Source organism: Pelomonas margarita, from assembly GCF_043555875.1.
Taxonomy (GTDB): Bacteria; Pseudomonadota; Gammaproteobacteria; order Burkholderiales; family Burkholderiaceae_C; genus Pelomonas; species Pelomonas margarita.
The window spans coordinates 54326-109019 of record NZ_JBIGHW010000002.1 but is presented as its reverse complement, the minus strand read 5'-3'; the positions used below and the strand labels follow the sequence as shown (position 1 = coordinate 109019).

Here is a 54694-nt window from a genome sequence, read left to right as displayed (position 1 = left end):
CCCTGCAGGCCCGAGGTCACGACGCGCAGGCCGTTCACGCTGGCGCCCAGCGTCACGGGGCGCCATTCAGCCTGGTTGCCAGTGCCGACGACGATGACATAACGCTTGTCCTGGTCGGTGCCAACGGCGCGCTCGTTGACGAGCAGGGCCGCCTCGTGGCGGGCCTGCCCGAGGCGCAGCTTGGCGAACTGGCCCGGGATCAGCGCGCCGTCCTTGTTGTCGAACTGGGCGCGCACGCGCAGCGTGCCGCTCTTGGCGTCCACCTGGTTGTCCACCAGCTGAAGGCGGCCGGTCGTGGCCTTGTCGCTGCCCGCCAGCATCTCGACGGGGATGCGTTCCAGGCCGCGGCGTTCGGCCGCACCGCCAGGCAGCGTGGCCAACGCGTCGCGCACGACCTTCTCGTCGGCGTCGAAGCTGGCGTAGATGGGGCTCACCGACACCAGCGTCGTCAGCACCGGCGCGCCCGCGCCCGCGGCGACGAGGTTGCCCGTCGTCACCTCGACCTTGCCGACGCGGCCGGCCACCGGCGCGCGCACCTGGGTGTAGCCCAGGTTCAGCTGGGCCGACTGCAGCGCGGCCTGCGCGGCGCGCAGGTTGGCGGCGGCCTCGCGGGCGGCGTTGTCTTTCTCGTCGAACTCGCGCTTGGCGACGGCGCGGTCGTCCCACAGCGACTTGGCGCGCTGCGCCTCGCTCTGCGAGTAGGTCACGCGGGCCTGCGCGGCGGCAACCTGGGCTTCGACGCGCGCGACTTCGGCCTGGTAGGGCGCGGGGTCGATGGTGACGAGCAGGTCACCGGCCTTCACGAGGCTGCCCTCGCGGAAGTGCACGGCCTGCACGGCGCCCGATACGCGGGCCCGCACGTCCACGCGCTCCACGGCCTCCAGGCGGCCGGAGAACTCGTTCCAGGCGGCCACGTCCCGGCGGACGACCTGGGCCACGGACACCGGCGTGGCCGGTGGCGCCGTGGGGGCAGCGTCGGCCTGGGCTGGACTGGCGCCGAATTGCGCGATGCCGATGGCGCCGAGCGCGACGACGGCCGCCGCGCCGGCGATCAGGCCGACGCGACGGTTGAAGGGGGTGAGGGTGGGCATTTGTTGTTCTCCGAATAATCGACCGGGCAGGAATCAGGCGGGCAGGGACAAGGCGCGGCGTGCGGCCTCGCGCAGGAACTCGTGGATGGGGTGGTGCGCATGCCCGGCGTCCAGCGCCGGCAGCGCCAGGTCTTGCGCGGGGCTGCCGTGGGCGCGCAGCGCGGCGGCATAGCGGCTGGCCTCGTCATGGAGCGGGTGGCCGGCCACGCTGAGCACCAGCGCGGGGGCCAGGCCCGCCAGGCGGCGGGCGTTCAGCGGCACGGCGTAGGGGTGGTCGGCGTGGGCGCAGCGGCCGAGGTAGGCCTGCCAGCCCTTGGCGTAGAGGCAGCTGCTGCTGCCGCATTCGCCCTGGCGCATGGAGCGGCTGCCCAGCGCCGGGTCCAGCATGGGCGACAGCAGCAGCTGGCCGGCGAGCGCGGGGGCGTGCTGGTCGCGCGTCATCAGCGCCAGCGCTGCGGCGAGGTTGCCGCCGGCCTCCTCGCCGCCGACGAGCAGCGCGGTGTGCACCGAGCCGGTCAGGCCGGCGGGCCGGGCCGCCAGCGCCTGCAGCGCCAGGAAGGCGGCGTCCAGGCCGGCGGGGAAGGGGTGCTCGGGGGCCAGCGGGTAGTCCAGCGCCACCACGTCGGCGCCGGCCTCGGCCAGCATCGCGCAGCGCGCCCGGGCCTGCGCCGCCGAGCCGTCGTTGAAGCAGCCGCCGTGCAGCCACAGCAGCAGGGCATGGCGCTCTTCGCCCAGCGGGCGCCGGGCCGGGTAGACCTGCGCCGGCAGGCCCGGCAGCGGGCCCAGGCGCACGGTGGCAGTAGTGGCGTGCTTGTCCATGGCCTGAACGATAGAGATTGACGCCTTAGGGATAAACGGCCGAAGAACGGACTCACTTTTCCTCTCCGTGGAACAATCTGCGCATCCCTGCCAGCCCTGGGGCCTTTGCGCCCGCCGATCTGCCCATGGACCGACTCCAAGCCATGCAAGCCTATGTCCGTGTCGTCGAGGCCGGCACCTTCACCAAGGCTGCCGATTCGCTGGACCTGCCCAAGGCTACGGTCACGCGGTTGATCCAGACGCTGGAAACCCACCTGCGCACCAAGCTGCTGAACCGCACGACGCGGCGCGTGACGGTGACGCCCGATGGTGCGGCCTACTACGAGCGCGCTACGCGCCTGCTGGGCGACCTGGAGGAGCTGGAAGGCAGCATGAACCAGGCGCGCATGACGCCGCGCGGCCGCATCCGGGTCGACGTGCCCGGCGTCGTGGGCCGCGAGATGATCATTCCGCACCTGCCGGACTTCTACGCGCGCTACCCGGACATCCAGATCGAGATGGGCGTCAGCGACCGTATGGTGGACCTCATCAGCGACAACATCGACTGCGTGATCCGTGGCGGCGAGCTGACCGACCAGAGCCTGGTGGCGCGGCGCATCGGCGAGTTCCACTTCGTGACCGCCGCGACGCCGGAGTACCTGCGCCGCCATGGCATGCCTACCCACCCGCTGCAATTGACGCAGCCGCCGCACCGCATGGTGGGCTACTTTTCGGCGCGCTCGGGCAAGGTGATGTCCGACGTGTTCAAGCGCGGCGACGAGGTGGTGGAGGTGGTGGGCAACCACGTCATTGCGGTCAATGACGCGAACGCCTACCTGAACGCCGGCCTGGCCCACCTGGGCGTGGTGCAGGTGACCTGCTTCATGGCCGCACCGCTGCTGAAGAGCGGCGGCCTTGTGCGGCTGCTGGAGGACTGGACCGTGGACGCGATTCCCGTCTACGTCGTCTACCCGCCCAACCGCCACCTCAGCAGCAAGCTGCGGGTGTTCGTGGACTGGGTCGTGGAGCTGCTGGGCAGCCAGAGCACGGCGGGCCTGAAGGTGCGCTGTGCGCTGAGCTGACGCAGGCCCTCAGGCCTCATCGGCAGCGGTGTTGGCCGTCAGCACGGGAGGGTTGAACTCTTCGCTGGCGGGCACTGGCGCATTGATCGCCAGCATCAAACCCGCTGCCAGCGCCGCAACGGCCGTGGCGGCGGTGATCAGCGTGGACAGGGAACGGGTGGCCATCGTGACTCTCCTGGTTGGGCACACCGAGGTCGGTGTGCGCCGTGGATGGTCACTGTAGAAACTTGGGCCCGAATGAGTAAGCCCGTCAGATAGAACGGCGAGTTGCTGCTGGCGCAACAATCAACCGTCGTCAGGCCCTGCGCAGCGCGCCCCGCCCGCGTTCCTCCAGCCAGGCCTTGGCCGTCGAGAAATGACCGCAGCCGATGAAGGGCCGCGGCGGCTTCAGGGCCGACAGCGGCGACGGGTGGTTGGCCTTCAGCACGAGGTGATCCTGGCCGGCGGCCTCGATCAGCGGCGCCTTGGCCTGGGCGTAGTTGCCCCACAGCATGAAGACCTTGGGTGCCGGGTCCTGGGCGGCCGCGCGGATGAGGGCGTCGGTCAGCACCTCCCAGCCCTTGCCGGCGTGGCTGGCGGCCTGGCCGTCCTCCACGGTCAGCACGGCATTCAGCAGCAGCGTGCCGCCTTCGGCCCAGCGCACCAGGCTGCCGGTGGGGGGGAAGGGCTTGCCGAGGTCGCGCTGGATCTCCTTGAAGATGTTGCGCAGGCTGGGCGGGAAGGGCATGCCCTCGGGCACGCTGAACGACAGGCCCTCGGCCTGGCCGGGCCCGTGGTACGGGTCCTGGCCGAGGATGACGACGCGTGTCTGCGACAGCGGCGTCAGCGTCAACGCGCGCAGCGGCTCGGGTGGGTAGATGGTGGCGCCGGCCGCATGGCGCTCGGCCAAGTAGGCCAGCAGTTTCTGGCCGACGGGGCTGGCGGCCCAGGCGTCGACGACGGGCCGCCAGTCGGTGTCGGGCAGGTTCAGCGGGAAGTTCATCCGAACAAGTTTGCCAGTGCAGCACCCGGGTCGGGCGCGCGCATGAAGGCCTCGCCGACCAGGAAGGCGTTCACGTTCGCGTCCCGCATGCGCTTCACGTCGGCCGCGCCGAGGATGCCGCTTTCCGTCACCAACAGGCGGTCGGCCGGCACGCGCGGCAGCAGGCCCAGCGTGGTGTCCAGCGTCACGTCGAAGGTGCGCAGGTTGCGGTTGTTGATGCCCACCAGCGGCGTCTTGAGCGTCAGCGCGCGGTCTAGCTCGTCGCCGTCGTGCACCTCCACCAGCACGTCCAGCCCGATGGCGTGGGCGGCGGCTTCGAGGTCGGCCATCTGCGAGTCGGCCAGACAGGCCGCGATCAGCAGGATGCAGTCGGCGCCCATCGCACCGGCGTCCATGACCTGGTATTCGTCGACGATGAAGTCCTTGCGGATGACGGGCAGCTCGCAAGCGGCACGGGCGGCCTGCAGATAGGGCACCGCGCCCTGGAAGAAACGCTCGTCCGTCAGCACGGATAGGCAGGCGGCGCCGTGGCGGGCGTAGCTTTCGGCGATGGCCGCGGGCTGGAAGTCGGCGCGGATCACGCCCTTGCTGGGGCTGGCCTTCTTGATCTCGGCGATGACGGCGGGCAGGCCGGTGGCGATCTTGGCGCGCAGTGCGCGTTCAAAGCCGCGTTGCTCGCCGCGCCGGCCTTCCGCTTCTTCGCGCAGCGAGGCCAGCGAGCGCTTGGTCTTGGCGGCAGCGATCTCTTCCCACTTGACCTCGACGATCTTGTTCAGGATGTCGACGCTCATGCTGCGGCTCCCAGGCCCTGCGTGGTTTTCACAAAGGCGTCTAGCTTGGCACGCGCAGCGCCGCTGTCCAGCGCCTGGCGGGCGCGGGCGATGCCGTCGGTAATGCTGGCCGCCACGTTGGCGGCGTACAGCGTGGCGCCGGCGTTCAGCAGCACGATGTCGCGGGCCGGGCCAGTCTGGCCGTCCAGCACGCCGACCAGCATCTGGCGCGACTGCTCCGGGCCTTCCACCTTGAGGCTGCGGTTGCTGGCCATCGAAAAGCCGAAGTCCTCGGGGTGCACCTCGTACTCGCGGATGGCGCCGTCCTTCAGCTCGCCCACCAGCGTCGTCGCGCCCAGCGAGATCTCGTCCATGCCGTCCTTGCCGTAGACGACCAGCGCATGCTCGGCGCCCAGGCGCTGCAGCACGCGCACCTGGATGCCCACCAGGTCCGGGTGGAACACGCCCATCAGGATGTTGGGTGCGCCGGCCGGGTTGGTCAGCGGACCCAGGATGTTGAAGATGGTGCGCACACCCAGCTCGCGGCGCACCGGCGCGATGTTCTTCATCGCCGGGTGGTGGTTGGGCGCGAACATGAAGCCGATGTCGCACTCGGCGACGGAGGCGGCCACCTGGCGTGGCGTTAGCTGGATGTTGGCGCCCAGCGCCTCCAGCACGTCGGCACTGCCAGTCTTGCTGCTGACGCTGCGGTTGCCATGCTTGGCCACCTGCGCGCCCGCGGCGGCGGCGACGAACATCGAGCAGGTCGAGATGTTGAAGCTGTGCGCGCCGTCGCCGCCGGTGCCGACAACGTCGACGAGGTGGGGCTGCGGGCCTAGCGGTACCTTGTTGCTCAGCTCGCGCATCACTTGCGCGGCGGCGGTGATCTCGCCGATGGTTTCCTTCTTCACGCGCAGGCCGGTCAGCAGCGCGGCGGCCATGACCGGCGACATCTCGGCAGCCATGATGCGGCGCATCAGCGTCAGCATCTCGTCGTGGAAGATCTCGCGGTGCTCGATGACGCGGGTGAGGGCTTCGGTGTCGGTGATCGGCATGGCTCAGCTCTTGAAGAAGTCCGCCGCAGCGGCGATGGCGTGGTCGATGCCGGCGGCATCGACGTCCAGGTGGGTCACGAAGCGCAGGCCGATGAGGCCGGTGGCCAGCACGCCGCGCGCCTGCAGGTGCACCAGCAGGGCCGGGCCGCGGCCGTCGGCCACCTGCACGAAAACGATATTGGTCTGCGGTGGCGTGACCGTGACACCCGGCAGCGCCGCCAGGCCCGTGGCCAGGCGCCGGGCCAGCGCATGGTCATCGGCGAGGCGGTCGACGTGGTGGGTCAGCGCGTGGTCCGCGGCAGCAGCCATCAGGCCCACCTGGCGCATGCCGCCGCCCACCATCTTGCGGACCCGGCGCGCCTGGGCGACGAGCGCGGCCGAGCCCACCAGCATGGAGCCCACGGGCGCGCCCAGCCCCTTGCTGAAGCAGACTGACACCGAGTCGAACGGCTCGGCCAGCGCGGCCACCGTGCGGCCCGTGACCACGGCGGCGTTGAAGAGCCGGGCGCCGTCCAGGTGCGTGGCCAGACCGCGCGAGCGGGCCAGGTCGCAGGCGGCCTCGGCATAGCCGGCGGGCAGCACGTTGCCGTTCCAGGTGTTTTCCAGCGCCAGCAGCCGCGTGCGGGCGAAGTGCGGGTCGTCTGGTTTGATGGCGGCGGCGATGTCGTCCAGCGAGATCGTGCCGTCGGGCTGGTTGGGTAGCGGTTGCGGCTGGATGCTGCCCAGCACGGCCGCACCGCCGCCTTCGTAGCGGTAGGTGTGGGCCAGCTGGCCGACGATGTACTCGTCGCCCCGGCCGCAGTGCGCCAGCAACCCGCACAAATTGCTCTGCGTGCCGCTGGGCATGAAGAGCGCAGCTTGCTTGCCGAGCAGCGCGGCCACGCGCTCCTGCAGCGCGTTGACGGTGGGGTCGTCGCCGAAGACGTCATCACCCACCGCCGCGCGCGCGATGGCCTCGCGCATCGCCGCCGTGGGCTTCGTGACGGTGTCGCTGCGCAGGTCCACCACGGCGCCTCGGGCGCTTGCGCCGGACGAGGGCGCGTAGTCGCTCACGGCTTCAGCTCAAGGAAGTTGCGCAGCATCGCGTGGCCATGCTCGCTGAGTATGGACTCGGGATGGAACTGCACGCCTTCGCAGGGCGTGGCCGTGCCGGCCAGCGCGCGGTGGCGCACGCCCATGATCTCGCCGTCCTCGCTGCGCGCGGTGATCTCCAGCACCTCGGGGCAGGTGGCTTCCTCGATGACCAGCGAGTGATAGCGGATCACTGAGAAGCTCTGCGGCAGGCCGCTGAACACGCCGCGCTGGTCGGTCGTGATGGTGCTGGCCTTGCCATGCATCTGGCGCTGCGCACGGATGATCCTGCCGCCCAGCGCCTGGCCCATGGACTGGTGGCCCAGACACACGCCCAGCAGCGGCTTCTTGCCGATGAAGTGCTGGATGGCCTCCACGCACACGCCCGCCTCGTTGGGCGTGCAGGGGCCGGGGGAGAAGACGATGTGGTCGGGGTTCAGCGCGGCCATCTCGGCCACGGTGATCTCGTCGTTGCGCACCACGGTCACGTCTGCGCCCAGCTCACCGAAGTACTGGACGATATTGAACGTGAAGCTGTCGTAGTTGTCGATCATCAGCAGCATGTGGCCTCCCGCCGGACCGCCCCAAGGGAGGCCGCGCCCCCTCGGGGGGCAGTGAACGAAGTGAGCGTGGGTGTCATCAAAAGCCCTCCTCGACGAGTTCAGCTGCACGGAGCAGCGCCCTTGCTTTGGCCTCGGTTTCTTGCCACTCCAGTTCAGGCACCGAATCCGCCACGATGCCAGCCGCCGCCTGCACGTAAAGCGTGCCGTCCTTGACGATGCCGGTGCGGATGGCGATGGCCAGGTCCATGTCGCCGGCAAAGCTGAGGTAGCCGCAGGCGCCGCCGTAGATGCCGCGCTGCACGGGCTCCAGCTCGTCGATGAGCTCCATCGCGCGCACCTTGGGCGCGCCGCTGAGCGTGCCGGCGGGGAAGGTGGCCTTCAGCACGTCCAGTTGCCCCACCTCCGGCCGCAGCGTGCCCTCGACGTTGGAGACGATGTGCATGACGTGCGAGTAGCGCTCGACATCGAAGGCCTGCGTGACCTGCACGCTGCCTGTGCGGGCGATGCGACCGATGTCGTTGCGGGCCAGATCGATCAGCATCAGGTGCTCGGCCCGCTCTTTGGGGTCGGCCTTGAGCTCGGCCTCCAGCGCCACGTCGCGCTCCGGCGTGGCGCCGCGCGGGCGGGTGCCGGCCAGCGGCCGGATGGTGGCCTTGCGGGACCCGTCGGCCGCATGCTCCTCGCGCACCAGGATCTCGGGGCTGGCGCCCACGACCTGGAAGTCGCCGAAGTCGTAGAAGTACATGTAGGGGCTGGGGTTCAGCGCCCGCAGCGCCCGGTACAGCGCGATGGGCTCGGCCTTGAACGGCTTGGCCAGGCGCTGGCCGATGACGACCTGCATCAGGTCGCCCGCGGCGATGTATTCCTTGGCTCGCTCCACGGCGGCCATCAGCTCGGCCTTGGAGAAATCACGCTGCACCGGGTGCGATTCGCTGCGGTTCACGCGCGGCACGCTGACCGAGTAGTGCAGCTTGTCGCGCAGCTGCGTCAGCCGCTTGGTGGCGCGGAAGTAGGCCTCGGGCTGGCGCGGGTCAGCCCAGACGATGAGGTAGAGCCGCCCGGACAGGTTGTCGATGACGGCGACTTCCTCGCTCAGCAGCAGCAGGATGTCGGGCGTGCCCAGGCCGCCGGACTTTCGGGTCGCGGCCAGGCGCTTCTCGATGGCGCGCACGGCCTCGTAGCCGAAGTAGCCGGCCAGGCCGCCGCAGAAGCGCGGCAGGCCTGCGGGGATCTTGGGCTTGATGCGGTCCTGGTAGGCCGCGATGAAGTCCAGCGGGTTGCCCTCATGCGTCTCGACGACGGCGCCGTCGGTGACGACCTCGCACAGCGTGCCGGTGGCGCGGATCAGCGTGCGCGAGGGCAGGCCGATGAAGGAGTAGCGCCCGAAGCGCTCGCCGCCGACGACGCTCTCCAGCAGGAAGCTGTTGCGCCCGGGGCCTGCGCCGGCGCAGAGCTTGAGGTAGAGGGACAGCGGGGTTTCGAGATCCGCAAAGGCCTCGCTGATCAGCGGGATGCGGTTGTAGCCCTCGGCGGCGAGGCTCTGGAATTCCAGTTCAGTGATCACGACGTCAAACCTTGAAAAGACAGATTCAGGGCTTGGCGTGCAGCCCGGGGGAGATCGGGCAACGCAATGAAGAGCGCGTCAGGGCGCGCCAAGCGGCATCAGGCGGCAGTGAACCAGCGACGCCAGGGCCAGGCTCCCCGGTCGCTCGACCCCGTGATGTGCTTGCGCGTGATGAACATGGCGGTCAGTGTATCAGCGGGGTTTTTCGGCAGCCGGGCCATACTTCGGCTCACGGAGACGCCGCCATCGCGGCCAGACAACGGAGAAGAGACATGCGTGCATTCGTGGCTGCGGCCGTGTTGGCCGTCAGCAGCCTGAGCGGGATGAGTGCCTCGGCCCAGGCGGTCGAGGTCGGCAACGTGAAGTACGAGTCGGCGGTGGACCTGGCCGGCCAGAAGCTGCAGCTCAACGGCGCCGGCATCCGCTACAAGTTTGTCGTCAAGGTCTACACGGCCGGCCTGTACCTGACCACCAAGGCCGGCACGACCGCCGAGGTGCTGGCCGCGCCCGGCCCCAAGCGCATCCACATCAGCATGCTGCGCGACATCGATGGCAACGAGCTGGGCAAGCTGTTCACCAAGGGCATGGAGGACAACGCGCCGCGCGAGGAGTTCGTCAAGTCCATCAACGGCGTGCTCAAGCTCAGCGAGATCTTCGCCAGCCGCAAGCAGCTGAACAACGGCGACAACTTCTCGGTGGACTACGTGCCCGGCCTGGGCTCCACCGTGCTCCTGAACGGCAAGGCCATCGGCGAGACCATCAAGGAGCCCGAGTTCTTCTCGGCGCTGCTGCGTATCTGGCTGGGCGACAAGCCGGCTGACAGCGGCCTGAAGGACGCGCTGCTGGGCGTCAAGAAGGGACGCCGCTGAACTGGATCCCCTCGCCCGGCCTGCCCCGCTGAACGCGGGCAGTCCGGGCGGCCCCCCGAGGGGGCGGCGATGCTCGCGGCATTGAGCCGCTCGCCCATCGCCCAGGCGGGCCGGCTTGGGAGCGGCCCGGCGCTCGGCCCGCAAGCCATCCACCTTGCATCAGCCAAGCTGAATTTCACCCAGGCGGCCCACGTGCTGTCGGGCCGCCACGGCGTGGATGTCCTCGCCGTGGTTGTAGCCATAGGTCACCAGCACCACGGGGCAGCCGGCGGCCTGCGCGGCCTCGGCGTCGTTGCGGGAGTCGCCGATCATCCACGTCGCTGACGGCGGCGTGCCCAGCGCCTCGCAGGTTTTGAGCAGCGGCAGCGGGTCGGGCTTCTTGCGCTCGAAGCTGTCGCCGCCGAAGACCTGGTCGAAGTAACCCGCCAGTCCCTTGCGCTGCAGCAGTTCGCGCGCCGGGGCGACCGGCTTGTTGGTCAGCACGGCCAGCGGCAGGCCGCGCGCGCGCAGCGCACCCAGCCCCTCGATGACGCCCGGGTAGACGGCCGCATGCTCGCCGTTCACGGCCGCGTAGTGCTGCTGGTACAGCGCCCAGGCGCGCTCGAACAGCGCCGGCGCGGCGCCCACATGCGCCAGCGTCTGGCGAACCAGGTTCTCGCCGCCGCGGCCGATGGTGTGCTCCACAAAGTCGCGGCCTACGGCCGGCAGACCCAGCTCAGCCAGCGTCAGGCCCAGCACAGCGACGAAGTCGCCCAGCGTGTCGACGAGGGTGCCGTCGAGGTCGAGGATGCAGGCTTGGGGTGTTGTGTGCGTCATGGCTTGATCAATCCGTCGGCCTTGAACATGGCCTTGATGCCGCGCACCGCCTGGCGGATGCGCGACTCGTTCTCAATGAGGGCGAAGCGCACATGGCCGTCGCCGTGGTCGCCGAAGCCGATGCCGGGCGACACGCAGACCTTGGCCTTCTCCAGCAGCTGGCGCGCGAACTCCAGCGAGCCCAGCTCACGGTAGGGCTCGGGGATGCGCGCCCAGATGTACATGCTGGCCTTGGGGCAGTCGACGGTCCAGCCTGCTTCGGTGAGGCCTTTGTAGAGCACGTCGCGGCGGCGCTGGTAGCTGGCGGCGATGTCCTTCACGCATTGCTGGTCTCCCTCCAGTGCGGCGATGGCCGCCACCTGCAGTGGCGTGAACGTGCCGTAGTCGTGATAGCTCTTGATGCGGGCCAGCGCGGCCACGAGGTCGGGGTTGCCGACCATGAAGCCGATGCGCCAGCCGGCCATGTTGTAGCTCTTGCTGAGCGTGAAGAACTCCACCGCGACGTCCTTGGCGCCGGGCACCTGCATGATGGATGGCGCCACAAAGCCGTCGAACACGATGTCGGCATAGGCGAGGTCGTGCACGACGAGGATGTCGTGCTTCTTGGCCAGCGCCACGACGCGCTCGAAGAAGCTGAGCTCCACGCACTGCGCCGTCGGGTTGGACGGGAAGCCGAACACCATCATCTTGGGCTTGGGGTAGCTGCCGCGGATGGTCTTCTCCAGCTCGGCGAAGAAGTCCACTTCGCTGCTGACCGGGATGGCCCGGATGTCGGCACCGGCGATGACGGCGCCGTAGATGTGGATGGGATAGCTGGGGTCGGGCACGAGCACGGTGTCGCCGCGGTCCAGCGTAGCCAGCATCAGGTGGGCCAGGCCTTCCTTCGACCCGATGGTGACGATGGCCTCGGTGTCGGGGTTGATGTCGACGCCGTAGCGGCGCTGATACCAGTGTGCAATGGCGCGGCGCAGGCGCGGGATGCCCTTGCTGGCCGAGTAGCCGTGGGTGTCGGGCCGCTGCGCGACCTCGGCGAGCTTGGCGACGATGTGCGGCGGCGTGGCCCCATCGGGGTTGCCCATGCTCATGTCGATGATGTCTTCCCCGCGTCGGCGGGCAGCCAGCTTGAGCTCGGCCGTGATGTTGAAGACGTAGGGCGGGAGGCGGTCGATGCGCGCGAAGCGGCGCTTGCCGCCGGAGGCGGAAGACGAAGAGGTCATGTCGATGTACGTAAGCGCCCGGAACCGTCCGAGCGACGTGACCGGGCCTGAGTGATCCGGTCGACAACATGGTAAGCGATGGACCTTTGTCCGCTGTTTGGAGGACACGCCCCGGCGCGTGTTGCCCACAGAATCTCGCCGCCTTTCACATCACTGGAGACTGCCCATGCGTCCTCGTTTTCTGCAGCAACTGATGCGCCAAACCGCGCTGTTGGCCGCCGGCGTCGGCATGGCGGCGCTGGCGCACGCTGGCCCGTACTCCAGTCTCTACGTCTTCGGTGACAGCCTGTCGGACGCGGGCAACGTGCTGCAGATCACGGGCGGTGCGGCGCCGGTGGCGTCCATCTACACCGACGGCACAAACACGGGCCGCTTCACCAACGGGCTGTCCTACGTCGACCACCTCGCCAAGGGCCTGGGCCTTTCGGCGGCGCCGTCGCTGCAGGGCGGCACCAACTACGCCTTCGGTGGCGCGCGGGTCAGCTATGTGAATCCCGGCCTGCCGTCCACGGCACTGAGCTTCAACCAGCAGATCAGCGCGTTCACCAGCGACCATGCCGTTGCCGACGCGGGCGGACTGTATGTGCTGTGGATCGGTGCCAACGACATGTCGGACGCCATCGGCGCCGCTGCGCGTGGCAACTCGGCCGCTGTTCGGTCCGCGATCGGCAACGCCATGCAGGGCATCGGCGGCGCCATCGCCGAGCTGTCCAGCCGCGGGGCCACGCATTTCCTGATCCCCAACCTGCCGGACCTGTCCCTGGTGCCTGCCATCCGTGGCGTCAACGTGCCGGCGTTGACCACCTTGGCGCAAAACGTCAGCCTGTCGTTCAATGACGCGCTGCAGCGCACGCTGTCCCAGACGGACTTCGCCTCCCTGGACATCCGGACCTTCGACGTCTTCCAGACGCAGACCGACATCACCACCAACCCCGCTGCCCATGGCTTCAGCAATGTGACCAGCGCCTGTTTCACCGGCGAAGTGAGCGGTGCCGCTTTGCCTGGTGGCCCGGCGCCCACCCTCTGCAGCACGCCACAGAACTACCTGTACTTCGACTACGAGCACCCGACTGCGGCACTGCATGCGGTGCTGGGCCAGCAGGCCCTGGCCGTGGCCGTGCCCGAGCCGGCTCAGGTGCTGCTGTTCACCCTGGGCTTGGCGACGCTGGGCGGCGTCGCGCGCCGCCGCCGTCGCGGCTGAGCTCGGCCGGGCCCGCAGGAGCGGGTCCATAAAATCGGGCGATGAGCCATCCTCCTGCTCCCATCGTCTGCATCGGCGGTCTCAACGTCGACCGCAAGCTCAAGCTGCTGTCCACGGCGCTGGCGGGCTCGTCCAACCCCTGCGAAGCGCACGAGACGCCGGGCGGCGTGGTGCGCAACGTGGCCGAGAACCTGGCCCGGCTGGGCCTGCCGGTGGCGTTGATTGCGGTGGTTGGCGACGACGCCGGCGGGCAGATGCTGATGGCGCAGGCGGCGCAGGTGGGCATGGCCACCGAGGCCGTCATCCGGCTGCGCCGCCATGCCAGCGACAGCTACACGGCCGTGCTGGCGCCCGACGGCAGCCTGCACCTGGGCCTGGCGTCCATGCCGTTGGTGGAGCGGCTCAACCCCTGGGCGCTGGCCGCCAGCCGGGCCTTGCGGGCCGGCGCGGCGTTGGTGGTGGCCGATGGCAACCTGCCCACCGACGCCTGGCCGCTGCTGCTGGCTGAGGCGCGCGACAGCGGCATCCCGCTGGTGGGCGTGGCCGTGTCCGAGGCCAAGATGGAGCGGCTGCCCGAGCAGCTGGGCGGCCTGCATCTGCTGATCCTGAATGCCTGCGAGTTGGCCACGGTGGCAGCTGAGCCTGACGAGGCGCTGGCCCGGCTGCATGCACGCGGCGTGGGCTGCGTGCTGGTGTCGCAGGGCGCGCAGGGCCTGCTGCTGAGCGAACCCGGCCAGCCGCCGCGCCACTGGGCCGCGCCGGCCGTGCCTGTGGTGGACGTGACCGGCGCGGGCGATGCGCTGTCGGCCGGCGTCTGCGCCGCGCTGCTGCGCGACCCCACCGACTTCGACGCGGCTGCCCGGCTGGGCCTGGACCTGGCAGCGCTGACGCTGCAGACCGAGGACAGCGTCCACCCCGACCTCACCCCTGACTTCCTGTTGAACCGATGAACGACCTGATCCAGCTCTCGCCCGAAGTGGCCACCGCCCGCACCGAGGGGCGCGCCGTCGTGGCGCTCGAATCCACCATCATTGCCCACGGCATGCCCTGGCCACAGAACCTGGACACGGCCCGCGAGGTGGAGGACGTCATCCGCGCCCAGGGCGCCGTGCCGGCCACCATCGCCGTCATCGGCGGCCGCATCCGCGTGGGCCTGACCGATGCGGAGCTGCAGCAGCTGGCCCAGGCGCCGGACGCGATGAAGCTCAGCCGCCGTGACCTGCCCTATGCCATCGCCATCGGCCAGCTGGGCGCCACCACCGTGGCGGCCACCATGATCTGTGCGCACCTGGCGGGCATCGAGGTGTTCGTGACCGGCGGCATCGGCGGCGCACACCGCGGCGCCGAGACCAGCTTCGACATCTCGGCCGACCTGCAGGAGCTGGCGCGCACGCCCGTGGCCGTCGTGTGTGCGGGCGCCAAGTCCATCCTGGACCTCGGCCTGACGCTGGAGTACCTGGAGACGCATGGCGTGCCGGTGCTGTCGGTGGGGCAGGACAACTTCGCCGCGTTCTTCACGCCCGACAGTGGGCTGAAGGCCGACTTCCGCTTGGACGACGCGGCCACGCAGGCCCGCTTCATCCGCGCCAAGTGGGCGCTGGGCCTGGGCGGCGGTGTGGTGGTGAGCAACCCGGTGCCGGCGCAGGCCGCCATGCCACGCGAGGAGATCGACGCCATCACGGCGCAGGCGCTGGCCGAGGCCAATGTGCAGGGCATCACCGGCAAGGCCATCACGCCCTTCCTGCTGGCGCGCATCAAGGCGCTGACGGGCGGCCGGAGCCTCGCGACCAACATCGCGCTGGTCAAGCACAACGCCGTGGTCGGCGCCCGGCTGGCGATCGCGCTGCGCGGCGCCTGAGGCTCAGCCGGCCGGCAGCCGGCCCTCGCGGCTTTGCGCCAGCAGCCGGGTGGCGGCGCGCTCCAGCATGCCGATGACGGCATCGAAGCCGGCCACCGGGCCGAAGTAGGGGTCGGGGATGTCCTGGCCGGCCATGTCGGGCAGGAAGTCGCTCAGCAGCCGGATGCGCGCGTGATGCGCCGGCGCGGCCTTGCTGCGCAGCGCGTCGGCGTGGTCGGCCTCCATCACCAGCACGAGGTCGTAGTCGCCCAGTGCGGCCGGGTCCACGCGGCGCGAGCGCCATTTGCGGTCCAGGCTGTACTGGTGCCGCGTCAGGGCTGCGGCAGCGCGAGCGTCCACCGGGCCGCCGCGTGGGTCGGCGTGCACGCCGGCCGAGGTGATGCTGTTGAACACCCCGCCCAGCCTGGCCTTGAAGATGGCCTCGGCCATCGGCGAGCGGCAGATGTTGGCGGTGCAGACGAGCAGGACGGCGGCCATCGCGCTCAGGCGAGCTGTTGGCGCATCGCGTCGATGACGGCCTTGTAGTCCGGCTTGCCGAAGATGGCTGAGCCGGCGACGAAGGTGTCGGCGCCCGCGTCGGCGATCTCGCGGATGTTGTCCACCTTGACGCCGCCGTCGATCTCGACGCGGATGTCACGGCCCGAGCGCGCGATGATCTCGCGCACCCGGCGCAGCTTGGCTAGCGACGACGGAATGAAGCTCTGGCCGCCGAAGCCGGGGTTCACGCTCATCAGCATGACGAGGTCGACCTTGTCGATGACCCACTCCAGCACGTCCAGCGGCGTGGCGGGGTTGAACACCAGGCCGGCCTGCTTGCCCTCGCCCTTGATGAGCTGCAGCGTGCGGTCCACGTGGGTGCTGGCATCGGGGTGGAAGGTCACGATGTCCGCACCGGCCCGGCAGAAGGCCAGTGCCAGGCTGTCGACCGGCTGCACCATCAGGTGCACGTCCAGGATGGCCGGCGTGCCGTCGGGCTTCACGGCGTGCTTGCGCAGCGCCTCGCAGATCATGGGCCCGAAGGTCAGGTTGGGCACGTAATGGTTGTCCATCACGTCGAAGTGGATCCAGTCGGCGCCAGCGGCCAGGACGTTGCGCACTTCCTCGCCCAGGCGGGCGAAGTCGGCGGACAGGATGCTGGGGGCGATGCGGTAGTCAGGGGCGGCCATGGGCCGGCATTCTAGGAGCCGGGCCTGCTGAACCTGTCTCGCGCCTGCTGCGCCTCGGCCCAGTGGTGGCAGCCCGGCTGGTGGTCGTTGATCAGGCCCATGGCCTGCATCAGCGCATGCATCGTCGTCGGGCCGACGAACTTCCAGCCGCGGCGCTTCAGGTCCTTGGACAGCGCCTCCGACGCCGGCGACTGCGACAGGTTGTGCGCCACCGAGTTCTGTGCCGGCTCGAAGCGCCACAGGTAGGCCGCCAGCGAGCCCTCCTGGGCCACCAGTTCCACGCAGCGCGCCGCGTTGTGGATGGCCGCTTCGATCTTGCCGCGGTGGCGCACGATGCCGGCGTCCTGCAGCAGCCGGGCCACGTCGGCCTCGCTGAAGCGCGCCACCCGGTGGAAGTCGAAGCCGGCAAACGCGGCCCGGAAGGCCTCGCGCTTGTTCAGGATGGTGCGCCACGACAGGCCGCTCTGGAAGCCTTCGAGGCACAGCTTCTCGAACAGGCGGAAGTCGTCAGCCACCGGCCGGCCCCATTCCTCGTCGTGATAGCGCAGGTAGGTGTCATCACCCGGCGCGGCGGCGCACCAGGCGCAGCGCGGGCGGCTGTCGGGCGGGAGGTACAGGGGTTTGGGGCTCATCGGTATTTCTCCGTCAGCTGGCGCAGCGTGCCGTCCTTGTCGAGCTTGCGCAAGGAATTGGTGAGGCGCTCCTCGTGCGCGGCCGGCAGGTCGGCGCGCAGCGCGAGGTACTGGGGCTCCTCCTGGAAAACGGTGCGGCCCAGCTTCACCTGCGTGCCCATCTGCGATTCGTGGATGTGGCGCAGCAGGTTGATGTCCTGGCCGTAGACCATGTCGGCGCGTCCCATGGACAGCATCTGCAGCGCCTCGCGCTCCGAGCCCACCTCGGTGATGGCCACCTGCGCCTTCACGAGGTGGCGCGCGATGGCCGTGCCGCGCATGACCAGCACCCGCTTGGCGCGGCTGGCCTGCGCCAGCTGGGCCAGCGTGTCGAAGTGGCGGCCATCGTCGATGCGCTGCACGACGACGTGGCGGATCACGTACAGCGGCACCGGTGCATAGCGCCACTGCCGCTCCCGCTCGGGGGACTTCAGCAGGCAGAAGAACACGTCCACTTCACGCTCGGCCAGCAGCCGCTCCACGCGCTTGAGCGGCAGCTTCTGCGTCAGGCCGGTGAAGCGCAATGTGGGGTCGACGCGCTCGACGGCGCGCAGGATCTCCAGGCACAGCCCCGGCCGGGCCGGCGTGTTGGTGTCGTACTTGACGATGGAGCCGCTCTGCTGAGCGGTGCGCAGGGTCAGGGGCTGCTGCGCATGGGCGGCAGCGCCCGCGAGCGCGATCAGCACCCAGAACTGGTGCAGCACTTAGGATCACGCTTCCTGATCGACATGGGACGAGCATAGCGCCGGCCCGGCAGAATCACCCGATGGCCAACCCCCGATTCAGTTGCAGCGTCACCGTGCAGGCGCTGCCCGAGCAGACCCACCTCGAGCAGGGCCTGTACGCCTACAGCTACACCATCACCATCGAGAACACCGGTGACGTGATGGCCCAGCTGGTGGGCCGGCACTGGGAGATCACCGATGCGCGCGGGCAGGTGCAGCGTGTCGACGGCCTGGCCGTCGTGGGTCACCAGCCGGTGCTCGCGCCCGGGCAGAGCTTCCAGTACGGCTCCTGGGCCCAGATCGGCACGCCGCAGGGCAGCATGCGCGGCCGCTTCCTGTGCGTGACCGAGGCCTGCGAGGTGTTCTACACCGAAGTGGCCGAGTTCCTGCTCGCCGACAGCGCGTCACTCCATTGAGCTGGGACCTCACCGCGCTGCTGAACGCAGCGGATCCGCAGGCCGTGTTGGCCGAACGCAACCTGTGGCTTGTGCGGTTGCTGGAGTGGCTGCGCCACGCCCCGCGCGAGCCGAGCGCCGCGGCCGGCACGCCGCTGCCGCTGGTGCGGCTCAAGCACCTGCTCAACGTGCTGGAGCGCCACCCCGAGCACGCGGGCAAGTTCGCCGACGTCATCGCCGGCGTGTGGAACGACGTGGACGCCGTCAGCCTGTTTGCTGAGGTGGGCTTTGCGCCGCGCATGGCGCTGTGGCACGAGTTCCTCGGCCGGCTGCGCCGCCGTGTGCTGCCGGCCACCACCGACACGCGCGACCTGGCCGCGCTGTTCGAGCTGCTGTTCGGCGATGAGCAGGACGAGGGCTGGATGGCCGCCATCGACGACGAGCTGCTGGCCCGGCTGAGCTTGCTGTTCGCGGCGGCGCCGGATGAGGGCTGGCGCGTGGAGATGCGCGCGGCCGTGACGGTGCTCGTCAGCCATGTGCATGCCGCCGGCCTGGCCGGCGCGCTGCGCGTGCGCATGGATGCGCTGCTGCTGCAGGACCGGCCCTTCCACCAGCTGCCCGCGGCCTGGGAGGCCGTGGAGCGCGCGCTGGCGCAGCCAGGCGGCGAGGCGTTGTCGCCCGCGCTGCAATACCTGCGCGCGCTGCTGGACCGCTGCCGCGCGGCCGCACTCACGGTGCCCGAGCACCTGGAGGCGCACGGCGTGTCGGTGGACCTGATGTTCTCCGTCGAGCAGCTCACCGCGCGGCTGGACCGCATCGAGGCGCTGCTGTCCTGCCTGGTGTCGGCCGCGCCGCAGCGCGAGCTGCTGCGGCTGGTGGCCGGCCTGGTGCGCGTGGTGCACGAGCGGCGCAGCCTGCGCACGCTGTTCGCGCGCCACTACTCGCTGCTGGCGCGCAAGGTGGCCGAGCGCAGCGCCGAGACCGGCGAGCACTACATCACCCGCAACCGCGCCGAGTACCGCGACATGCTGGCGCGCGCGGCCGGCGGCGGCGCCGTCATCGCCGGCACCACCTTCGCCAAGTTCTTCATCGGCCTGCTGGGCTTCACGGCCTTCTGGGGCGGCTTCTGGGCCGGCGTGAACTACGCGCTGAGCTTCGTGCTCATCCACCTGCTGCACTGGACGGTGGCCACCAAGCAGCCCGCCATGACGGCGCCCGCGCTGGCCGACAAGCTGCAGGGCGTGGACCGCGACGACGGCCTGGAGGGCTTCGTCGACGAGGTCACCCACCTCACGCGCTCGCAGGTGGCCGGCATCCTGGGCAACCTGGCCATCGTCGCGCCGCTGGTGCTGGGCGTGCAGCTGCTGTGCCAGGCGCTGTTCGGCCTGCCGCTGGTGGGCCCGCACGAGGCCGAGTACGTGCTGCACTCGCTGGACCTGCTGGGCCCCTCGCTGCTGTTCGCGGCCTTCACGGGCACGCTGCTGTTCTCGGCCAGCCTGATCGCCGGCTGGGTGGAGAACTGGTTCGTCTTCCACCGGCTGGACAGCGCCATCGCCTGGAACCCGGGCATCGTCTCGATGCTGGGCCGCGCGCGCGCGCAGCGCTGGTCGCACTGGTGGCGCGCCAACATCTCTGGCCTGGCAGCCAACATCAGCCTGGGCCTGATGCTGGGCCTGGTGCCGGCGCTGCTGGGTTTCTTCGGCCTGGGCGTGGAGGTGCGGCACGTGACGCTGTCCACCGGCCAGCTGGCGGCGGCCGTCGGCGCGCTGGGCTGGCCGGTGATGGCGACCTGGGCCTTCTGGTCCTGCGTGCTGGCCATCGCGGGGATCGGGTTGCTGAACGTCGGCGTGAGCTTCTTCTGCGCCTTCAAGGTGGCGCTTCGCTCGCGCGGCGTGCGGCTGGCCGACCGCCAGCGCGTCTACGCCGCCATCCGCCAGCGGCTGCGCCGCGCGCCGCTGAGCTTCCTCGTGCCGCCGAAGTGATCAGTCTTCCTTGCGCTCGCCCTTGTTGCGGCCCGAGAACATGGTCCACCAGACGATGAACACGAGGATGGCCAACGCGCCAAGGGCTTCGAGCAGGATGAGCAGCATGTCAGGCAGGTGGGCGCGTGCAGCGGTGGCGGCGATTCTAGGAAGCCTGGCCGCCTGCTCCTCGCCGCCGTTGCAGCCGCCGTCCCGCGAGGCCACGCCCGTGCCTGCAGCGCGGCCGGCACCGGCCGCCGCCGAGCCGCGTGCGGCCGGCCGCTGGACGGCCGTGGACTGGCAGGCGCTGCCCGGCTGGGGCGGCGACGACCTGCTCGCCGCGTGGCCCGCGCTGCGGGCCGGCTGCCAGCGACCGGCGCCCGGCTGGGCCGAGTTCTGCGCGCGCGTCGCGCTGCAGCCGCCGTCCGACGCGATGGAGCTGACGCTGCTGCTGATGAAGCACCTGCGCCCCTGGCAGCTGGCCGCCGACGACGGCAGCACCACCGGCCTGCTGACGGGCTACTTCGAGCCGGTGCTGCTGGCGACGCGCACGCGCCAGGGCGCCTTCCAGTGGCCGCTGCACGCGCTGCCGGCCGACCCCGCGCTGCGCCGCCTGCCGCGCCGCGACATCGACGGCCACCCGCGCTTCGAGGCGCTGGCGCTGGCCTATGTGGAGGACCCCTTCGCGCTGCTGCAGCTGCAGGTGCAGGGCTCGGGCCGCCTGCTGGTGCGCGACGCATCGGGCGCCGAGCGCCTCAGCCGCGTGGCCTGGGCCGGGCACAACGACCAGCCCTTCCAGTCCGTTGCCCGCGCGCTGCTGGACCGGGGCGAGGTGGCCGACGCCACGCCGCGGACCTTGAGCGACTGGGCACGCCGCAACCCCGCCCAGGTGCGCGACGCGCTGGCGGTGAACCCGCGTGTCGTCTACTTCCGCGAGGAAGCGCTGCCGGACGCGAGCGTCGGCCCGCGCGGCGCCCAGGGCGTACCGCTGACGCCGGGGCGCTCGGTGGCGGTGGATCGCAGCATCGTCCCGCTGGGCACGCCGCTGTGGCTGGACAGCACCGAGCCCTGGTCACCCGGCACGCCGCCCGCGCCGCTGCGCCGGCTCGTGCTGGCCCAGGACACCGGCAGCGCCATCACGGGCGCGGTGCGGGCTGACTTCTTCTGGGGCTGGGGCGAGGAGGCCGCGCTGCGCGCCGGCCGCACCCGCCAGCCGCTGCGGCTGTGGGCGCTGCTGCCGCAGGGCCTCAGGCCCTGATCACTCGATGACCTTCACGCCCTTCCAGAACGCGTAGCGGCCCTTGATCTCGGCGGCGGCGGGCAGCGGGTCGGGGTAGGTCCAGACGGCATCCGGGTTCATCTCGCCGTTGACCAGCAGGCTCAGGTACTTGGCCTCGCCCTTCCAGGCGCAGCGCGACACGTGGTTGCTGAAGGTCGTGTACTGCGTGTTCAGCGACTCGGCGGGGAAGTAGTGGTTGCCTTCGACGACGACGGTGTCGTCGCTCTCGGCCAGGGTGATGCCGTTCCAAACTGCTTTCATGTCGTCTCCTGGGGACAATGCATGGGATGAAACGCTACCACTCCCACCTCGGCCGCGACATCGTGCTCACCGGCGGCAGCGCGCGCGACCTGGCGCCCGGCCAGTTCGGCGTGCTGGCCATCGACGGCGGCGCGGGCGGCTGGTCGGTGGTGCACAAGGGGCCGGACGGCGAGGTCGTCGAGCTCAACAACGAGATGCACTTCGAGCTCCCCGAGGACGCGCTAGCGTTCGCGAAGGAGTTGATCGAGATGCTGGCGCCGCAGCCAGGCGAGGCCTCGTGAAGGCGCTGGCCCTGCTTGCGTTGATGGTGCCGCTGGCGGCGGCGGCCCGCGACGTGGCGGCCGGCCGCCAGCTGTACGCGTCCTGCGCCAATTGCCACGCGGTGGGGCCGGCCGCCCGCCATGGCTTCGGGCCACACCTGAATGCCCTGGTGGGCCGCAAGGCCGGCAGCCTGCCGGGCTATGCGTTCTCGCCGGCCATGAAGGGCTCGGGCCTGGTGTGGTCGCAGGCCACGCTGACTGCCTTTCTGCGCAGCCCCGGCGACGTGGTGCCCGGCACCAAGATGCGCTACTGGGGCGTGGGCCTCAACGAGCAGAAGGTGGCCGACCTGCTGGCCTACCTGGCCAGCGCGGAGTCGGGCTCGCGCTGAGCCGCGGCTCTACACCTGCCCACCCGCCTTGGCGCCCTTGCCCTGCAGCACCGGCGCATCCGGCAGGCCGAGCAGGTCCGCCGCCAGCGCCTCGGCCACCTCGATGCCATCGACACCGGCGCTCATGATCCCGCCCGCATAGCCCGCGCCTTCACCGGCCGGGAACAGCCCGCGCACGTTGAGGCTTTGATAGTCGCGCCTGCGGTTGATGCGCAGCGGCGAGGACGTGCGTGTTTCCACGCCGGTCAGCACCGCGTCGGGCCGGTCGAAGCCGCGGATCTGTCGTGCGAAGGCGGGCAGGGCCTCGCGTATAGCTTCCAGGCAGTAGGTTGGCAGGGAGCCGTGGCCCTTGGCCTGCAGGTTGGTCAGCGTGACGCCGGGCTTGTAGCTGGGCGCCACGTCGCCGAATTCCTTGCTGACCTGGCGCTTGATGAAGTCGCCCACCAGCGAGCCCGGTGCCAGGTAGCCGCCGCCGCCGAGCTCGTAGGCGCGGCTTTCCCAGAGGCGCTGGAAGGCCATGCCGTCCAGCGGGTTCACGGGGCTGCCGTCCTTCTTGCCGTCCTGGCGGTAGTCCTCAGGCGTCAGGCCCACGACGATGCCTGCATTCGCGTTGCGTTCGTTGCGCGAGTACTGGCTCATGCCGTTGGTGACGACGCGGTGCTCCTCGCTGGTGGCGGCCACGACGGTGCCGCCCGGGCACATGCAGAAGCTGTAGACGGCGCGGCCGTTCTTGGCGTGGTGCACCAGCTTGTAGTCGGCCGCGCCGAGGATCTCGTTGCCTGCGTTGGCGCCAAAGCGGGCGGCGTCGATCAGCGACTGCGGATGTTCGATGCGGTAGCCGATGGAGAAGGGCTTGGCCTCCATCTGCACGCCGCGTGCGTGCAGCATCTGAAAGGTGTCGCGCGCGCTGTGGCCCAGCGCGATGACGACGTGGGTGGCGGCGATCTGCTCGCCGGATTCCAGCGTCAACCCGCGCACGGCACCGTTCTCGAGGTGCAGGTCGGTCACCTTCTGCTGGAAGCGGATCTCGCCGCCCAGCGCCTCGATCTCGGCCCGCATCTTGATGATCATGCTGACCAGCCGGAAGGTGCCGATGTGGGGCTTGCTGACGTAGAGGATCTCCTCCGGCGCACCGGCCTTAACGAACTCGGTCAGGACCTTGCGGCTGAGGTGGCGCGGGTCGCTGATCTGGCTCCACAGCTTGCCATCGGAGAAGGTGCCGGCGCCGCCCTCGCCGAACTGCACATTGCTTTCGGGGTGCAGCTTCTGTTCGCGCCACAGGCCCCAGGTGTCCTGCGTGCGCTCGCGCACCGACTTGCCGCGCTCCAGCACAAGGGGGCGCAGGCCCATCTGCGCCAGGATCAGCGCGGCGAACAGGCCGCAGGGGCCGAAGCCGACGACGACCGGGCGCGGGCCGGTGTGCTCGCCCACCTGAGCCAGGAAGTGGTAGCCGGTGTCGGGCGTGGGGCGGATCTGGTGGTCGCCCGCGAAGCGCGCCAGCACGGCGGCCTCGTCGATGCCCTCACTCAGCGTGCAGTCCAGCGTGTAGACCAGCTGGATGTCGCTGCGCTTGCGCGCGTCGTAGCCGCGGCGGAAGACGTGGACGGCGGCCAGTTCGGTGTCGGCCAGCTTCAGGCGGGCCAGCACGGCCGGGCGCAGCGCGTCCTCGGCATGGTGGAGCGGCAGGCGGAGTTCGGTGATGCGAATCATGTTGCTTGGTCGATAGTTAGCCGACAAAAACAAACAGGCCCCGCAGGGCCTGTGTGTGGTGGATCTTCAGGCGCTGGGCCCGAATGATCAGCCCGAATGCGGGCGCTTGCCCGGGTTCTTCTTCGAGCGGGTGTGCGCGCCGCGCTCCAGGCTGCTCAGCTGGCCCTTGCCGGCCGTGAAGGTGACGCCCTTGGGGGCGGCGGGGCGGGGAGTGGCCTTGCGGTCCGCTTCGGTGACGATCTTGTTGCCCATGTCTGGCTCCAGTGAAAACTTAGCCCACAGCAGGGGCAATTCGACGAAAGGCGCGGATTTTAGCCTGTCTGTCAGGCGGCACTCCAGCGCTGCAGCAGCAGCCGCGCGGTGCTGACGTTGGTGGCGCAGGGCACGTCGTGCACATCGCAGGCCCGCACCAGTGCGTTGATGTCGGGCTCGTGGGGCTGCGGCGTCATGGGGTCGCGCAGGAAGATCACGCCGTCCAGCTCGCCCACGGCCAGCCGCGCACCGATCTGCAGGTCGCCGCCCAGCGGGCCGCTGAGCATGCGCTCCACGATCAGGCCATGCGCCTGCGTCAGCCGCGTGCCGGTGGTGCCGGTGGCCATCAGCGTGCAGCGCTGCAGCAGCGGCAGGAACTCGGCGGCGAGGGCGATCATGGCGTCCTTCCTGCCGTCGTGGGCGATCAAGGCGAGTCTCATCGGGTGGGGGCTCGTGCGGTGCGGAGACGATGACGTTACACGGCTTCCCGCCCGTCAGCGCCCATCAGCGCCTCGCGTGGCGAGAAGGCGGGCTTCAGCGTTCAGTCAGGCTCAGGGCCGGCGACACGCGCAACTGCAGCTCGCGTGCGGGCTGGCCGGCGGCATCGCGGCTGCTGAGCGTGCCGCGCTCGGCCGGGGCCATGGCGGCGCCGCTGCGGGCGACGGTGTGCCACTGCGCGAGCGGCAGGTCCAGCGTGGTCTGCAGCGCGAGGTCGCCGTCTGTTACCTCCAGCACCACGCGCACCGGTGCCCGCCCGCCGGGCCAGGTGGGCGTGACGGTGAGGCGCTGCACCTGCGTGCGCTCGCCCTGGCGGGGCTGGGCGTGCAGGGCGCGCGGTGTGCGGCCTGTGGGATCCAGCTCGACCAGCGCGTCCACCCACTGCAGCGGCTCGCGGGTCGTCAGCTGCCGGGCGGCCTGCTGGCCGTTCATCACCTGCAGTTGCTGTACCGGCGGCGGCGCGGCCGTGGCAGTGCGGGTGACGACGCCGGCCCCCTGCGGCGACACGGTGCCGGCTGTGCCCACGACCACGGCGCCGTCACGCACGCCGGCCTGCGCGGACGGTGGCAGCAGGGTGTCCACCCAGCGCCATTCGACCCGCAGCGGCACGGCCGGCGGCGCGGCCACGGCGGGCCACGCCAGCCAGGGCAGGGCCACCAGCGCGGTCAGGGTGGTCAGCGTGCGGCGCTTCATGGCGGCCAGCTTAGCCGGCAGCGGCGGGCGCGCGCCGGCCCAAAAGCCGGGCGCCGAACAGGTTGATCAGCAGACCACTCAGCACCAGGGCCGCCGCGCCCAGCTTCCACGCGGGCAGTGGCTCGCCCAGCCACAGGCTGCTGGCGCCCATGCCGAACACCGGCACCAGCAGTGCCAGCGGCACGATGCGCGCGGCCGGGTGGCGCGTCAGCAGCCAGGCCCAGCAGCCGTAGCCGAACAGCGTGTTGGCCACCGTCTGCCACAGCACGGCGGCCCAGGTGCCAGCGTCGGCACTGGCCAGCGCGGCGCTGATGCGCCCGGGCCCATCCACCAGCAGCGCTAGCAGCAGCAGGGGCGGCACGGCGAAGGCGCTGCTCCACACTACATAGGCCAGCATGTTGACCCGCCCCGCGCGCTTGCCGACGAGGTTGCCGCAGGCCCAGGACAGCGCGGCGGCGAGCACCAGGCCCAGGCCCAGCGGCGTGGTCGTGCCGTCGGTGTGGGCGGCGATGAGGGCGATGCCCGCAACGGCCAGCGCCAGCCCCAGCCACTGGCTGGCCAGCACGCGCTCACCGGCCACGCGCACGGCCAGCAGCAGCGTGAAGAACACCTGGGTCTGGATGACCAGCGAGGCCAGGCCGGGCGAGATCTCGCTGCGCATGGCGAAGTACAGCAGGCCGAACTGGCCGACCGCGACGAACAGGCCGTAGCCGGCCAGGTTGCGCCAGCCCACGGGCGGGCGGGCCAGGAAGAAGCAGGCCGGCACGAAGGCCAGGGCAAAGCGCAGCACGGCCAGCGTCATGGGCGGCATGACGGCGAGCGCGTATTTGATGACGACGAAGTTGCTGCCCCAGATGGCGACGACGGCGAGGGCGAGCAGCAGGTGGCGCGGTGGCAGGGCGGGCATGCGAGAGGTGGCGGCCGTCAGGCGTCGCTGGCACAGATGCGGTCGCGGCCCTCGGCCTTGGCCTGGTAGAGCAGCTGGTCGGCACGCTCCACCGTGTCGGACAGCGCCTCGTCGCGGCGGTGCTCGGTGAGGCCGATGGAGACGGTCACCGACAGCTGTGCGCCGTCCTCGGTGTCGATGCGCAGCGCGGCCGTGTGCTGGCGCAGCCGCTCCAGGCCCACCAGCGCCAGCGGCATGGCGGTGTCGGGCAGCAGCACGAGGAACTCCTCGCCGCCCCAGCGGGCGATGACGTCGGTGGCGCGCAGCGCGGCCTGGCCGGCGCGGGCGAACGCGCGCAGCACGGCGTCGCCGGCGGCGTGGCCGTGCTGGTCGTTGACGCGCTTGAAGTGGTCCAGATCCAGCAGCGCGATGCAGAAGCCGTGGCCGTGGCGCAGCGAGCGCTGCAGCTCCTGCTCCATCAGCGCGCTGACCTGGCGGCGGTTGGGCAGGCCGGTGAGGTCGTCCCGCGTGGCGATGGCGCTCAGCTGGGCGAGCGCGCGTTCCAGCTCCTCGCGCTGCGCGGCCAGCCGGTGCCGGATGCGGCTGAGCTTGGCGGTCAGCGCCGCCACGGCGGGCAGCATGATGGCCAGCATCAGGAAGTGGCCGAGCTCGGCCTCGACGGTGTAGATCTGCGGCTGCAGCCGCGTCATGCTCACCATGACGGCGCCGAACAGCGCCAGCGCGTAGGCGCACAGCGCGTAGGCGCTGCGGGCGCGCAGCTGGAACATGCCGAACATCAGGATCAGCGTGAGCACCGGGAAGGCGCCGCCGCGCAGCAGCCCGGCCTGGGCGTAGCCGGTCGCGGCCGACGTGATCGCAAACGCGATCTGCACCGCGGTCAGTGACGGGTCGGCGAAGCGCCGCGACCAGCCGCTGCGGATCGCTGCATACAGGGCCACCATGCCGCCGAGCGACAGGGCCGTCCAGGTCCACAGCGGCCAGCCAGGCTGGATGTGGGCCACGCCGACAGCGTAGTGCAGCATGGGCACGCAGAAGGCCATCAAGGCCATGGCCAGCGAGGTCTGGCGAAGGCGCAGACGCTGCAGCCGGTCCGTGCCCAGCCAGACGTCTCCCAGTCGACGGAAAAGCGGCGTTGCCATGCGCCTAGCCTAACCCCTGCGCAGGGGGGCGAGTCTTGCCGTTTGCGCGGGGCTTGTTCACCAGCGGCAGCATGGCGGCGTCAGCCCTGCAGGTGTGCCAGTGGCAGCGCGCCGCCGGCCTTCACCTCGCCCAGAGAGAAGCTGGTGTGGATGTCCTTCACGTTGGGCAGCTTCAGCAGCGTGTTGATGGAGAAGCGCGAGAAGGCGTCCAGGTCCGTCGCCATGACCTGCAGCTCGAAGGTGCCGGCGCCGGAGATGTAGTGGCAGGCGATGACCTCGGGCAGGCGGCGGATCTCGTCCTCCAGCGCCTTGGTGGCCGACGCGGCGCTGCGCTCGGTGTCCACGCGCACGAAGGCCAGCACGCCCAGGCCGATGCGGCGGCGGTCCAGCTCGGCACGGTAGCCGGTGATGTAACCCTGTTCCTCCAGCCACTTCACACGCCGCCAGGTGGGCGCGGCCGACAGGCCGATGCGCTGGGACAGCTCTGCGTTGGACTGCCGCGCGTCACGCTGCAGCTCGGCCAGGATGGCGATGTGGTAGCGGTCCAAGGCGTCGGGCGTGGGTCCTGTAGTGCTCATGGTTTGCCCTGAGAGGCGGTGTGGCGATCAATATTGTTCTCTAAATACTGAATCAAGAAAGGAAATTGCCGGACGGCGGCTGATCGAGCGAAGAAGAGAAAGCATCCGGCGCCGTGCTTTTCCTACACTGGCCGACCGGGCCGAGTTGCACCACACTGGCCCGCAGCCCGCGCCGCCGCCTCACAAGGGCCGCACGCCAGCCAACCTGGAGCCCCGCATGAACGCACCGCTGCCCGAGCACATCCTGAAGTCGCTTCAGAACGTCACGCTCGACGACAAATACGCCCTGGACACCGGGCGTGCCTTCATGAGCGGCGTACAGGCCCTGGTGCGCCTGCCCATGCTGCAGCGCACGCGCGATGCGATGGCCGGGCTGAACACCGCCGGCTTCATCAGCGGCTACCGCGGCTCGCCGCTGGGCACGTACGACCAGGCGCTGTGGCAGGCCAAGAAGCACCTGGCCAAGCAGAACATCGTGTTCCAGCCGGGTGTCAATGAGGAGCTGGGTGCCACGGCCGTGTGGGGCACACAGCAGCTGGACCTGTTCCCCGACAAGGCCAAGTTCGACGGCGTCTTCGGCCTCTGGTACGGCAAGGGCCCGGGCGTGGACCGCTGCATCGACGTCTTCAAGCACGCCAACATGGCGGGCACTTCTCGGCATGGCGGCGTCATTGCCATCGCGGGTGACGACCACATTGCCAAGAGCTCCACAGCCGCCCACCAGAGCGACCACGTCTTCAAGGCGGTCGGCTTCCCGACTTTCTTCCCGAGCAGCGTGCAGGACATCCTGGACATGGGCCTGCACGCGTTTGCGATGAGCCGCTTCTCCGGCCTGTGGGCGGGCATGAAAACCATCCAGGAGATCGTCGAATCGTCGGCCTCGGTCAGCGTGGACCCCGATCGCGTCAACATCGTGCTGCCCGAGGACTTTGTCGTGCCGCCGGGCGGTCTGCACATCCGCTGGCCCGACCCGCCGCTGGAGCAGGAAGCGCGGATGATGAACTTCAAGTGGTATGCCGCGCTGGCCTACATCCGCGCCAACCGCCTGAACTACAACGTCATCGAGGGGCCGAACGACCGCTTCGGCATCATCACCAGCGGCAAGGCTTACAACGACACCCGCCAGGCGCTGCACGACCTGGGCCTGGACGACGACACCTGCCGCCGCATCGGCATCCGGCTGCACAAGGTCAACGTCGTGTGGCCGCTCGAAGCCCAGGTGGCGCGCGAGTTCGCTTCAGGATTGCAGGAGATCCTCGTCGTCGAGGAGAAGCGCCAGATCATCGAGTACCAAGTCAAGGAAGAGCTCTATAACTGGCGTTCGGATGTGCGTCCCAACGTGCTCGGCAAGTTCGACGCCGGTGATGCCGACGGCGGTGAGTGGAGCGTGCCCAACCCCAGCGACCACTGGCTGCTGCGCCCCCAGGCGGACCTGACGCCGGCCATCATCGCGCGCGCCATCACCAAGCGGCTGAAGAAGCTGGGCGTGGACAGCGACATCGTCGCCCGCCTGGACGCCCGCATGGCCGTCATCGACGGCAAGGAAGCCTCGCTCAAGGCCGAGGAAAAGACTGCCGGCGGTGCCGACCGTACGCCGTGGTTCTGTTCGGGCTGCCCGCACAACACCAGCACGCGCGTGCCGGAGGGCTCGCGCGCCGTGGGCGGCATTGGCTGCCACTACATGGTGACCTGGATGCCCGGCCGTAACACGGCCACCTTCACCCAGATGGGCGGCGAGGGCGTGCCCTGGGTGGGCCAGGCGCCGTTCACGAACGAGAAGCACATCTTCAGCAACCTCGGTGACGGCACCTACTTCCACAGCGGCAGCCTGGCCATCCGCCAGAGCATCGCTGCGGGGGTGAACATCACCTACAAGATCCTCTACAACGACGCCGTCGCCATGACCGGCGGCCAGACGGTCGGCGAGCGCCCTGAGGGCCACACGGTGCTACAGATCATGAACAGCGTGATCTCGGAGGGCGTGAAGAAGCTGGTCATCGTCACGGACGATCCTGCCAAGTACGAAGGCGTGGCCCTGGCCCCCGGCGTGACCGTGCACCACCGCGACGAGCTGGATGACATCCAGCGCCTCCTCCGTCAGATCGAGGGCGTCACGGCCATCATCTACGACCAGACCTGCGCCACCGAGAAGCGCCGCCGCCGCAAGCGCGGCAGACTGGTGGACCCGGCCAAGCGCGTCGTCATCAACGAGCTGGTCTGCGAGGGCTGCGGTGACTGCTCCGTGCAGTCCAACTGCCTGTCCATCGAGCCGCTGGAGACCGACTTCGGCCGCAAGCGCCAGATCAACCAGAACAGCTGCAACAAGGACTACTCCTGCGTGAAGGGCTTCTGCCCCAGCTTCGTCACCGTCGAGGGCGGCGAGCTGAAGAAGCCCAAGAAGGAAGGCCGCAAGAGCCCGTTCGACACGGCGCTGGGCGTGCTGCCGCTGCCGGTTGTCCCGAACGCGGAAGAAGCCTGGGGCATCGTCGTGGCCGGCGTGGGCGGCACGGGCGTCATCACCATCGGCCAGCTGCTGGGCATGGCCGCGCACCTGGAAGGCAAGGGCGTCATCACGCAGGACGCCGCCGGTCTGGCCCAGAAGGGCGGCGCGACCTGGAGCCATATCCAGATCGCCAACACCCCCGAGGCCATCCACTGCACCAAGGTCGGCACCGCCGAGGCGCGCCTGGTCATTGCCTGCGACGCCATCGTGGCCGCCAACAAGGCGACGCTGGCCGTCATGCGCGAAGGCCGCACGTTCGTCGCGCTGAACACGCACGGCTCGCCGACGGCGACGCTCGTGAACGACGCCAACTGGAGCTTCCCCGGCGCCGCCTGCGAACAGGCCGTGGCCAAGGCCGTGGGCGTGGAGCACTTCGGCTCGTTCGACGCCGAGGAGGTGGCCGTCAAGCTGCTGGGTGACTCGCTTTACACCAACCCGCTGATGCTGGGCTTCGCGTGGCAGCGCGGCCGCATCCCGCTGAGCTACGACGCGCTGATGCGCGCCATCGAACTCAATGGTGTGCAGGTCGACAACAACAAGGCCGCCTTCGAATGGGGCCGCCGCTGCGCGCATGACCTGAAGGCCGTGCAGGCGCTGTACGCGGCGCAGGCCGTCATCCAGCTCGTCAAGCGCCAGAGCTTGGATGAGATGGTCGCCAAGCGCGTCGACTTCCTGACCGGCTACCAGAACGCCGCCTACGCGGCCGAGTACAAGGCCTTCGTCGACAAGGTGCGTGCCGCCGAAGCCAAGCTGGGCGCCAAGACGACGCTGACTGAGGCCGTGGCCCGCTACCTGTTCAAGCTGATGGCCTACAAGGACGAGTACGAGGTGGCGCGCCTGCATACCGACGCGGCGTTCACGGCCAAGGTCGCCGGCATGTTCGAGGGCGACTACAAGCTCGTGCACCACCTCGCGCCGCCGCTGCTGGCCAAGAAGAACGCCAAGGGCGAGCTCGTGAAGCGGCCGTTCGGAGGCTGGGTGCGTTCGGCCTTCGCGCTGCTGGCCAAGATGAAGGGCCTGCGCGGCACGGCCTTCGATGTCTTCGGCCACACTGAGGAGCGCCGCATGGAGCGACGCTGGATTGCCGACTACCGCGCCGGTGTGGATAAGGCGCTGGCCGGCCTCAGCGCCGAGTCCCTGGCCACCGCGGTCGAACTGGCCCGCGTGCCGGAAGACATCCGCGGCTACGGCCACGTGAAGGCGCGCCACGAGCACGCCGCCAAGGCCAGGTGGGACGCGCTGCTGGCCAAGGTCTGACCACCGACACGCCCTGACGCCCCGTCCCAGGCCTGTCTTGCGGGGGCGTCGTCGTTCAGGGCCTCAAGGTCGAGTGCTGCAGCACGATGAGCCAGCGGCCCTGGATGCGCTGGTAGGCGAAGCTGTAGCGCGCTGGCCGCTTCCTGGGCTGGCCGTCCACCTGCTCCTCGAGCTCGTACTCTCCCGAGCGCACGGCCGTCTCGCCGAACAGCATCAGGTTGCCCACCTGCCAGCGCATGCGGGCCGTGGGCCGCTGTGCCATCTGGTCGAAGAACTCGGACAACGTGTCGCCGGCCAGGGGCACGGACACGTACTCGTCATCGGTGATCAGCGCACCCGGCGCGTAGAGCTGCTGCAGGCGTCGCGGGTCACGGGCGTTGTAGGCGGCCTTCCAGTCCTCCAGCGCCGCCATCAGGTCGGCGACGCAGGTATTGCCGGCACGGTCGCAGCTCAGCGGCGGCGACACCGCCACCTGGGGCTTCGTCGAGCAGCCGCTGCCGACCAGCATCAACAGCAGGCAGGCCGCGACGGTGAGAGACCGGCGCTGCGGGCGGATGATCACGTGCATGTCTAACGCTTTCTTGAGTGCAAGACGCGATGGCGCGGGAGTATCTGTGATGCCGGCCCGGGCGCGAAGCACGCATGCACGATGCACAGAGCCAGCGGCGACCTTGGTGCTGGCACCATGGCGGCATGGCTGAACACCTTCCTCCCGAGCCGCGCCGCCTGTGGGTCGGCCTGCTGCTCGCCGTGCTGGGGGCCATAGGCTTCTCCGGCAAGGCCATCATCGTCAAGCTGGCCTACCGCCATGGCGTCGATGCCGTCACGCTGCTGATGTGGCGCATGCTGCTGGCGCTGCCGTTATTTCTGGCAATCGCTTGGTGGGCCGGCCGGGGGAAACCGGCGCTGACGCGGCAGGACTGGCGCGACATCGGCGTGCTGGGCTTCACCGGTTACTACCTGGCTAGCTACCTCGACTTCGCCGGCCTGGCCTACATCTCGGCCAGCCTGGAGCGGCTGATCCTGTACCTGAACCCGACGCTGGTGCTGCTGATCTCGGTGTTGTGGTTCAAGCACCGGCTGCAGGCGCGCCAGGTGGTCGCGATGGCGATCAGCTACGCGGGCGTGGTGGCGGTGTTCGCGCATGAGCTGAGCTTCGAGGGCCGCCACACGGCCATTGGCACGGCGCTGGTGTTCGCCAGCGCGGTCAGCTACGCGATCTACCTGTCGCTCAGCGGCAAGGTGGTGCAGCGCCTGGGCTCGCTGCGGCTGGCCGGCCTGGCCAGTACGGTGGCCTGCGTGCTGTGCATCGCGCAGTTCCTGCTGCTCAAGCCCGCCAGCAGCTTCCGGGTGCCCGAGCCGGTGCTGTGGCTGTCGCTGCTGAATGCGACGGCCTGCACCGTGGCGCCGGTGCTGATGGTGATGATGGCCATCGCCCGCATCGGCGCACCGCTGTCCTCGCAGGTGGGCATGGTGGGCCCGATGAGCACGCTGATCATGGGCGTGCTCATCCTGGGCGAGCCCATGAACCTGTGGATCGTGGCGGGCACGGTGCTGGTGCTGGGCGGCGTCTTCCTCGTCAGCCGCCCGGCGCGCTCGCGCTGACCTGCTTAGCCGTACAGCACCTTGGGCAGCCACAGCCCGATCTCGGATGAGCACGCTGATCATGGGCGTGCTCATCCTGGGCGAGCCCATGAACCTGTGGATCGTGGCGGGCACGGTGCTGGTGCTGGGCGGCGTCTTCCTCGTCAGCCGCCCGGCGCGCTCGCGCTGACCTGCTTAGCCGTACAGCACCTTGGGCAGCCACAGCCCGATCTCGGGCCACACGTACAGCAGCACGATGGCGATGACCTGGATGGCCATGAATGGCAGCATGCCGGCGAAGATCTGGTTCAGCGTCACATGCGGCGGGCTGACGCCCTTCAGGTAGAACGCCGCCATCGCCACGGGCGGGCTCAGGAAGGCGGTCTGCAGGTTCAGTGCGACGAGCAGGCCGAAGAACAGCGGGTCCACGCCGAAGTGGTCCAGCAGCGGGATGAAGATGGGCATGAAGATCACGATGATCTCGGTCCACTCCAGCGGCCAACCCAGGATGAAGATGATGAGCTGGCTGAGGATGAGGAACTCGGTCTTGCTGAGCTGCATGCCCAGTACCCATTTCTCCACCAGCTCCTGCCCGCCCAGCAGCGCGAACGCGGCCGAGAAGATGGCCGAGCCGACGAACAGCCAGCACACCATGGCGCTGGTTTTGGCGGTCAGGAAGACGGACTCCTTCACCTCGGTCTGCAGCCGCGCCTGGCGGTAGGCCAGCATGGCCCACAGCAGTACGCCACCTGCCGCGATGGCGCCCAGGCCGGCGCTGACGGGCTGGGCCGCCAGACCTTCCTTGTGCGCGATGAACCAGCCCAGGCAGCCGAAGAAGGGCAGCCACAGCAGCAGCCACACGATGAACACCGGCCGGCGCTCGCCCGGCGCGCGCTTGTTGATGACGGCGTAGATGGCCGCCAGCACGTAGCCGCCGAACGCACCGACGGCGGCCGCCTCGGTGGGCGTGGCCAGGCCGAAGACGATGGAACCCAGCACCGCCAGGATCATCACCAGCAGCGGGAAGAAGCTGGTCAGGAGCAGCTTGAAGATCTCCAGCCGCTGGAAGGTCAGCACGGCGTAGAAGGCCAGCAGCACGCCGCCCGTGACGGCCCAGCCCAGCCAGCCGCGGCCGGGGTCAGGGCTTGCCGGTGCCGATGCGGCGGGCGCGGCGGGTTCGGCAACGGCCGCGGGCTCGCTGACGCTGGCGGCCGGCTGGGCGCCGGGCGGCTCGGCGATGCCGGCCTGTTCGCTGGCGGGGTCTGCCGGGGGCTCGGCCAGCCCGCCGACGTCGGCCGGCGGCTCGGACAAACCGCCGCTGTCTGCGGGCGGTTCAGCCAGGCCACCGGCCTCTGCCGGCGCGGTGGCTGGCGATGTGGCGCCCATGGCCTGCGGCGCTTCGTCGGCCGGGGCCGGCGCGGGCTGCGGGCTGTGCGCGTGCAGCCAGGCCACGGCGGCGATGAACAGCACCAGTGCCACCGGCAGCAGGGCCACGCCCAGCTGGCGCAGCACGGGCGCCTTGGCGGGCTCGCGGGCCAGGGCCTGCAGCAGCGCCGGCAGCGCCGCGCGCGGCCGGCCTGCGCTCAGGCGCTCGGCCAGCGGCGGCAGCGGCACGAAGCGGGCCTCGGCCGACAGCGGCGGCATCAGCGCCGGCTTGAGCTTGGCCAGCAGCACGACATAGACGATGTACAGCCCCGCCAGCATCAGCCCGGGGAAGAAGGCGCCCGCGTACAGCTGCACCACCGACACGCCGGCCGTCGCGCCGTAGACGATGAGCATGACGGACGGCGGGATCAGGATGCCCAGGCAGCCGCCGGCGGTGATGGCGCCGGCGGAGATGCGCACGTCGTAGCCGCCCTTGAGCATCTGCGGCAGCGCGAGCAGCCCCATCAGCGTGACGACCGCGCCGACGATGCCGGTGGCCGTCGCGAAGATGGCGCAGGTGAAGATGGTGGCCACCGCCAGCGAGCCCGGCACCCGCGCCATGGCCAGGTGCATGCTCTTGAAGAGCTTCTCGATCAGGTTGGCTCGCTCGACCAAGTAGCCCATGAAGACGAACAGCGGAATGGAGATGAGCACGTCGTTGCCCATCACCTTGAAGGCGCTCTGCACCATCAGCGCCAGAGTCTTGCCGGTGTCGAAGTCGTAGGCCAGCCAGGTGAACAGCATGCCCATGCCCATCAGCGTGAACGCTGTCGGGAAGCCCAGCATGATGGCCACTACCACCAGAGCCAGCATGGCCAGGCCGAGGTGGCCGCGCGTGAGCTGCTCGGCGCTGAGCAACACGAAGCCCGTGCCGGCGATGATGAGCGCCATCAGCACGAAGCCGAACCACAGTTCCTTGCGGATTTTCATCGGGCGGCTCCGTCGGCGTGGACCATCTGCTTGAGCTTGTCGACGTCGACTTCCTCGACGTCCTGTTCGCGGCTGGGCCACTCGCCCGCTTGCAGGCATTGCACGCAGCGCACGATCTCCACCAGCCCCTGCAGCAGCAGCAGCCCGCCGGCCATCGGGATAACGGCCTTGAACGGGTAGACCGGCAGCGGCGTGGCGCTGAAGGTGGACTCGCGGATGGCCAGCGCGTCCTGGAAGAAGGTCCAGCCCGCCCAGGTCAGCGCGACGATGCCGGGCAGAAAGAACAACAGGTACAGCGCCAGGTCGATGGCGGCCTGGGTGCGCGGCTGGAAGAAGCCGTACAGCACGTCGCCCCGCACATGGCCGCTCTTGGCCAGCGTGTAGGCGCCGGCCATCATGAACAGGGTGCCGTAGCCCATCAGCTGGGCGTCGAGGTTCCAGTCATGCGGGTCGTTGAGCAGGTAGCGGGAGAACACTTCCCAGCTGATCAGCAGCGTCAGCGCAACGATCATCCAGGCGAAGGCCTGGCCGATCCAGGTGGACAGGCGGTCCACCGCAAGCAGCAGTTGTTTCATGGGCGACGACAGTCAAAAAAGGGGGCGCGAGGCCCCCCTGGTGTGGTCAGCGGTGTCAGGCCTTCTTGCCCGCCGCCCGGAAGTAATGGTTGTAGGCCATCTTGAAGTCCACCGTGTAGTCGTTCTGCCAGCCGCCAGCGCGCGCGGCGAAGGCCTTCTGGCTGTCCAGGATCTTCTTGAACAGCGGGTTCTCGGCGGCCTTGGCGGCGGTGACCTTGTCCCAGGCGGCGAGCTGGGCGCGCAGCACGCTGTCGGGGGTCTTGTAGAACTTCACGCCGGCCTTCTTTAGCTCGTCGTAGTCCTTGCTGTTGCGTTCGATGGCCTTCCAGCTCATGTCGGCGCTGGCCGCCTGCACCGCGTAGTCGATGACGGCCTTGAGCTCGGCCGGCAGGCCGTCGTACTTGGCCTTGTTGAACAGGATCTCGAACTGCTCGCCGCTCTGATGGAAGCTCTGCAGCATGCAGTTCTTCACCACGTCGGGGAAGCCCAGCACGCGGTCGCTGGATGCGTTGTTGAACTCGGCTGCGTCGATAAGGCCGCGGTCCAGCGCCGGCACGATCTCGCCGCCCGGCAGCGGATTGACGGCAGCGCCCAGCTCCTTGAACACGTCCACCGCCAGCCCCACGGTGCGGAACTTCAGGCCCTTCAGATCCTCGGGCTTGGCCACCGGCTTCTTGAACCAGCCCAGCGGCTGCGTTGGCATGGGGCCGTACAGGAAGGACACGACGTCGATGTTCAGCGCCGCATAGACCTCGGCTAGCAGCGCTTTGCCGCCGCCGTAGTTGTGCCAGGCCAGCACCATGTTTGGGTCCATGCCGAAGGCCGGGCCAGAGCCCCACAGGGCCAGCGCATTGTTCTTGCCGTAGTGGTAGGCCACGACGCCGTGGCCACCGTCCAGCGTCCCCTTGTTGACCGCGTCCAGCAGCTGGAAGGCCGGCACAACCGAGCCCGAGGGCAGCACCTCGATCTTGAGGCGGCCACCGGCCATGTCGTTGACTTTCTTGGCGAAGTCCTGCGCGTACTCGTGGAAGATGTCCTTTGCCGGCCAGGTGGACTGGAAGCGCAGCGTGGTGGTCTGCGCGGTGGCGATCATGGGGGCTGCCAGGGCACCCGCCCCGGCGGTGGTGGCCGCTGCCGTCTTGATGAAGCGACGACGTGCGCTGGGTTTCTGGGTCATTGGGCTTGTCTCCATCGGTGTTGTGGGAATGCGCCTCGAACAGAACAACCTCTGCGGCCGGCGCTGGCCGCGCCCTGAATGTCTGGCCCGGGGGGCGCGCTGCGCAACTGGGTCAAACCCCCGCGAAGCCCCGTGGCGGGCTAGGCTGTTCAAAATCGCTGAACAATGGCGACAAGGCGGGTGAACCGCTGGCCAGCCTGTCGGGAACACACTGCGAGCCATGATGAGCACTGCCACCCGTTACACCCCCATCGCCATCGTGCTGCACTGGTTGCTGGCACTGGCCATCGTCGGCGCCTTCGGGGTGGGGCTCTACATGACGGAGCTGCCGTTCTCGCCCGCGCGGCTCAAGCTGTACAACTGGCACAAGTGGGCCGGCGTCACCATCCTCGCGCTGTCGGCGCTGCGGCTGCTGTGGCGCCTCACGCACCGCCCGCCGGCCGATGCGCCCATGCCCGCTTGGCAGGCCAAGGCCGCCCACGCCACGCACCACCTGCTCTACGTGCTGTTCTTTGCGGTGCCTCTGGCCGGCTGGGCCTACAGCTCGGCGGCGGGCTATCCCATCGTGTGGTTCGGCGTGCTGCCGCTGCCCGACTTCGTTCCCAAGGACTCCGGCCTGGCCGACACCTTCAAGCTGCTGCACAAGCTCTCAGCCTACGGCCTGGCGCTGCTGGTGCTGGCCCATGTGGGCGGCGCCATCAAGCACCACTTCATCGACCGCGACGGCCTGCTCGCCCGCATGGGCATTGGCCGCGCCTGACCTCTGGATTCACCATGAAACGACTGCTTTCCGCCCTGCTGATCGCCACCACCGCGCTGGCCGCGCAGGCTGCCGCCACGCTGCAGCCAGCCAAGAGCGAGCTGGCCTTTACCTTCAAGCAGATGGGTGTGCCGGTGGACGGCAAGTTCACCAAGTTCGAGGCCCAGCTGGACTTTGATGCCAAGAAGCCTGAGGCCGGCAAAATCGCTTTCACGGTAGACCTGGGTAGCGTGTCGCTAGGGGACGCAAGCTTCGACGCCGAGGTGGCCAAGGCACCGTGGTTTGACACCAAGCGCAACGGCCGCGCCACCTTCGTGTCCACCGCCATCAAGCCCAGCGGCCCCGGCAAGTACGACGTGGCCGGCAAACTGACCATCAAGGGCTCGGCGCGCGACGTGGTCGTGCCCATCACGCTGAGCAACGGCGTGGCCGCCGGCAGCGTGGCCATCAAGCGCCTGGACTACAAGATCGGTGACGGCGAATGGGCCGACACCTCCATGGTGGCCAACGACGTGACCGTCAAGTTCAAGTTGTCCTTCGCCGGCCTTTGAGCCGCCTCTTTCCTTCCGTCCTTCCCTTACCCCCGGAGACCCTGCCCATGAAGCACACCCTGCTGCTTGCCGCCCTGTTTGCCGCCGCTGGCGCCGCCCAGGCCCAGAGCGCCACCTACGCTATCGACCCGACCCACACCCAGGTCTTCTTCGAGGCCAAGCATTTCGGTGTCAGCACCAACCGCGGCCGCTGGGTGCAGAAGGAAGGTACGGTCACGCTGGACAAGGCCGCCAAGACCGGCAAGGTCGACCTGACCATCGACATGGCATCGGTCTCAACCGGCATCGGCCCCTTCGACGGCCACCTGAAGAGCAAGGACTTCTTCGCTGTGGAGCAGCACCCGACGGCCAAGTTCGTCGGCGAGCAGTTCACCTTCAACGGTGACAAGGTCGTCAGCGTCGCCGGCACGCTGACCATGCTGGGCAAGGCCAACCCCGTCACGCTGACGGCCAGCAGCTTCGGCTGCTACGAGAACCCGCGCCTGAAGCGCGAGGTCTGTGGCGGCGACTTCGAGACCACCATCCAGCGCAGCCAGTGGGGCATGACTTACGGCCTGCCGGGCATCCCTGACAGCGTGCGTCTGCTGATCCAGGTCGAAGCCATCAAGCAGTAAACCTGCTGCTGGATTGCGCCCAAGCCCGCCGCCCGGCGGGCTTTCGCGTTTCTGGCGTGACGTATTCACGGGGCGCGGTGGCGGCCCGGCGCGCGCCGTGCGGCCTGTCGGGCGCTTGTGCAGTTCGTCAACGGCGACGGCCGGCGCATCGCTTGGACCGCGCCCGCCTGCACCGGCCTGCGTACAGTGGCCCCAACGACACCGAATCACCCCGGCCCCACCGCCCTCCCGGTCATGACTCCCTCCTTCACACCCAGCCCCCAGCAGAAGCTCTGGATCGAGCGCTGGCAGCGCTTCTCCAGCGCCGCGGTGCGCTACTTCCACCTCTATGCCGGCTGGCTGGTCGGCATCAGCTGGAAGCGTTTTGCGCTGCTGTCCGTGGCCTTGCTGATCGCCGTCAACATCGTGCAGGAGCTGCCCCCGTTCACCTGGCGGGTGAGCGAGCAGATCGAGAGCTCGGACAGCGCCGAGAAGGTGCGCCGCCAGGCCCGCAAGGCAGCCGAGCAGGCGGTGGAGCAGGCCAAGAAGGCGGCCGAGCAGGCCCGCAAGAACGCCAGCAAGGTGCCCTACGAGGTCAAGATCGACGAGCGCGGCGTTCACATCCGGCCCGCCCAGTCCGCCTCGGCAGCCAGCGCGGCGGCCAGTGCCGCAGCGACGGATGCTCCCACCATCGAGATCGAGTTCCCCAAGAGCGTGCGGGCCGACGACATCCGCGAGGCGCTGGAGCAGGCCAAGGACAAGTTGGAGGCGCTCAAGCAGGAGGCCGAGGAGGTCAACAGCCTGCAGGACGAGGTGGCTGAGGCGCAGCGAGCGCTGGATGAGCTGGTGGCCAGCCACGCCGAGGAGAAGGCCGAGTCCCGCACCCGCGTGACCGTGGTGCGCCTGGGCGACTCGCTCAACGAGCTGGCCGTGTTGTGGATCCTGGCGTCGGCCGTCATCAAGGGCATGTACAAGGGCCGCATCCAGGCCGAGGTCAAGGCGGCGCAGGCCACCGAGAGCGCCGAGGCCGAGGCGCTGAAGCGCCAGGTGATCGAAGCCCGCATGGCCGCCATGCAGGCCCAGGTGGAGCCGCACTTCCTGTTCAACACGCTGGCCAGCATCGACCACCTCATCGAGGTCGATCCGCCCACCGCCAGCAAGATGCAGAAGAACCTCATCGCGCTGCTGCGGGCCTCCATGCCCACCATGCGCGAGGCCAACGCCACCGCCACCCGCGACCTGGGCCGTGAGCTGGCCGTCATCCGGCCCTACCTCGAGATCCTGAAGATGCGCATGGAAGAGCGCCTGCAGACCGAGATCGACGTGCCCGAGGGCCTGATGTCGGCCGAGTTCCCGCCCATGATGATCCAGGGCCTGGTGGAGAACGCCATCAAGCACGGCCTGGAGCCCAAGGCCGAGGGCGGCAAGCTGACCGTGAAGGCCGAGATCCTGCACGGCAAGCTGGCCGTCACCGTGGCCGACACCGGCCTGGGCTTCGGTCGCGCCGCCACCTCCGGCACCGGCGTGGGCCTGGCCAACATCCGTGAGCGCCTGCAACTGCTGCACGGCGCCAAGGCCAGCGTCACCGTCACCGAGAACCAACCCACCGGCACCGTCGTCACCATCACCGTGCCTTATCGCAGCCGCAACGAAGAAGGAGCGTCCGTATGAAAACCGCGTTCAAGATCCTGTTCGCCGTCACCGCACTGATGGTGCTGCTGGCCCTGCTGGCCGGTGCCACGCTGCTGACGCAGGACTTCACCGACATGCATGTCGTCATCAACGACGAGGAGGTCTTCCTCAGCGGCATGGGCGATTGGCTGGGCGCCGGGCTGGGCCTGCTGATCAGCGGCGTCGTGTGCCTCATCGTCGTGCCGCTGGTGCTGCTGCTGGGCGTGGCGCTGCCGCTGCTCATCGTGGGCGGCGTGGTGGCGGCCGTGATCGCCATGGTGCTGGGCGTGGGCGCCGTGCTGGGCTCGCCGCTCATCCTGCTGGCCCTGCTGCTGTTCGTCGTGCTGCGTAACCGCAGCCGTGCCAACGCCGCGCGTTCGGCGGCCTCGGTCTGATCTAGCATCCGGCGCCATGAGCAACACACCCATCCGCGCCGTGCTGGCCGACGACGAACGACTGATGCGCGAGCAGCTGCGCGCCCGGCTCACCGAGGTCTGGCCCGAGCTGGACATCGTGGCCGAAGGCAAGAACGGCCTTGAGGCCGTCGAGCTGGTCAAGGAGCACAAGCCCGACCTCGTGTTCCTGGACATCCGCATGCCCGGCCTGACGGGCGTGGAGGCGGCCAAGCAGATCGCGCAGCTGCCCGATGACGACGACTGGCTCGTGCCCGAGATCGTCTTCATCACTGCCTACGACCAGTACGCCGTCGAGGCCTTCGAGCAGGGTGTGGCCGACTACGTGCTTAAGCCCGCCGAGCGCGACCGCCTGCAGCTGACCGTGGCCCGCATCAAGAAGCGCCTGGCCCAGCGCGACGCGCCGTCCGCTGACTTCAGCGACAGCGCCCCGGCGCCTCTGCAGCAGTTGCTGCACAAGCTGTCTGGCCAGATGAACCCGGCGGCCGCTAAGCCGCAATACCTGCAGTGGATCCAGGCCACCGTGGGCCAGGCCATCCAGATGATTCCGGTGGAAGATGTGCTGTTCTTCATCAGCGACGAGAAGTACACCCGTGTGCAGACGGCCAAGATCGAGGCCCTGATCCGCAAGCCCATCAAGGAGCTGGTGGACGAGCTGGACCCGCAGCTGTTCTGGCAGATCCACCGCTCCACGCTGGTCAACGCGCGCGCCATCGATGGCATCACCCGCGACTTCCGCGGCCGCCAGCTGGTGGGTGTGAAGGGGCTGACCGAGAAGCTGGAAGTCAGCCGGAGCTACACGCACCTGTTCAAGGGCATGTAATTGGGTGGGACGCAGGAGCGCGGGTGGAGAAGCCGGGATGCGGCTGCGCGAAATTGCGCAGGTAAAGGAGGAGGCTTTGGTGACTGCTTGGATGCGCAGGACTCCTCTGAGGCATCGAGATTCCGTACGAACAGTTATTGCCTGTAGATTGGCCGCGCTCGCCTGTAAGGGGTAGCTCAGCGTCAGATGGCGGGAGCGGCCGTCGTCTGCAGGACAAAGCGGCGACGAAAGCGGGCGGGCGTTTGCTTCGACGGTCAAACTCCTTCGGAAACCACGTCCGTGCCGAGTCGGAATGGACGCGCTTCCAAGCGTCCAGAAAAGGCGTTGTGGGTCCCGGTGGGTTCGCGGGCACTGACCGGCTTGCCGCCTCGCCCGGCCAGTGCTGGAACCGGTCGCGGCAGCCATTTGCGTTGATCGAGGTGCGTTATCTGACGCTGGCCGGCTTGCGCGTCAGCCGTTCGAAGACCAGCGGCACCAGCGACAGGACGATGATGCCAAGGATGGCTTTTGACAGGTTCTGCCGGATGATCGCCAGATCTCCGAAGGCCATGCCGAGGCCGATGAGCGAGACGACCCACAAGACCGCACCCATCACGTTGTACTGCGTGAACGTGCTTTGGCGCATGCGGCCGAAGCCGGCCGCGAATGGTGCAAACCCCCGCAGCACGGGAATGAACCGTGCCATCACGATGGTGCGGACGCCGTGCTTGCAGAAGTAGTTCTGCGCCTGCCGGTGGCCGCCTTCCAGGCGCGGAAGGTGCCTCAGCAGCATGCTCCCGCAATGCCTGCCGATGACGAAGTTGACTGCGTCACCGGCCACTGCCGCAGTGATCAGGACGGGGATGACCAGCTTGAAATCCATCACGCCCGCCCCGCAGAAAATCCCTATGACGAACAGCATCGAGTCGCCGGGCAGGAACGGAAAGAAAACGAAGCCCGTCTCGGCGAACATGATGAGCGCCACGATGGCCAGCGCCCAGATGCCATAGGCCGTACACCAGTGCTGCAGGTGCTTGTCGAAGTTGGCGAGCAGGTCGATGAAGTAGAGCGGTATGTCCACGACAGTCCCTACCAGGCTGTGCTCAGTTCCACGAACGCCAGGGAGTTGGCGCGCAGGTTGCCGAGATAGGAATCGACAGGCCCTCGAAACAGGTCGATGCCCGTACTGAGGCGCAGGCTGTCGCTCAACGCATGGTTGAGGCGCCCACGCACCATCCAGTCGCCGCGCGGCCGCGTGTAGACCACGAAGATGTCCATGTCGGCGCGGGACTCCCACAGCGGGCGGGCGTAGCGCAGCGTCAAGCCGTACTGGCGACGATCCAGTTCGTTGCTCAGTAGCCCCTGCGCGATTTGGAGCCCGTCCACAACCGGATGACCGGTCACCTCGACTTGCCCGCGCAAGTGCTTGGCGAATGCCTGGATCGCGATCGTCTCGCGGTCACCGAGGCCGCGCTCGGCCTGGACCACGGCAGAGGCATATGGCCGACGTTGAGCGTGCAGGCCGGCAACGAGATTCGGATACTGCACCCACGCCGCCTCGGCGCGATAGACCATCGAGCCGTGGGTGATTGCGATGTCGCCACCGACCATGCGCATGCGAGTGGCGTCAAGTCCGATCAGCAGCCCTTGTGCCGACATCGAACGCAAGGTCAATGTCGGATGGAGGTCATGACCGTCGATGAACGAGACCGCCCAATCGGCCGCCTCGCCCATCGTCTCGTAGCGCAACGCCGCTGATGGGCGCAGCCGGGGCTTGTCTTCCTTGAACTCGACACGGGCTCGTCGCGACAGGGGAACGTCATTGAAGCGGAAGCGGTCCAGCAGATGCGCCTGCAGGCGCCCTGGCCCTGCAGTGCAGTTCAGGTGCAGCCCCCACACACCTTGGCGCTGCTCGGTGTCCTTTGCCGCGAGGCGGCGGTGGTTTGTCGGCGACAGCTGATCCGTCGGGTTCAGCGCGTCGGTCTTGCCCCATGACACGAAGCGCTTGCCTAACGAGGGTAAGCAAGGCAGCGACCGCGATTCGACGAACAGCTCTTTCAGGCGCGTCGATGTCCGATCTCCGTCAAGCCGTTCGGGAGCGGACATGACCGTCCCCTCCACGCGCAAGCTGAACAGGTCCGACGGCGCCCACTCGCCTGCGAGCTTGGCGCGGCCGACGGCGATGCCCTTGTCGTCATTGAGCCGGCGGTCCGAGCTCCAGACCGAAGCGCCGACCTCGCCGGAGAACCGCGGCGGTGCCGCCATCGCCACCGCTGCCGGCAGCAGCAGCGCAGTTGCAACCCACCCCAGGCGCAGCGTCGCGCCTGCCAGTACAGCGTTGAGGTGCATGGGTCAGTGGCTCGACAGCGCGTTGGCCGAGAACAGGTCGTCGTTCAACTTGTCGCCGACCTTGAAGGTGCTGAACACGATGGTGGTGGTGTGACCGCTCTGCAGGTTCGCGCCGACGGCCTTCATCGGTTGCCACTTCGACTTCGCGGCGTCGACCGGCTTGATGTCGGAGAAGGTGAACCGCTTGTAAGGCTGGCCGCCCGCGTCGAAGGTCTCGACGAAGGTGGTTGCCAGGTTGTCCTTGCGTATCCACGTCGTGCGCTTGCTGTAGCCACTGTCGTTCTTGACCGTGTCGTTGGCTGGCACGGACTCGACGACATAGTGTGGCGCGCCGTCACGGGCCTGCTCGGCCACGAGCTTGTGGGTCCAGTCGCTGACCTTGTAGCCCATGACATCGCCGTAGCTGAAGTCGGTGCCGATGAAGCTGTCGCGCTTGTTGGACGCCACCAGGCGGCGCACCTTCTTCATGGCAGGCAGGTAGACCCACATGTCGTCCTCCTTGGCCGAGCGCTCCACCAACAGCGTCGATGTGCCCTTGATGTCGGCCGGCGCGTCGAACTTGACCAGGCGCATGGTGTCCTTGTCGTTGGGCTGCAGCTTGGAAGACATGCTGGCTTGGCGAGTGCGCTTGCTGCCGTCCTTGTTCTCCAGCGTGAACTCGGCGCTGGCGACCGACGTGCTGAAGCGTGTCACCGCGGCGTTGCGTTCCATCAGGTCCGCAGGGTTGGTTTCGGCCCAGGCCACGCGCGAGTAAGTGAGGAAGCCGACGGCAGCTGCACCGATCAACACGATGGCAGCCAGGTCGCTGGAGCGCCGCTTGAAGATGAATTTCGGTTGGATGCTCAGGATGACGCTTGGGATCAGGACGAGCGCGGCGAACACGCTGACCAGCATGGCCAGCACGATGAACGCCGACAGCCAGACGTGGACCTTGTAGTCGTACGACGCCATCAGCACCGCGTACCCACCGGCAACGGCGGTGGCGACGAACAGGCAGGCCTTGCCCGCCGTCTTCATTGCCGACGCGACGGCTTCGGGCAAGGCCTGGCCTTGCGCCACGTACTCCCGGATTCGGTAGATCAGGTAGATGGCGTAGTCCGCGCCGATGCCGACCGCCATGGCGGAGATCAACGAGTTCGGGATGTTCAGCGGCACATCGAAGTAGCCCATGGCACCGAAAAGCAACGACAGCACCACCAGCAGCGGCGACAGCACCAGCAGCCCCGCCAGGATCGACCGGAACGCGATCACCGATACCAGGAAGATCACACCGAGGATCTGCGCGATGTTCATGAGCTTGCTGCGCACCATCACCTCGGTCACCGCCAGCGTCTGCGCGACCTCGCCGCCGAAGCTGACCTGAACATCCGCGGGGAAGCTCTTGGTGGCCACCGCGCGAAGGTCCTGCACCAACTGGTCGATCTCGGCGTTGCTGTTGGTGCGCAGCATCACGGAGACCTTGGCGCGCTGGTAGTCGTAGTCGACATGGGCAGAGAAATCCTCCGGGTTGCCCGACATGCCGTACAGGAAGAGGTACTGGGCGATCAAGTCGCGGTCGTCCGGCAAGCGCTCGGCGCTCCTGGCCTCGCCGGAGGCGGCTGCGTGCATGCGCAGCAGGAAGTCATCGATCGACAGCGTCTTGCCGACGATGGGCTGGCCGGCTGCGTGGTGCTGCAGGGCACGCATGGCCTTCAGGATCTGCGGGTCCTTGATGCCGTCGGCCTTGCCGGTGTCCACCATCACATACAGGACATTGGTGCCACCGGTCTGCTGGTTCAGCAACGCGTCGTCCTTCTGGATCGCCAGCGACTCGCCGAAGAAGCTCTTGCTCGCGTTGTCGACCTGCACCAGGTGCCAGCCGCCGATGGCGGTGCCGGTCAACAGGACCAGCGCCGCGAGCGCCTTGATACGGTGCTTCGGGATGACGACCAGCGCCGACATGCCCATGGCCAGGCGGTCCCAAAAGCGGATGCGCGTCTCGGTGTCGATCTGCGCCAGCGAAGGCGGCTTCAGCGCCGCGCGCACGGCCGGCGTGAAGGTGAACTCCAGCACGACGGCGGTCAGGATGCCGATGCCGGTGAAGATGCCGAACGCGCGGACCGTCTCCACCTCGAACACCACCAGCGAGAAGAAGCCCAGCGCAGCCACGCCGCCGGCGATGACCAGGACAGGGCCGACCGCAGCCAGCGACTGGATGGTGGCGAGCCGGTTGGCGACCAGCGGCTCGACGCGATGCACCTTGACGAGATCGATGTAGCGCTCGTAGTAGCGTTTCAGCAGCTGGACCGCATGCCCGGCCGCGACGGCGAGTATCAGGATGGGCGTTGGTGAATTGAAGATGTCCAGCGGGATCTTCATCAGGCCCATCACGCCGACGCCCCAGACCACCGACAGCAGTGCGGTCACGAGCGGCAGGATGAGGCCCTGGCGGGTGCGGAACGCCTCGAAATGCAGCAGGCCGATGACGAGCACGGCGATCGGGAACAGCCAGTTGATGCGGTTGGCGAAGATCTCGGCTTGATGCAGGAAGACCGGGTTGCCGCTCAACGAGATGTCCAGCCCGGCATCCTTCTCGGCGCCGATGATGCGATGCACGTCTTCCAGCATGGCGCCGAAGCCGTTCGGGTTCTCCTTGAGCTCCAGCATGATCGTGGCGGTGCGCCAGTCCTTGGACACGACCGTCTCGCGGTAGACCGGATTCGTCTCGATGCGCGCCTTCAGCGCGGCGACCTGTTCGGGCGTCCGGGGAATATCCGACAGCAGCGCGCGCGCCTCGAAGCCGTCGGCCGTGCCATTGATGCCCTTGGCCTGGCGAGAGGACAGGCTGAGCAGTGTTTGCTTGGAGACGCTGGGGGACGCGTAGAGCTGGGTCGTCAGCCGCTGCACGGCCTCCAGCACCCTCGGCTGCAATGCGTCGCCTTCGCGCGGTGTCACACCCACCACGACGAGGTACTTCGAGTCGAAGACCTTTTCGATGGTGTTGGTCGCCTTGATGTAAGGGTGGCTCTGGGGCACTACCGAGGCGGGGTTGATGATGACCTGCTGCTTTGCGGCGAACAGGCCGAAGAAAGCGGTGATGGCCAAGATCGCGCCGATCACCCACTTCCGGTAGTCGACGATCCACTCCACGTAGCGTTCGAGCTTCAAGCTGCTTTGCAGCGTCTGGTGAAGGTGGGCCCCTGGCTTTGCGGCGATGGCGCTCATGTCTGTCAAGGCAGTCTCCGGCTGGTCTGGTTGTTGGGGTTCAGTGCGCTGCAGCGTTCGCCCGAAGGCGCTGGGCAAGCACAGGTTTCAACTGGTTCTTCTGCACCTTGGCCGAATGCGTGTACGGCAAGGCGTCCACGGCCATCAGGTGGTCGGGCGTCCATCCGCCGAATGCTTCAGCCAGCATCTGGCGCAACGCCAGCGTGACCGTCGCTTCATCGGCCTGCGGGTGGCGCACCCACGCCAGCACGGTTTCGCTGGAGTCCATCTTCACGAGCGCCGCATCGGCAGCGCCCGGCACGCGTCGCGCGTGGAACTCGACCAGCGCCGAGCTGATGAGGCTCGCATCGCCGTTGAGCGCGTCTTCCATCCGGTCAATGACTTCGAGATGCCCGTCGGCATGCAGCGCGGCCCAGTCGCCGGTTTGCAGCCAGTCGCCGTCGCCCCGGTGGGCGACCCAATGGCCACGCACCTGCAATTCATCGAGCCGCTGGCTACGGGCGCCGGCGCACTCGTTGCCCACGCGAAGCTCGACGCCGAACACCGGCTTGCCATGGCGCAACAAGTTCGCGTTGGACGCATACCGCTCCATCGTCGCCAGAGGCGAGGTCTCGGTCATGCCCCAGGCGTGGCGGACTTCGACGCCCAAACCCTCGGCAATCACCCGTGCCACGGCCTCGGGCAGACGCGTGCCGCCGACCACCGTGCGCAGAAGTGTGCTGAAACGCAGCTTGTTCGCCTGCATGTACTGCACCAGCGCCATCCAGTGCGCGGTCACGGCGCCGAGCACGGTCGCCTCGTGCGCCTCGATCCACTCGTACCACTGCTTCGGGTCACGGCTCGGCGGAACCAGGATCAGCGAGGCGCCCACCAGCGGCGACACGAAGGGTGCGCCCCATGCCGTCGCGTGGAACATCTGCATCAGAGGCAGCACACGGTCGCGGGCAGTCAGCGCCATCGCATCGGGCAGCGCACAGCCCCACGCGTGCAGAACAGTGGACCGGTGCGTGTACTGCGCCGCTTTGGGCAGCCCCGTCGTGCCGGAGGAATAGCAGACGATGGCGGGAGACTCTTCCGAGAACGTGGAAGCGGCTCTGCTGCCCTGTGGACCCCACGCTGGCGCCTTTGGTGGCGCGTCCATGTTCAGGTGGGGAATGGCATGCACGACTGCCGGCACCGCCGAGGCGATTTGTGCCGTCGCTGTGTCGTGAAGCAGAACGCTCGGATGCGCGGCGGCAATCAGCTGCAACACCTGTTCAGGTAGCAATAGCGGGTTCATCAGATGGGTCGTTGCACCGATGCTGAGCGCGCCGTAGAGCCACGCCAGCTGTTCGGCCGAGCTCACCCCCATGTTGACAACGACGTCACCGGTTCCTACTCCCAACGCGCGCAGTTGCCTTGCATGCTGCAGCGCGCGGTCTTCGAGTTGCGCGTAGCTCATTCGCGTCGCCAAACCCGACAACGAGACGGACGTGATGGTCGCGTCTGCATGTACAGAAGCAGCATGGCGAAGAAGCGAGTGCGCATGCAGAGGCACATGCCGGACGTTGGAGATGGGCACGCCTGCGCCGGCGCTGTCGTGGGGAAGGGGGGGCTGAACCATGGGCGGCGATGGTCGGCTCTCCATCTCTGCGGCTCAATGGAAGCGATGTACTACTGACGGACTGTTGCCTTCACCTCAAGGCCCGTTCCCATCGACTTGCGCGCCGACGCACATTGGAGCAAGTTCCAGTCAGTCAACCCCCAAGAAACGCTTTGGTGAATCGTGGCGAAACGGGCCGCGTAGTACATCCATCCCATTCGAGAGGAGGGTTCACGTCCTTAGCATGCCGACCTTTTCCGCGACGGCCGTCGCCGTTGTGCTCAAGGACCTGATGTGATCAACAAACAAAGTGCTGCGCGCCGTTCAGCGTTTCTCCTCGTGGCCGGCGCCACAGCCATCGCAGTCGCCGCGAGTCTTGCCGGCTGCGGCAGGAAGGCCGACAAGGACATCGCCAAGATCACCATCGTCGGCTCCAGCACGATCGCGCCGCTGATGAGCGAGATTGCCAAGGCGTTCGAGAAGAAGAACCCCGGCGTGCGGATCGATGTCCAGTCCGGCGGAACGTCTCGCGGCGTGCTGGACGTTCGCCAAGGCACTGCCCAGATCGGCATGGTGTCGCGTGCGCTGAAGGCTGATGAGCAGTCTGAACTTCGCCGCGTGCTGCTGGCTCTGGATGGCCTGTCGCTGATCGTGCACAAGTCCAACCCGGTGAAGTCGCTGAGCAAGGATCAGGTCGTCGGCATCTACTCCGGGAAGATCACCAACTGGCGTGACGTTGGCGGTCCGGACCTGCCCATCAACGTGGTGAGCAAGGCCGAAGGACGTTCGACGCTGGAGATCTTCAGCCACTACTTCGGTCTCCCCTACAAAGACATCAAGGCGCACGTCGTCATCGGCGACAACCAGCAAGGCATCCAGACCGTCTCCGGCGTGCCGGCCGGCATTGGCTATGTCTCGATCGGCACTGCCGAGTACGAGGCCGGGCATGGCGCCGCCATCCGGTTGGTGCCGCTCGATGGCCATGTGCCAAGCACAGCGGCGGTCGCCCAGGGCGGCTACCCGCTGAGCCGGGAACTCAATCTCGTCTTCAAGGCCGACAACGAGGCCCAGCTCGACGGCCTGCTCAAGTTCGCCAAGACGCCGGAAGCCGCTCAACTCGCGACCAAGCAGTTCTTCGTGCCCGCCGCGCGCTGAGCGTCCATAGCTGCTGCCATGCGCATCACCACGTCGCCATTCAGCTTCGCCAGCCGGCACACGCCGAAGGGCGACGTGCTGATGTGGTCGTTCTTCGCGGTGGCGTCATTCCTCGCCTCATTGATCCTGGTGCTCATTGTCGCGTTCCTGCTCGGCGAGGCTGGCCCGTTGGTGACGGAGGGCGGGTTCGCCCGCTTCTTCACGGACCCGGGCTGGTGGCCCAAGGAGCAAAGCTTCAACATGACCGCCATGCTCGTCAGCAGCCTGCTGCTGACGGTCGGCGCAACGCTTGTTGCAGCACCGTTCGCGGTTGCGGTGGCCGTTTTCATGGTGTTCATGGGGCCGGCATGGCTGACGCAACTGATGCGGCGCCTGGTCGAGGCAAGCGCAGCCGTGCCCACCGTGGTTTACGGCCTGTGGGGTGTGACGACGGTCGTTCCGGCGCTCAATGCCTTCCATCCGCCGGGCGCAAGCCTGTTGGCCGGCATCGTCGTGCTGGCGCTGATGGTCATGCCGACGCTCACCATCCTGTCCCGCGAGGCGTTGCAGGCCGTGCCCGACTCGTTCATGCAGGCCTCGTCGGCATTGGGCGTCAGCCGGGCCAGGACGCTGGCCCACGTCGTGCTGCCGGCGGCATGGCCGGGCATCTGCGCGTCGCTCGTGCTGGGCGCGGCGCGCGCCATCGGCGAAACCATGGCGGTGCTGATGGTCTGCGGCAACATCGTGCAGACGCCCAATTCGCTGTTCGATCCGGTCCGCGCACTGACCTCGAACATCGCGTTGGAGATGCCCTATGCGATGGGCACGCACCGCTCTTCTCTGTTTGTCGCCGGCCTGATGGTGCTGTTGCTGGTGACGGTGCTCGTCATGATCCGTGAAGGCGCGGTCCGCGAACGCCAGGGAGCCGGCTCATGAACCGCCGTCGCTTGGTCCCGTGGGGTGACCAACTCGCCTTCTCGCTCGTCGCGGCGGTCAGCCTGGCTGCGATCTTGATGCTGACCTGGCCGCTTGTCACGGTGCTCGTACACGGCATCCCGGCGCTGTCGCTTGACTTCTTGCTCGACGCGCCCAGCGACGCCGGCCGCTCGGGCGGCATCGGCCCCATCCTGGTTTCGACGCTGGCCATCGTCGGCTTGAGCCTGCTGCTCGCGCTGCCCATGGCGTTTGCCACGGCAGTCATCCTGACCGAAGTGCTGCCGGCCGATGCATTCATTGCGCGCGTGATGCGCAGCAGCCTGGACATCCTCGCCGGCGTGCCTTCAGTCGTCTTCGGCCTGTTCGGCCTGAGCCTGTTCTGCCGGCAACTTGGCCTGGGTTACTCCATCGCTGCGGGTGGCGCGACGCTGGCCTGCATGGTCCTGCCGACGCTGACACGATCACTCGTCAGCGCATTGCACGCCATCGGCGCGCAGCACCGCATGGCCGGTTCGGCGCTGGGGTTGTCTCGCGCGACGGTGCTGTGGTTCGTGACGCTGCCGGTGGCGCTGCCGGGCATTGCAGCCGCCATCATCCTGGCGCTGACGCGCGCCTTGGCGGAAACCGCATTGCTGCTGTTCACCAGTGGCTACTCGGACCGCATGCCTGAATCGGTCATGGACTCCGGGCGCAGCATCTCCGTGCACATCTACGAGCTCTCCACCAACGTCCCCGGAGGCATCGGCAACGCATACGGGTCCGCACTGGCGCTGCTGCTGCTGCTTGCCGGCCTGGGCCTGACGCTCCACATGGGCACGCACTGGACGCTCAGGCGTCTCACCGGGCGACCGGCCGCACTTGACAGAAAGTCTCGATGAACCAATCCATGGCCTGGGCGACCGCACCCACATCGGCGGGCAGCGACGACTGCACGCTGTCCTGCACATGCACGGAGGCAGGCGGGCACATCGCGATTGAGAACCTCAGCGTCAGCTACGGGTCGCAAAAAGTCGTCGAGGACTTCTCGCTGCACATCCCGCGCAATGCAGTCACCGCGCTGCTCGGGCCCTCGGGCTGCGGCAAGTCAAGCGTCCTCATCGGCCTCAACCGCCTCTGCGACCTGATCCCTGGTTGCTGCGTCACCGGGTCTGTCAGTTTCAGCTGGCTCGACAACGAACGCCTGCGCGGTGACCTGATCCAGCTGCGCCGGCAGGTGGGCATGCTGTTCCAACGCCCAAACCCGTTTCCGTTCTCGATCTGGCGCAACCTGGAGTTCGCGCTCAAGCAGCACGGACTGAAGGCCAAAGTCGAAATCGCGGACCGGATTGAAGCGGCGCTGAAGGAAGTTGGCCTCTGGGATGAGGTGTCTGATCGGCTGAACGATTCGGCGCTCGCGCTGTCAGGCGGGCAACAGCAGCGCCTGTGCCTGGCTCGCGCGCTGGTGCTGGATCCGAGCGTCATCCTGATGGACGAGCCCTGCAGTGCGCTCGACCCGATCTCTACCCAGAAGATCGAACAGCTGGTGCTGCGCCTGGCGGAGAAACGAACCATCGTGCTGGTCACCCACAGCCTGGGCCAGGCCCAGCGCGTCGCCGACCACATGGCGCTGCTGTGGAAGCTTGAAGGTGTTGGCAAGCTCGTCGAACGGGGGACGGCCCGGCAGATGTTCGACAGCCCCAAACACCAGCTGACGCAGACCTATCTGCAGTTCGCCGCGTAGCGCATCAAGCGAACGCTCCTTTTCAATGTTCAGGCCGGACGCCATCGCAGGCGTTCCGGCACGGGGTTCGCCGTGCCTGCTGGCGGCATTTCGCGGTCTTGTCGCATGTTCGAGTGGCGATGGAAGCTATGTACTATGGCGCGCTACCGAGCCTCTCTCAACAATGCAGTCAAGGCCACCGTTCGGTCCATTCCTAATGGATCGTTTCGTTTGACAGTCCATTGCAATGAAGAGGTTTTAGATGAATGAAGCAAACGTCCTGGAGAGCGCCGTCAAGCCCGGCCCGGTCGACCTGCGGTCTGCCAATCGACGCGAGGAGCTGAAGACCGATCACAGCAAGACCGACGGCTACTTCAACCTGATCTCCTACATCGTCTCCAACGCGATCTCGGGCGAGATCATGGCGATTGAGAACTACTCGGAGATGGTGCCGCTGATGCCGTCTACTGACGACAAGATCGAGACCGTCAAGCAGGCACATGAGGAGTCCAAGCACATCCTGATGCTGGCCAGCCTGGGCAAGCGCCACGACTACGTCGTGATGCGCGAGATCGTCGAGCCGCAGTGGTTCAACATCCGCCGCCACTTCAGCACCGCCGTGGCCAACAAGGATCTGCCGGCCTGTCTGATCATCCAGGACTTGATGACCGAGACGATGGCCATCGTCCTGTATCGCACGCTGCAGCGCCAGGGCGACCCGGACACGGCGATCCTGGCGGGCAACATCCTCAAGGACGAGCTGGAGCACCTGGACATCGGCCTGGCCCGCATCCGCAGCCTGCTGGCCGAAGACCCGGAAGGCGTTAACGAAGCGCTGAAATGGGCCCACCATCGCGTGATGCCCGAGCTGTTCAGCATGGTCAGCACCAGTTGCCACTTCCTCTGCGACCGGCTCAACATCGATTGCGGCGCGCTCAGCCTGGGCGACCTCAAGACCGACATCGATCAGATCCGCGTGGAAGCGCTCGATGCCTACATCGAGACGCTGGACAAAGCCGACTTCAACCCGGTCGTCACGGCGCAGCTCATCGAGTCCATGCAGTCCTACGGCGGCACGCCGGCGATGGCTGGAAGCCTGGCCAACTGAGCCAAGCCGCATGGCGCGCGCGCCCGTGAGGTCGCGCTTCTCTCACACGGAGTTGCGATATGGCCCAGTGGGCGCAGGCCTTCTTTGAGTTCCTGCTGATGGACGGTGCGTTGCTCGTCGGCTTGTTCCTGCTCATCACATGGGGCGTCGTCCTGCTGCAGCAGCGCCTTCCGTTTCAGGCCACCCAGAAGCACCTGGTGGGCTCGAACGGCTGGGGCGCCGCCTTCGCCGCAAGCGTGGGCGGCGTCATCACGCCGTTCTGTTCGTGCTCGACGATCCCCGTGTTGAACGGGATGCTGCGCGCCGGTGTGGGCTTCACGCCCTGCTTCGCTTTCCTGGTGTCGTCGCCCGTGGTGAACGAGGGCGTGCTAATTCTGCTGTTTTCGACCAAGGGGGTCATTCCCGGCCTGACGTTCCTGATCGCTGGCTTGGCGCTGACCTCGGCCGCCGGCGTTGCGGCCGAACGCATGGGGCTGGCGCGGCACATCGTCAAGGCGGCGGCGCAGCAGTCCAAGGGCAGCTACGTCGGCACCGCCGAGCCCCAATGGCCTGGGTTCGCGCCAGCCAGCCGGTTCGCGTGGCTGGCCGCTGTCCAGGAACTGAAGCGCGTCGCACCGTAC

General features: G+C 68.4%; 56 protein-coding genes (2 of these 56 cut by a window edge). 25 read left to right on the top strand and 31 right to left on the bottom strand.

What is annotated here, in order from left to right; translation table 11 throughout:
- Positions 1-1091, bottom strand: partial view of an efflux RND transporter periplasmic adaptor subunit gene (locus ACG0Z3_RS04125; RefSeq protein ID WP_394395568.1) — the 5' portion only. The gene continues 109 nt to the left of window position 1, outside the view; 1091 of the gene's 1200 nt are visible here — the first part of the coding sequence; the start codon lies at positions 1089-1091; the stop codon falls past the left edge of the window.
- A 33-nt stretch (positions 1092-1124) separates the two neighbouring features.
- Positions 1125-1910, bottom strand: coding sequence for an alpha/beta hydrolase fold domain-containing protein (locus ACG0Z3_RS04120; protein ID WP_394395566.1), 786 nt, complete (start codon positions 1908-1910; stop codon positions 1125-1127).
- A gap of 125 nt (positions 1911-2035) precedes the next feature.
- Here ACG0Z3_RS04120 and ACG0Z3_RS04115 point away from each other — a divergent pair, with 125 nt between their 5' ends.
- A complete protein-coding gene (locus tag ACG0Z3_RS04115; RefSeq protein ID WP_394395564.1) occupies positions 2036-2971 on the top strand; it encodes a LysR family transcriptional regulator in 936 nt (311 codons plus the stop codon).
- 9 nt (positions 2972-2980) lie between these two features.
- Here the strand turns inward: ACG0Z3_RS04115 and ACG0Z3_RS04110 are convergent, their stop codons facing one another.
- The 7 genes from ACG0Z3_RS04110 to trpE form a co-directional block, all read right to left on the bottom strand.
- A complete protein-coding gene (locus ACG0Z3_RS04110; protein WP_394395563.1) occupies positions 2981-3136 on the bottom strand; it encodes a hypothetical protein in 156 nt (51 codons plus the stop codon).
- 130 nt (positions 3137-3266) lie between these two features.
- Complete coding sequence (locus tag ACG0Z3_RS04105; RefSeq protein WP_394395562.1) at positions 3267-3953, bottom strand: uracil-DNA glycosylase; 687 nt, start codon at positions 3951-3953, stop codon at positions 3267-3269.
- Positions 3950-4744: an indole-3-glycerol phosphate synthase TrpC gene (trpC, locus tag ACG0Z3_RS04100; protein WP_394395560.1), complete on the bottom strand. Its 795-nt coding sequence runs from the start codon at positions 4742-4744 to the stop codon at positions 3950-3952. The genes ACG0Z3_RS04105 and trpC overlap by 4 nt, the downstream gene beginning before the upstream one ends.
- On the bottom strand, positions 4741-5778 hold the full coding sequence (gene trpD, locus ACG0Z3_RS04095; RefSeq protein ID WP_394395559.1) for an anthranilate phosphoribosyltransferase: 1038 nt from the start codon (positions 5776-5778) through the stop codon (positions 4741-4743). Before trpD ends, trpC begins: the two co-directional genes overlap by 4 nt.
- Before the next feature lie 3 nt (positions 5779-5781).
- A complete protein-coding gene (gene ltaE / locus ACG0Z3_RS04090) occupies positions 5782-6741 on the bottom strand; it encodes a low-specificity L-threonine aldolase (RefSeq protein WP_394396248.1) in 960 nt (319 codons plus the stop codon).
- Positions 6742-6827: 86 nt separating this feature from the next.
- Complete coding sequence (locus tag ACG0Z3_RS04085) at positions 6828-7412, bottom strand: anthranilate synthase component II (RefSeq protein WP_394395558.1); 585 nt, start codon at positions 7410-7412, stop codon at positions 6828-6830.
- 76 nt (positions 7413-7488) lie between these two features.
- Positions 7489-8976, bottom strand: a complete 1488-nt coding sequence (gene trpE / locus ACG0Z3_RS04080) for an anthranilate synthase component I (protein WP_394395557.1) — start codon at positions 8974-8976, stop codon at positions 7489-7491.
- Positions 8977-9248: 272 nt separating this feature from the next.
- Between trpE and ACG0Z3_RS04075 the strand changes: the two genes are divergently transcribed.
- Positions 9249-9845 (top strand): chalcone isomerase family protein, encoded by a 597-nt coding sequence (locus ACG0Z3_RS04075; protein ID WP_394395555.1) that lies wholly within the window; start codon positions 9249-9251, stop codon positions 9843-9845.
- A gap of 159 nt (positions 9846-10004) precedes the next feature.
- Here ACG0Z3_RS04075 and gph read toward each other — a convergent pair whose 3' ends face one another.
- Entirely contained in the window at positions 10005-10661 is a 657-nt protein-coding gene (gph, locus tag ACG0Z3_RS04070) for a phosphoglycolate phosphatase (RefSeq protein ID WP_394395553.1), read from the bottom strand.
- Entirely contained in the window at positions 10658-11878 is a 1221-nt protein-coding gene (gene alaC / locus ACG0Z3_RS04065; RefSeq protein WP_394395552.1) for an alanine transaminase, read from the bottom strand. Before alaC ends, gph begins: the two co-directional genes overlap by 4 nt.
- Before the next feature lie 166 nt (positions 11879-12044).
- Between alaC and ACG0Z3_RS04060 the strand changes: the two genes are divergently transcribed.
- Genes ACG0Z3_RS04060 through ACG0Z3_RS04050 form a run of 3 tightly spaced genes read left to right on the top strand, consistent with a single transcriptional unit; the run spans position 12045 to position 14937 of the window.
- Positions 12045-13079, top strand: coding sequence for an SGNH/GDSL hydrolase family protein (locus ACG0Z3_RS04060; RefSeq protein ID WP_394395551.1), 1035 nt, complete (start codon positions 12045-12047; stop codon positions 13077-13079).
- Positions 13080-13120: 41 nt separating this feature from the next.
- Positions 13121-14029, top strand: coding sequence for a carbohydrate kinase family protein (locus ACG0Z3_RS04055; RefSeq protein WP_394395550.1), 909 nt, complete (start codon positions 13121-13123; stop codon positions 14027-14029).
- Positions 14026-14937, top strand: coding sequence for a pseudouridine-5'-phosphate glycosidase (locus tag ACG0Z3_RS04050; RefSeq protein ID WP_394395549.1), 912 nt, complete (start codon positions 14026-14028; stop codon positions 14935-14937). The genes ACG0Z3_RS04055 and ACG0Z3_RS04050 overlap by 4 nt, the downstream gene beginning before the upstream one ends.
- 3 nt (positions 14938-14940) lie before the next feature.
- On the opposite strand, the gene ACG0Z3_RS04045 is transcribed toward ACG0Z3_RS04050, so the two are convergent.
- Genes ACG0Z3_RS04045 through ACG0Z3_RS04030 form a run of 4 tightly spaced genes read right to left on the bottom strand, consistent with a single transcriptional unit; the run spans position 14941 to position 17478 of the window.
- Positions 14941-15414 carry a low molecular weight protein-tyrosine-phosphatase gene (locus ACG0Z3_RS04045; protein WP_394395548.1) on the bottom strand — a complete coding sequence of 158 codons (474 nt, stop codon included), beginning with the start codon at positions 15412-15414 and terminating at the stop codon, positions 14941-14943.
- 5 nt (positions 15415-15419) lie between these two features.
- Complete coding sequence (rpe, locus tag ACG0Z3_RS04040; RefSeq protein ID WP_394395546.1) at positions 15420-16103, bottom strand: ribulose-phosphate 3-epimerase; 684 nt, start codon at positions 16101-16103, stop codon at positions 15420-15422.
- Positions 16104-16114: 11 nt separating this feature from the next.
- The gene (locus tag ACG0Z3_RS04035; RefSeq protein ID WP_394395544.1) at positions 16115-16735 is read right to left on the bottom strand and encodes a DNA-3-methyladenine glycosylase I; all 621 of its coding nucleotides are present in this window, start codon (positions 16733-16735) and stop codon (positions 16115-16117) included.
- Entirely contained in the window at positions 16732-17478 is a 747-nt protein-coding gene (locus tag ACG0Z3_RS04030; RefSeq protein WP_394395542.1) for a substrate-binding periplasmic protein, read from the bottom strand. The genes ACG0Z3_RS04035 and ACG0Z3_RS04030 overlap by 4 nt, the downstream gene beginning before the upstream one ends.
- 62 nt (positions 17479-17540) lie before the next feature.
- Here ACG0Z3_RS04030 and apaG point away from each other — a divergent pair, with 62 nt between their 5' ends.
- The 3 genes from apaG (at position 17541) to mltA (ending at position 21113) form a co-directional block, all read left to right on the top strand.
- Complete coding sequence (apaG, locus tag ACG0Z3_RS04025) at positions 17541-17915, top strand: Co2+/Mg2+ efflux protein ApaG (RefSeq protein WP_394395539.1); 375 nt, start codon at positions 17541-17543, stop codon at positions 17913-17915.
- A complete protein-coding gene (locus ACG0Z3_RS04020) occupies positions 17912-19876 on the top strand; it encodes a site-specific recombinase (RefSeq protein ID WP_394395536.1) in 1965 nt (654 codons plus the stop codon). Before apaG ends, ACG0Z3_RS04020 begins: the two co-directional genes overlap by 4 nt.
- Before the next feature lie 178 nt (positions 19877-20054).
- Entirely contained in the window at positions 20055-21113 is a 1059-nt protein-coding gene (gene mltA / locus ACG0Z3_RS04015) for a murein transglycosylase A (RefSeq protein WP_394395535.1), read from the top strand.
- Here mltA and ACG0Z3_RS04010 read toward each other — a convergent pair whose 3' ends face one another.
- Entirely contained in the window at positions 21114-21395 is a 282-nt protein-coding gene (locus ACG0Z3_RS04010; protein ID WP_394395534.1) for a DUF427 domain-containing protein, read from the bottom strand.
- A 26-nt stretch (positions 21396-21421) separates the two neighbouring features.
- On the opposite strand from ACG0Z3_RS04010, the gene ACG0Z3_RS04005 reads away from it, so the two are divergent.
- Entirely contained in the window at positions 21422-21676 is a 255-nt protein-coding gene (locus tag ACG0Z3_RS04005) for a hypothetical protein (protein ID WP_394395532.1), read from the top strand.
- 23 nt (positions 21677-21699) lie between these two features.
- Entirely contained in the window at positions 21700-22044 is a 345-nt protein-coding gene (locus tag ACG0Z3_RS04000; RefSeq protein WP_394396247.1) for a c-type cytochrome, read from the top strand.
- Between the two features lie 9 nt (positions 22045-22053).
- Here ACG0Z3_RS04000 and ACG0Z3_RS03995 read toward each other — a convergent pair whose 3' ends face one another.
- From ACG0Z3_RS03995 to ACG0Z3_RS03965, 7 genes are all read right to left on the bottom strand, one after another.
- Positions 22054-23754, bottom strand: coding sequence for an NAD(P)/FAD-dependent oxidoreductase (locus ACG0Z3_RS03995; protein WP_394395530.1), 1701 nt, complete (start codon positions 23752-23754; stop codon positions 22054-22056).
- Between the two features lie 87 nt (positions 23755-23841).
- Positions 23842-24006 carry a hypothetical protein gene (locus ACG0Z3_RS03990; RefSeq protein ID WP_394395528.1) on the bottom strand — a complete coding sequence of 55 codons (165 nt, stop codon included), beginning with the start codon at positions 24004-24006 and terminating at the stop codon, positions 23842-23844.
- 71 nt (positions 24007-24077) lie between these two features.
- Positions 24078-24446: a methylglyoxal synthase gene (locus tag ACG0Z3_RS03985; RefSeq protein WP_394395526.1), complete on the bottom strand. Its 369-nt coding sequence runs from the start codon at positions 24444-24446 to the stop codon at positions 24078-24080.
- A 94-nt stretch (positions 24447-24540) separates the two neighbouring features.
- The gene (locus tag ACG0Z3_RS03980) at positions 24541-25197 is read right to left on the bottom strand and encodes a hypothetical protein (RefSeq protein ID WP_394395524.1); all 657 of its coding nucleotides are present in this window, start codon (positions 25195-25197) and stop codon (positions 24541-24543) included.
- Positions 25198-25207: 10 nt separating this feature from the next.
- Complete coding sequence (locus ACG0Z3_RS03975; protein ID WP_394396245.1) at positions 25208-26095, bottom strand: EamA family transporter; 888 nt, start codon at positions 26093-26095, stop codon at positions 25208-25210.
- Between the two features lie 26 nt (positions 26096-26121).
- Positions 26122-27243, bottom strand: coding sequence for a diguanylate cyclase (locus tag ACG0Z3_RS03970; protein ID WP_394395521.1), 1122 nt, complete (start codon positions 27241-27243; stop codon positions 26122-26124).
- Positions 27244-27323: 80 nt separating this feature from the next.
- The gene (locus tag ACG0Z3_RS03965) at positions 27324-27821 is read right to left on the bottom strand and encodes an Lrp/AsnC family transcriptional regulator (RefSeq protein ID WP_394395519.1); all 498 of its coding nucleotides are present in this window, start codon (positions 27819-27821) and stop codon (positions 27324-27326) included.
- A 217-nt stretch (positions 27822-28038) separates the two neighbouring features.
- Between ACG0Z3_RS03965 and ACG0Z3_RS03960 the strand changes: the two genes are divergently transcribed.
- A complete protein-coding gene (locus ACG0Z3_RS03960; protein WP_394395517.1) occupies positions 28039-31581 on the top strand; it encodes an indolepyruvate ferredoxin oxidoreductase family protein in 3543 nt (1180 codons plus the stop codon).
- A 55-nt stretch (positions 31582-31636) separates the two neighbouring features.
- On the opposite strand, the gene ACG0Z3_RS03955 is transcribed toward ACG0Z3_RS03960, so the two are convergent.
- Positions 31637-32149 (bottom strand): DUF4440 domain-containing protein, encoded by a 513-nt coding sequence (locus tag ACG0Z3_RS03955; RefSeq protein ID WP_394395515.1) that lies wholly within the window; start codon positions 32147-32149, stop codon positions 31637-31639.
- Between the two features lie 125 nt (positions 32150-32274).
- On the opposite strand from ACG0Z3_RS03955, the gene ACG0Z3_RS03950 reads away from it, so the two are divergent.
- Both ACG0Z3_RS03950 and ACG0Z3_RS03945 read left to right on the top strand, forming a co-directional pair.
- Positions 32275-33186: a DMT family transporter gene (locus tag ACG0Z3_RS03950; protein WP_394395513.1), complete on the top strand. Its 912-nt coding sequence runs from the start codon at positions 32275-32277 to the stop codon at positions 33184-33186.
- Between the two features lie 46 nt (positions 33187-33232).
- Positions 33233-33355: a hypothetical protein gene (locus ACG0Z3_RS03945; protein WP_394395512.1), complete on the top strand. Its 123-nt coding sequence runs from the start codon at positions 33233-33235 to the stop codon at positions 33353-33355.
- Positions 33356-33360: 5 nt separating this feature from the next.
- Here the strand turns inward: ACG0Z3_RS03945 and ACG0Z3_RS03940 are convergent, their stop codons facing one another.
- From ACG0Z3_RS03940 to ACG0Z3_RS03930, 3 genes are read right to left on the bottom strand one after another with little or no spacing between them, the layout of a single operon-like run.
- Positions 33361-35520 carry a TRAP transporter large permease gene (locus ACG0Z3_RS03940; RefSeq protein WP_394395511.1) on the bottom strand — a complete coding sequence of 720 codons (2160 nt, stop codon included), beginning with the start codon at positions 35518-35520 and terminating at the stop codon, positions 33361-33363.
- On the bottom strand, positions 35517-36095 hold the full coding sequence (locus ACG0Z3_RS03935; RefSeq protein ID WP_394395510.1) for a TRAP transporter small permease subunit: 579 nt from the start codon (positions 36093-36095) through the stop codon (positions 35517-35519). Before ACG0Z3_RS03935 ends, ACG0Z3_RS03940 begins: the two co-directional genes overlap by 4 nt.
- Before the next feature lie 55 nt (positions 36096-36150).
- Positions 36151-37272, bottom strand: a complete 1122-nt coding sequence (locus ACG0Z3_RS03930; protein WP_394395509.1) for a TRAP transporter substrate-binding protein — start codon at positions 37270-37272, stop codon at positions 36151-36153.
- Between the two features lie 223 nt (positions 37273-37495).
- Between ACG0Z3_RS03930 and ACG0Z3_RS03925 the strand changes: the two genes are divergently transcribed.
- The 6 genes from ACG0Z3_RS03925 to ACG0Z3_RS03900 all read left to right on the top strand — a co-directional run bounded on the left by ACG0Z3_RS03925 (position 37496) and on the right by ACG0Z3_RS03900 (position 42083).
- The gene (locus ACG0Z3_RS03925) at positions 37496-38032 is read left to right on the top strand and encodes a cytochrome b (RefSeq protein WP_394395508.1); all 537 of its coding nucleotides are present in this window, start codon (positions 37496-37498) and stop codon (positions 38030-38032) included.
- Positions 38033-38046: 14 nt separating this feature from the next.
- Positions 38047-38583: a YceI family protein gene (locus ACG0Z3_RS03920; RefSeq protein ID WP_394395507.1), complete on the top strand. Its 537-nt coding sequence runs from the start codon at positions 38047-38049 to the stop codon at positions 38581-38583.
- Between the two features lie 47 nt (positions 38584-38630).
- Entirely contained in the window at positions 38631-39197 is a 567-nt protein-coding gene (locus ACG0Z3_RS03915) for a YceI family protein (protein ID WP_394395505.1), read from the top strand.
- 234 nt (positions 39198-39431) lie between these two features.
- Positions 39432-40847 (top strand): sensor histidine kinase, encoded by a 1416-nt coding sequence (locus ACG0Z3_RS03910; RefSeq protein ID WP_394395502.1) that lies wholly within the window; start codon positions 39432-39434, stop codon positions 40845-40847.
- Positions 40844-41242 (top strand): hypothetical protein, encoded by a 399-nt coding sequence (locus ACG0Z3_RS03905; RefSeq protein ID WP_394395500.1) that lies wholly within the window; start codon positions 40844-40846, stop codon positions 41240-41242. The genes ACG0Z3_RS03910 and ACG0Z3_RS03905 overlap by 4 nt, the downstream gene beginning before the upstream one ends.
- Positions 41243-41258: 16 nt before the next feature.
- Positions 41259-42083, top strand: a complete 825-nt coding sequence (locus ACG0Z3_RS03900; RefSeq protein ID WP_394395499.1) for a LytR/AlgR family response regulator transcription factor — start codon at positions 41259-41261, stop codon at positions 42081-42083.
- Between the two features lie 424 nt (positions 42084-42507).
- Here the strand turns inward: ACG0Z3_RS03900 and ACG0Z3_RS03895 are convergent, their stop codons facing one another.
- From ACG0Z3_RS03895 to ACG0Z3_RS03880, 4 genes are read right to left on the bottom strand one after another with little or no spacing between them, the layout of a single operon-like run.
- Positions 42508-43143 (bottom strand): VTT domain-containing protein, encoded by a 636-nt coding sequence (locus ACG0Z3_RS03895; RefSeq protein WP_394395496.1) that lies wholly within the window; start codon positions 43141-43143, stop codon positions 42508-42510.
- A gap of 8 nt (positions 43144-43151) precedes the next feature.
- The gene (locus ACG0Z3_RS03890) at positions 43152-44411 is read right to left on the bottom strand and encodes a hypothetical protein (RefSeq protein WP_394395494.1); all 1260 of its coding nucleotides are present in this window, start codon (positions 44409-44411) and stop codon (positions 43152-43154) included.
- Positions 44412-44414: 3 nt separating this feature from the next.
- On the bottom strand, positions 44415-47615 hold the full coding sequence (locus ACG0Z3_RS03885; RefSeq protein ID WP_394396244.1) for an outer membrane lipoprotein-sorting protein: 3201 nt from the start codon (positions 47613-47615) through the stop codon (positions 44415-44417).
- Positions 47616-47655: 40 nt separating this feature from the next.
- Positions 47656-49218 carry an AMP-binding protein gene (locus tag ACG0Z3_RS03880; protein WP_394395493.1) on the bottom strand — a complete coding sequence of 521 codons (1563 nt, stop codon included), beginning with the start codon at positions 49216-49218 and terminating at the stop codon, positions 47656-47658.
- A 273-nt stretch (positions 49219-49491) separates the two neighbouring features.
- Between ACG0Z3_RS03880 and ACG0Z3_RS03875 the strand changes: the two genes are divergently transcribed.
- From ACG0Z3_RS03875 to ACG0Z3_RS03850, 6 genes are all read left to right on the top strand, one after another.
- Positions 49492-50352, top strand: coding sequence for a phosphate ABC transporter substrate-binding protein (locus ACG0Z3_RS03875; RefSeq protein WP_394395492.1), 861 nt, complete (start codon positions 49492-49494; stop codon positions 50350-50352).
- A gap of 18 nt (positions 50353-50370) precedes the next feature.
- Complete coding sequence (gene pstC / locus ACG0Z3_RS03870) at positions 50371-51267, top strand: phosphate ABC transporter permease subunit PstC (RefSeq protein ID WP_394395490.1); 897 nt, start codon at positions 50371-50373, stop codon at positions 51265-51267.
- Positions 51264-52145 carry a PstA family ABC transporter permease gene (locus ACG0Z3_RS03865; RefSeq protein WP_394395488.1) on the top strand — a complete coding sequence of 294 codons (882 nt, stop codon included), beginning with the start codon at positions 51264-51266 and terminating at the stop codon, positions 52143-52145. Before pstC ends, ACG0Z3_RS03865 begins: the two co-directional genes overlap by 4 nt.
- Positions 52142-52987, top strand: coding sequence for a phosphate ABC transporter ATP-binding protein (locus ACG0Z3_RS03860; RefSeq protein ID WP_394395487.1), 846 nt, complete (start codon positions 52142-52144; stop codon positions 52985-52987). The genes ACG0Z3_RS03865 and ACG0Z3_RS03860 overlap by 4 nt, the downstream gene beginning before the upstream one ends.
- A 241-nt stretch (positions 52988-53228) precedes the next feature.
- Positions 53229-54074, top strand: coding sequence for a long-chain fatty aldehyde decarbonylase (locus tag ACG0Z3_RS03855; RefSeq protein WP_394395484.1), 846 nt, complete (start codon positions 53229-53231; stop codon positions 54072-54074).
- Positions 54075-54133: 59 nt separating this feature from the next.
- A protein-coding gene (locus ACG0Z3_RS03850; RefSeq protein WP_394395482.1) for a permease crosses the window boundary here: on the top strand, positions 54134-54694 show its 5' portion. It continues 351 nt past the right edge of the window; the window shows 561 of its 912 coding nt (coding positions 1-561); it begins with the start codon at positions 54134-54136; its stop codon lies off the right edge, out of view.

Excerpts from the sequence above, each read along its gene's own strand:
- ACG0Z3_RS04120 (WP_394395566.1), bottom strand. The coding sequence starts at position 1,910 with ATGGACAAGCACGCCACTACTGCCACCGTGCGCCTGGGCCCGCTGCCG.
- ACG0Z3_RS04115 (WP_394395564.1), top strand. The coding sequence starts at position 2,036 with ATGGACCGACTCCAAGCCATGCAAGCCTATGTCCGTGTCGTCGAGGCC.
- ACG0Z3_RS04110 (WP_394395563.1), bottom strand. The coding sequence starts at position 3,136 with ATGGCCACCCGTTCCCTGTCCACGCTGATCACCGCCGCCACGGCCGTT.
- ACG0Z3_RS04105 (WP_394395562.1), bottom strand. The coding sequence starts at position 3,953 with ATGAACTTCCCGCTGAACCTGCCCGACACCGACTGGCGGCCCGTCGTC.
- trpC (WP_394395560.1), bottom strand. The coding sequence starts at position 4,744 with ATGAGCGTCGACATCCTGAACAAGATCGTCGAGGTCAAGTGGGAAGAG.
- trpD (WP_394395559.1), bottom strand. The coding sequence starts at position 5,778 with ATGCCGATCACCGACACCGAAGCCCTCACCCGCGTCATCGAGCACCGC.
- ltaE (WP_394396248.1), bottom strand. The coding sequence starts at position 6,741 with ATGCGCGAGGCCATCGCGCGCGCGGCGGTGGGTGATGACGTCTTCGGC.
- ACG0Z3_RS04085 (WP_394395558.1), bottom strand. The coding sequence starts at position 7,412 with ATGCTGCTGATGATCGACAACTACGACAGCTTCACGTTCAATATCGTC.
- ACG0Z3_RS04075 (WP_394395555.1), top strand. The coding sequence starts at position 9,249 with ATGCGTGCATTCGTGGCTGCGGCCGTGTTGGCCGTCAGCAGCCTGAGC.
- gph (WP_394395553.1), bottom strand. The coding sequence starts at position 10,661 with ATGACGCACACAACACCCCAAGCCTGCATCCTCGACCTCGACGGCACC.
- alaC (WP_394395552.1), bottom strand. The coding sequence starts at position 11,878 with ATGACCTCTTCGTCTTCCGCCTCCGGCGGCAAGCGCCGCTTCGCGCGC.
- ACG0Z3_RS04060 (WP_394395551.1), top strand. The coding sequence starts at position 12,045 with ATGCGTCCTCGTTTTCTGCAGCAACTGATGCGCCAAACCGCGCTGTTG.
- ACG0Z3_RS04055 (WP_394395550.1), top strand. The coding sequence starts at position 13,121 with ATGAGCCATCCTCCTGCTCCCATCGTCTGCATCGGCGGTCTCAACGTC.
- ACG0Z3_RS04050 (WP_394395549.1), top strand. The coding sequence starts at position 14,026 with ATGAACGACCTGATCCAGCTCTCGCCCGAAGTGGCCACCGCCCGCACC.
- ACG0Z3_RS04045 (WP_394395548.1), bottom strand. The coding sequence starts at position 15,414 with ATGGCCGCCGTCCTGCTCGTCTGCACCGCCAACATCTGCCGCTCGCCG.
- rpe (WP_394395546.1), bottom strand. The coding sequence starts at position 16,103 with ATGGCCGCCCCTGACTACCGCATCGCCCCCAGCATCCTGTCCGCCGAC.
- ACG0Z3_RS04035 (WP_394395544.1), bottom strand. The coding sequence starts at position 16,735 with ATGAGCCCCAAACCCCTGTACCTCCCGCCCGACAGCCGCCCGCGCTGC.
- apaG (WP_394395539.1), top strand. The coding sequence starts at position 17,541 with ATGGCCAACCCCCGATTCAGTTGCAGCGTCACCGTGCAGGCGCTGCCC.
- ACG0Z3_RS04010 (WP_394395534.1), bottom strand. The coding sequence starts at position 21,395 with ATGAAAGCAGTTTGGAACGGCATCACCCTGGCCGAGAGCGACGACACC.
- ACG0Z3_RS04005 (WP_394395532.1), top strand. The coding sequence starts at position 21,422 with ATGAAACGCTACCACTCCCACCTCGGCCGCGACATCGTGCTCACCGGC.
- ACG0Z3_RS04000 (WP_394396247.1), top strand. The coding sequence starts at position 21,700 with ATGGTGCCGCTGGCGGCGGCGGCCCGCGACGTGGCGGCCGGCCGCCAG.
- ACG0Z3_RS03995 (WP_394395530.1), bottom strand. The coding sequence starts at position 23,754 with ATGATTCGCATCACCGAACTCCGCCTGCCGCTCCACCATGCCGAGGAC.
- ACG0Z3_RS03990 (WP_394395528.1), bottom strand. The coding sequence starts at position 24,006 with ATGGGCAACAAGATCGTCACCGAAGCGGACCGCAAGGCCACTCCCCGC.
- ACG0Z3_RS03985 (WP_394395526.1), bottom strand. The coding sequence starts at position 24,446 with ATGAGACTCGCCTTGATCGCCCACGACGGCAGGAAGGACGCCATGATC.
- ACG0Z3_RS03980 (WP_394395524.1), bottom strand. The coding sequence starts at position 25,197 with ATGAAGCGCCGCACGCTGACCACCCTGACCGCGCTGGTGGCCCTGCCC.
- ACG0Z3_RS03970 (WP_394395521.1), bottom strand. The coding sequence starts at position 27,243 with ATGGCAACGCCGCTTTTCCGTCGACTGGGAGACGTCTGGCTGGGCACG.
- ACG0Z3_RS03965 (WP_394395519.1), bottom strand. The coding sequence starts at position 27,821 with ATGAGCACTACAGGACCCACGCCCGACGCCTTGGACCGCTACCACATC.
- ACG0Z3_RS03960 (WP_394395517.1), top strand. The coding sequence starts at position 28,039 with ATGAACGCACCGCTGCCCGAGCACATCCTGAAGTCGCTTCAGAACGTC.
- ACG0Z3_RS03955 (WP_394395515.1), bottom strand. The coding sequence starts at position 32,149 with ATGCACGTGATCATCCGCCCGCAGCGCCGGTCTCTCACCGTCGCGGCC.
- ACG0Z3_RS03950 (WP_394395513.1), top strand. The coding sequence starts at position 32,275 with ATGGCTGAACACCTTCCTCCCGAGCCGCGCCGCCTGTGGGTCGGCCTG.
- ACG0Z3_RS03945 (WP_394395512.1), top strand. The coding sequence starts at position 33,233 with ATGAGCACGCTGATCATGGGCGTGCTCATCCTGGGCGAGCCCATGAAC.
- ACG0Z3_RS03940 (WP_394395511.1), bottom strand. The coding sequence starts at position 35,520 with ATGAAAATCCGCAAGGAACTGTGGTTCGGCTTCGTGCTGATGGCGCTC.
- ACG0Z3_RS03935 (WP_394395510.1), bottom strand. The coding sequence starts at position 36,095 with ATGAAACAACTGCTGCTTGCGGTGGACCGCCTGTCCACCTGGATCGGC.
- ACG0Z3_RS03930 (WP_394395509.1), bottom strand. The coding sequence starts at position 37,272 with ATGACCCAGAAACCCAGCGCACGTCGTCGCTTCATCAAGACGGCAGCG.
- ACG0Z3_RS03925 (WP_394395508.1), top strand. The coding sequence starts at position 37,496 with ATGAGCACTGCCACCCGTTACACCCCCATCGCCATCGTGCTGCACTGG.
- ACG0Z3_RS03920 (WP_394395507.1), top strand. The coding sequence starts at position 38,047 with ATGAAACGACTGCTTTCCGCCCTGCTGATCGCCACCACCGCGCTGGCC.
- ACG0Z3_RS03915 (WP_394395505.1), top strand. The coding sequence starts at position 38,631 with ATGAAGCACACCCTGCTGCTTGCCGCCCTGTTTGCCGCCGCTGGCGCC.
- ACG0Z3_RS03910 (WP_394395502.1), top strand. The coding sequence starts at position 39,432 with ATGACTCCCTCCTTCACACCCAGCCCCCAGCAGAAGCTCTGGATCGAG.
- ACG0Z3_RS03905 (WP_394395500.1), top strand. The coding sequence starts at position 40,844 with ATGAAAACCGCGTTCAAGATCCTGTTCGCCGTCACCGCACTGATGGTG.
- ACG0Z3_RS03900 (WP_394395499.1), top strand. The coding sequence starts at position 41,259 with ATGAGCAACACACCCATCCGCGCCGTGCTGGCCGACGACGAACGACTG.
- ACG0Z3_RS03890 (WP_394395494.1), bottom strand. The coding sequence starts at position 44,411 with ATGCACCTCAACGCTGTACTGGCAGGCGCGACGCTGCGCCTGGGGTGG.
- ACG0Z3_RS03885 (WP_394396244.1), bottom strand. The coding sequence starts at position 47,615 with ATGAGCGCCATCGCCGCAAAGCCAGGGGCCCACCTTCACCAGACGCTG.
- ACG0Z3_RS03880 (WP_394395493.1), bottom strand. The coding sequence starts at position 49,218 with ATGGTTCAGCCCCCCCTTCCCCACGACAGCGCCGGCGCAGGCGTGCCC.
- pstC (WP_394395490.1), top strand. The coding sequence starts at position 50,371 with ATGCGCATCACCACGTCGCCATTCAGCTTCGCCAGCCGGCACACGCCG.
- ACG0Z3_RS03865 (WP_394395488.1), top strand. The coding sequence starts at position 51,264 with ATGAACCGCCGTCGCTTGGTCCCGTGGGGTGACCAACTCGCCTTCTCG.
- ACG0Z3_RS03860 (WP_394395487.1), top strand. The coding sequence starts at position 52,142 with ATGAACCAATCCATGGCCTGGGCGACCGCACCCACATCGGCGGGCAGC.
- ACG0Z3_RS03855 (WP_394395484.1), top strand. The coding sequence starts at position 53,229 with ATGAATGAAGCAAACGTCCTGGAGAGCGCCGTCAAGCCCGGCCCGGTC.